Here is a 44,846-nt window from a genome sequence, read left to right as displayed (position 1 = left end):
GAGAGTTATTGTTGCAAAGCCCGCAGGATTTGACGCAAGCGCGGGAAATGGTGCGTGAAGCGGTGGATATTTACAACATGGAGCGGCCGCATCATGCGTTGAAATACAGAACCCCCGATGCGGTACATAGGGGGTTCTGAGTAGAAAAATGCTAGTTGAAAATGTGTAAACCTATTTCAGGACTAGACATGTCATTCACGGTTTTACATCACGTTTTTCTTTCTCCCGTCCACGTTTTGTCCACTGTTTTACACGCGCTACAGTTTTCTCCATACAAAGTGACATGTGGGAGATCACTAGTTCTATAAATGGATTGTATGCCAACAAACCATGTCTTTATTCTACTATTTAAAGAGTGACGGTAAATCGATGAGACTCGCTTGATATAACAAAATGATTTGTAGGGAGAAAAGCCCACCTTAACTATGGTCAGCGAAGGGGCTTTTTTTGTATTATTCCCCTCTTGACCTTATTTAGCCTAAAGGCTCCTGTATCGGGAGTGGTGACGAGGAAGACATGCAACAGCTTGAAGAAGTAGTCGGCCAAGCCAGAGCCGAAATTGAGGGCGTGAGCGATATCGCGACCCTCGACGAAATCCGGGTCAAATATCTGGGTAAAAAGGGCTTTTTTACCGAGCAGATGAAGGGCCTGGGTGCCTTGTCTGCCGAAGAGCGTCCCGCCGCGGGCGCCGTGATCAACCAGGCCAAACAGCAGGTTCAGGATGCGCTGAACGAGCGTCGTGAAGCGCTCGAAGTTGCTGTGCTGAACCAGAAGCTGGCTGCCGAGACCATCGATGTCAGCCTGCCGGGCCGTCGCATCGAGAATGGCGGTCTGCACCCGGTAACCCGCACCATCGAGCGCATCGAGCGCCTGTTTGGCGAGATGGGCTTCAAGGTTGCCCGTGGTCCCGAGATTGAAGATGGCTTTCACAACTTCGATGCGCTGAATATTCCGGCTCATCACCCGGCGCGTACCGATCACGATACCTTCTACTTCAATCCTGATCTGATGCTGCGTACCCACACCTCCGGTGTGCAGATCCGCACCATGGAGCATCAGCAGCCGCCGATCCGCATCATTGCACCGGGCCGCGTCTATCGTAACGACTACGACATGACCCACACCCCGATGTTCCATCAGGTTGAAGGCCTGCTGGTTGACGAGCATGCCAGCTTTACCGAGCTGAAGGGCATTCTGCACGACTTCCTGCGCAACTACTTCGAGGAAGACCTGACCATTCGCTTCCGTCCTTCCTATTTCCCGTTCACCGAGCCGAGCGCTGAAGTGGACGTAATGGGCAAGAACGGCAAGTGGCTGGAAGTGCTGGGCTGCGGCATGGTTCACCCGAACGTACTGCGTTCGGTCGGCATCGATCCGGAAAAATACTCGGGCTTTGCCTTCGGCATGGGCGTTGAGCGCCTGACCATGCTGCGTTACGGGGTCAACGACCTGCGTGCCTTCTTCGAAAACGACCTGCGCTTCCTCAAGCAGTTCAAGTAAGGGCGAGAGAACATGAAATTCAGTAAATCCTGGGTGATGGAGTGGGTCCGCACCGAGTTGAGTGACAACGCGCTGGCCGAGCAGATCACCATGGCCGGTCTGGAAGTGGACGCCGTGGAAGCGGTGGCTGGCCAGTTCAACAATGTGGTGGTGGGTGAAGTGGTCGAGTGCGCCCAACATCCTGACGCCGACAAGCTGCGGGTGACCAAGGTCAACGTGGGTGAGGCCGAGTTGCTGGACATCGTCTGCGGCGCGCCAAACTGCCGTCAGGGCTTGAAAGTGTGTGTGGCCAAAGTAGGGGCGACCCTGCCGGGTGATTTAACCATCAAGAAAGCCAAACTGCGTGGTCAGCCGTCCCACGGCATGCTCTGCTCTTTCAGTGAGCTGGGTATCGACGTTGAAGCCGATGGCATCATCGAGCTGCCGGCCGATGCCCCCATCGGTACCGATATTCGTGACTACCTCAATCTGAACGACGTCTCCATCGATGTTGATCTGACTCCGAACCGTGCCGATTGTCTCGGTATCGCCGGTCTGGCCCGTGAAATCGGCGTGCTCAACAGCGTCGACGTGGTCGAGCCGACCTGGGCACCAGCTGTTGCCACTATTGATGCAACTTTCCCGATCCGGGTTGAAGCACCAGCTGATTGCCCCCGTTATCTGGGCCGCGTCATCAAGGGGCTGAACTTGCAGGCCCAGAGCCCGCTCTGGATGCAAGAGAAGCTGCGCCGTGGCGGCATTCGCTCCATCGACGCCATCGTCGACATCACCAACTATCTGCTGCTGGAATACGGTCAGCCGATGCACGCCTTCGATCTGGCTACCCTGGAAGGGGAACTGGTGGTACGTCGCGCCCACGCTGACGAGCCGATGACCCTGCTCGACGGCAACGAAGTGAAGCTCAAAGATACCACCCTGGTGATTGCCGATGCCAAAGGTCCTGCCTGCATGGCCGGTATCTTCGGCGGCAACCGCACTGGTGTATCCGAGACCACTACCGACATCCTGCTGGAGTGCGCCTTCTTCGCGCCGCTCTCCATCACCGGCCGTGCCCGTGCCTACGGTCTGCACACCGACTCTTCCCACCGCTTCGAGCGCGGGGTGGATCCGGAGTTGCAAGCCAAGGTGATGGACAGAGCCACCCGTCTGCTGTTGGAGATCTGCGGCGGCGAAGCGGGTCCGGTCATCGAGGTCAAATCCGATGCCCATCTGCCGAAAGCGGCCCCCATCAAGCTGCGTCGCAGTAAGCTCGACAAGGTGATCGGTATCAGAGTGGCTGACGCTCAGGTGGTCGAGATCCTGACCCGCCTCGGCATGCAGGTCACTGTGGATGCTGACGGTTGGACTGCGCTGGCACCCTCCTGGCGTTTCGATATCGCCATAGAGGAAGACCTCATTGAGGAAGTGGCTCGCATCTACGGCTACAACAACATCCCGAACCTGAAACCCGCCGCTTCTCTGGCGATGGTGGAGCAGGCAGAAGGGCAGGTGACCTTGAAGCGCGTGCGCGACCTGCTGGTTGACCGCGGTTTCCAGGAAGCGATCACCTACAGCTTCGTCGATCCCAAGACCCAGCAAACCCTGTTCCCGCAGAGCGATGCCATCGTGCTGCCGAACCCGATCTCGGTCGAAATGTCCGCGATGCGTGTCTCTCTGTTCCCGGGTCTGGTGCAAGCCGTTGTTTACAACCAGAATCGTCAGCAGCCGCGTGTGCGTCTGTTCGAGCAGGGTCTGCGTTTCATCAAGGATGAAAGCGCCGAGAACGGTATCCGTCAGGAGCCGATGCTGGCCGGTATCATCACTGGCAACCAGAGCGACGAACACTGGGATATCAAAACCCGCGCAGCCGACTTCTTTGATCTGAAAGGAGATCTGGAAGCGGTGCTGGACTTGACCGCCGAAGGGGCCACCTTTACCTTCGAGCGCACCGAGCACAGCGCCCTGCACCCGGGCCAGAGCGCAGCCATCCTGCGCAATGGCGAGATCATCGGCCACATCGGCGTGATCCACCCGAGCCTCGAGAAGAAGCTGGGCCTCAAGAGCCGCGCGGTGATGTTTGAGCTGGAGCTGGATAAGCTGACCCCTGCCAAGGTGCCGGTTGCGGCCGAAGTTTCCAAGTTCCCGGCGAACCGTCGCGACATTGCCGTGGTAGTCGATCGTCAGGTTCTGGCAGGTGATGTGCTTGCGGTAATTAAAAAAGTTGGCGGAAATCAGGTAGTTGGAATAAACTTGTTTGACGTATACCAGGGTGCTGGTATGGCAGAGGACAAGAAGAGCCTGGCCATCAGTCTTGTATTGCAAGACACCCAGCGCACCCTGGAGGAGAAAGAGATTGCCGAGACCGTAGACAATGTCGTGCGGGCCCTTGGTGAAGAGTTGAATGCATCCTTGAGGGATTGATCTATGGCGCTTACCAAAGCCGACATTGCAGAGCACCTGTTCACCCAGCTCGGGATGAGCAAGCGTGAAGCCAAAGATATGGTGGAAGCCTTCTTTGAGGAAATCCGACAGGCGCTTGAGCGTGGTGAACAAGTCAAGATTTCAGGCTTCGGTAACTTTGACCTTCGTGAGAAGAATCAGCGTCCCGGACGCAACCCCAAGACGGGCGAGGATATTCCTATCAGCGCCCGCCGCGTGGTGACCTTCCGGCCTGGCCAGAAGCTCAAGGCCAGGGTAGAAAATGTTGAACCCAACGAGTGATAAAAAGCCAGGCAGATGCCTGGCTTTTGTTTTCAGATGACCAAATTCCCCGTTTTTCTTCTGGGTGCCGTACTGGCACTGCCATTGCACGCCAAGCCTTTGCAGACCACAGTGCTGCCGTTGGCGCCGGCGACCCAAGCTTATGTAAATTCACTGAGTCAGCTCTCGCTCTGCTATCCTGCGACGCTTCCTCCACCATACCTGATGGCCGAGGGGGGTCTGCTCAAGGATCGTCTCGCCCGGTTGCAGGAGCTGTTCCCGGTTCCCCTCGTGCTCAAAGAGTTGCCCGATTGGCAGATATTGCGCAACGGGCTCGCAGAGGGTGACTGCGACATCATTCCCTATGTCGGAACCCGCAAGAAGGCCGTGGAGGGCATGCGGTTAAGTCGTCCGATGATGGAGACCGATGCCGCCATCCTCTACAAGGGTGAAAATCTCAAACAGGCACGCTTTCTGGTCTACTCGCTGGCAGACTCTGCCCGCCTGCTGCACGAGCTCTATCCACAGGCACGCATTATTTCCCTAAAAAGCGGAGAGAAGGTCTACGACGCGCTGCAGAGTGGCAAGGGTGATGCCTATCTGGGGGACTATCTGCAACTGCGCTATCTGATGCGCGAGTTTCCTGCCGATGGTTTGCGCCTGCGCCGCCTGTTTGGTGAGGATCGGATCATCAGCTATCGCTTGATGATGCGTGATCAGCCTGAGTTGGCCAATCTGGTGGACACCCTGATCCGTCATATGCCCGCCGGTACTATCTATACCGATCTGGCCCGTTATCTCGATCAGGGGTCGCTCTACGTCAACCAACCCCACTTCAGCGATACCGAGCAGGCCTGGTTATCCGGCCGCGGGCGCACCATTCGTCTTGTGGTCAATCCCGAGTTGATGCCCTATAGCGGTGTCAATGATCTGGGGGAGCCGAAAGGGTGGAGCGCGGATGTGCTGCGCTGGGTCACCCAGGAGACCGGCCTGAAATACAAGCTGGTACCTGCAGCCAGCAAGGCGGAGGCCGTAGAAAAGCTGCGCCTTGGTGAGGCGGATATGATGGCCGGCTTGCCGGAATCCCCGGCATTGACGGATCAGTTCATTTTCAGTCGGACGATCTCCACCAATCGGTTTGCCTTGATCAGCAAGCGCAAGTTGGCTGCCGATCGCATCACCCAGCTCAAGCGGCAGCGTATTCTGGTACCTGAATCCCTCTACGATCCCTCCTTGCTCGCCCTGCTTGGTGATCAGGAGTGGCTTCGCACCGACGGCCTCGAGCAGGGGTTAGCAGCGATCAAGCAAGGCAAGGCTGACGCCATGCTGAGCGAGCTATATCAGCTGCAATATCCCCAGCGTACCAACTTGCTGGAAGGGCTCGATATCGAGGAGCTGGAAGATCGTTTCGGCCTAGGCTTTGCCATCAACAAGAGTCAGACCGAGCTAGCCGGTGTGATGGACCGCAACCTGATGGCGCTGACCAGCACCCAGATCGACGAACTTAACCAGCGCTGGCGCCGCTTGCTCGTCGTGCAGCAACCCGGTGTGAGCTACGCCGCCTGGTTTGGCTCCATCGCCATGGCACTGCTGATCAGCGGTATTGTCATCGGCGGGATCTGGCGTTCCCGCCAGCAACTGGCAAGGGAAGTGGCCCAGCGTCACGCCGCCGAGAAGGCGCTGGCCATCGAGAGCGAGCTGCGGGAAACCATGTTTCAGGCGTTGCCGGTGCCCGTCTATCTGCGCAACAGCCAGGGCAAGGTGATCAAATCCAATAAACAGGGGCGACGTCTGGCCCTGCGCTACTCTCAGCAGTTGATGCTGCCGCCGGTTCAGCCGCAAAAGAGCGAAGGGGAGCTGGTGCTGGGGGAGCAGGTCTTCGCCTATGCCCAGCATCCGCTGCGGCTGGACAAGCAAGCACCTGCCACCGATCTCATCGCCCTGTCGGATATCAGTGTGCTGCGTGAGCAGGCCCGTTTTCTACGTCAGGCAGAGCGCCGCCTGCGTGCCCTGACCAATACAGTCCCCGGCGTGGTGCTGCAGTTTATGTTCGAGCGGGGACGGGTAGGGGCCATCGAGTTTATCAGCCGAGGCTGTTACGAGCTGCTGGGGCTGGCGAGCCAGCAGATCCGCCGTGAGCCCAAACGGGTGCTCATTATGCTTGAGCGCGAGGATCGCCGCCGGGTAAGCCGTGAGATGTTCGCCATGTTGCAGGCTGGCAAACCCTTCGCATTCACCCTGCGCTATCACCATCCGACCAAGGGTCTGCGCTGGTTGCAGCTCTATGGCCGTGGCCGCAGTCAACCGCATGGTTGGCGAATTTATGCGGTGATGCAGGATGCCACTGCCCGGGTCGAGCAGGATCAAGCATTGCAGCACTCCCATGAACAGGCGCAGCAGGCGGTGCAGGCCAAGGGCCGTTTCCTGGCGGCGATTAGCCACGAGATCCGTACACCGATGAACGCCATGCTCGGCTTGCTTGAGTGGCTGGCCAGCACCCCTTTGTCGAGAGAACAGGATTCGGCGCTGGCGCGGGTGCGTCAGGCGGGGGATGAGCTGCTCGGCCTGCTCAACGATGTACTCGACTTTAGTCGCAACGAAAACAGCAAACTCTCCCTCTCGCCCCAGCCCACCGATTTCGCCGAGCTGTGCGAGCACGTGGCGGCGGTGCACTGGAGCAAGGCCAGATCCAAACGGCTGCAATTACGATTGCGGCTTGACCCCGCCTTGCCAGCCTTGCTGACTCTCGATCCCCATCGGGTACGGCAAGTGCTCCACAATCTGCTCTCCAATGCCATCAAGTTCAGCCTGCGTGGGGAAGTGGTGCTGTGGGTCGAGGTAGTCGCATCGACCTTGCGCTTCGGGGTCGATGATGAAGGGCCGGGGATCACCGCCAAGATGCGTCCTACTCTCTTTATGCCATTCGAACAGTTTGCTGTTGAAGGGCAGTTGCGGGCGCCGGGCACCGGCCTTGGTCTGGCGATCTGCAAGCAGCTGCTCGAGCAGATGGGCGGGTTGATCGATGTCGAGGGACGCCCGGGCGGTGGTAGCCGCTTCTTCTGCGAGTTGCCGTTGCAACAGGTTCAGCAAGATATCGATTGGCAGCCAAGAGTACGCCAGTTATCCCTCTCACTGCCTCACGATGAGGTTTTGGGGGTCACGCCCTGGTTGTCCAGGCTCGGTATTCATGTTGCCAGTCGTGCGGTTGATCTGCTGCAGGCCGAGAGAGACGAGGATAGTCTGTATCACTGGTCATGGCAGGGGGAGTCCTGGGTGCCGGGCACCATGATCAGCCTGTTCCAGCCACGGATGACATCAGAGCAACCTGTGGGTGAGATGCAGCCCGGGCTTGGTATGCGGGTACTGCTTGTTGAGGATCACGATGTCAACCGGGAGCTGATCTGTATGCAACTGGGGCAACTCGGTGCAAGCGTAGTCAGTGCCGCCAATGGGCAGCTAGCGCTGGAGATGCTGGTGAAGCACCAGGTGGATCTTGTGTTGACAGACCTGCAGATGCCGGTGATGAACGGGGCCGAACTGTGCAGGCAATTGCGCCAATCCGCGCGTTGGGCCCGTCTTCCGGTCTATGTGATCACCGCAGATCTCAGTGAGCAAGCGGCAAGGGAGCTGCAATCCTGCGGTTGCGATGGTCATCTGGACAAGCCGGTCGCCCTCAAGGTGCTGGCGACCTTGCTGCGCCATATTGGCAAAGAGGGGAGCAATGCTGTCGCCCCGACGCCGGTTGCCTCGTTGCTGACCGATGAACTGGCTGCCCTTTATCTGAAGGCTACCCGTGATGATTTGGCCGAACTTGAACGCTGCTGCACAGAAGAAGATGAAGTTGGCGTGAATGCTGCTTTACACAAGCTGAAGGGGGCCGCCAGAATGGTAGGAGCCACGGCGCTGGTGACGGTGATTGACGAGTGGCAACAAGCCCCCCATCCAGCTCTACAGAGCAGTTTGAACCGGGCGTTGGATGAGTTCAGCCAGCATTTCTCGAAAAGGACCCAAGATGATCATTACTGATGAAGAACTGCTGGCATTGCTCGACTCGGAAGAGCACGAGGCGGCAGATTTTTGCCCTGTCTTGCTGTATGCGCTTGATCGGGCCTCCCATGAGCTGGCAAATAGCACGACACTCCCCTCTTATGTCACTTTGCAGCGCACCCAACCGGACGCCTGCTGGCAGTGGGAAGGGTTGTTTGCGGCCGGTGCCATTGCCCTTTACGATCCTGCCGCTCACCAGCAGGCGGACTATTTCCCCGAGTTGCAGCATCATCAGGGAATTTATGCCATTGGTGAAGATTGGCTGGGAGGACTTGCCGCCAGTTACCGTGACTGGAACAACTGGCTGGCGGCCAAGCGGGTACTGCTGCTAGAAGATCACCCGTTTCAGGGGATGCAGTTACAGCAAGCTATCGCCGAACTGGGGCTCTCCTGCCAGTGGGTGCAGGATGAAACTGCCTGTCTTGCTGCGTTGGAGGCTGGCGACATCAGTCTGCTGGTGTGTGATCTCAGTCTGGTGGAGCAGGATGCCATCAGCCTGCTGATGAGCCAGCCGCAAATTCAGCGCAGCGGGTTGCCGATCATTCTCTTGTCGGCGCACGAGCAGACATTGATCGACGGTGCCCGCCGTCTGCTGCACGATGCCGGTTTCAATGTGCTGGCTGCACTGGCCAAGCCACTCGATGGCAACGAGTTGCTCAGGTTGCTGCGCGGACTCTATCTGGGGCCTCTGCGTCAGCAGCGCTTGAGCGGCCAGCGCCGCTCCATCCGCCGTTGGCAGGGGGAGGTGCAGGGTCAGCTAGGGCTGCTCTCCAGTCCCGCGACCCCTCATCCGGTCTGGCTGGCGGTGACCGGCTTGCCCAGCCGCTGGGAGGCACTTAAAGAGTGGTTGACGGATCAGTCACGTAGCCCCACAGAGCTGACATTATTGATCCATCGTCGGGATCACCTGTTGAGCAATGGAGAGCGGTTTGCGCTGGTACTGCAAGCGAGTCTGGCGGGGAGCAAGCTGGCGTTGCTACTCGATAACAGCCAGCATTTGCCATTCGATCTGCTGGAGCGTTTGCCGTTGAGCGCTTTGCTGCTGGGGCAGGCGCTTTTACCCGAAATAGAGTCATTGGCCATGGACTCCCTGCTGGGACGCTTTATGGCCAGGGTTCGGGAGCTGGGGATCGCCGTCTATCTGGATGATCCTTACAACCTGCTCGACGTCGAGGTGTGGCGAGAGCGCGGTATGACGGGGCGCTGGTAAGCCATGCCGCGCTACCTCTGCTGGCCCATGCACCGGGAGCGCCTTGGCAAAGGGCTGGAGGGCTGGCCCCATCCGGTTTCCCGGGCCGCGCTGCCACTGGCGATGCAGGTCTCCGAGGTGCCGTGTTTGCTGCGTGAGCTGCATGGGGTGGCGCCTGCCCGCATGCTGGCTGCTTACGATGCATTGAGTGAAGAGAGCATCTATCTGCGCTTTATGCGTCCGAAACGGACACCGCCACCGGAACAGGTGGCCCAATTTCTCAATTACCATCCCGAACACCAGATCTCGCTGTTGCTGACCGATCTTGCCGGTGAGCCACTGGCTCAGGCCCAGTCCATCCGGCGTCGACTCCATCCGGAGCGTGCCGAATTTTCCTGCATCGTGGCGGATCATTTCCAGCACAAGGGGGCGGGACGGCGCATTCTGCTGGCGCTGGCACTGCTGGCCCGAGCTGAGGGGATCTGTGAGTGGACCGCGGAGGTGCTGGCCCAGAATCGTCCCATGCTCACTTTGCTCAAGCGCCTTGGTCTGCCGCTGACCCTGGTAACCGGGCGGGAGATGGTTTTTGTCAGGCTCGATCTGACCGTGCTGGATGAGTGGTTGCCCGCACAGCCACGCCAAGCTTTTAAGACCAAGGGCGAATAGTGGCGCTTTTTTCCCTGTGCTAAGGTCACACTATTATGCGGGGATAGACGGAGCAGCTTATGGCGCAGTCATACAAACATATCGTGATCCTGACCGGAGCGGGGATCTCTGCCGAATCCGGCATCAAGACTTTTCGTGCCTGCGACGGCTTGTGGGAAGAGCACAAGGTCGAGGACGTGGCGACCCCCGAGGGTTATACCCGTGATCCCGATCTGGTGCTGCGCTTTTACAACTCCCGCCGCAAACAGCTGCAACAGCCCCAGGTTCACCCCAATCCGGCCCACTATGCGTTGGCTCGTCTCGAGCGGCTTTTGCCCGGCACGGTCACCCTGGTGACCCAGAACATCGACAATCTGCACGAGAGTGCTGGCAGCAAGAACCTTATCCATATGCACGGCGAGCTGCTCAAGGCTCGCTGCCCGGAGTCCGGTCAGGTGATCGAGTGGCGCGGGGATCTCCATCAGGACGAGCTCTGCTCCTGCTGCCAGTTCCCCCAGCCGATGCGCCCCCACGTGGTCTGGTTTGGCGAGATGCCGCTCGGGCTGGATCGCATCTATAGTGCGCTGGCCCAGTGCGATCTGTTCATCTCCATCGGCACCTCGGGCGCCGTCTATCCGGCCGCCGGTTTCGTGCACGAAGCGGGATTGAACGGGGCCCACACCATAGAGCTCAATCTCGAGCCGAGCGAGGTGGGTAGCCAGTTTGACGAAAAACGCTATGGGCCGGCCTCCTTGCTGGTACCCGCCTATGTCGATGAGTTGCTGGAGGCGTGCGGCATTCATCAACCGAGGCAAGTCGAGGGGCACAACTGGATGGAGATGCGCGGTCCCTGAGCTAGTGTGCGATCGGGCAGTTGCAATGGATCGGTGAAATCGCCACACTGGCAGCCACAAAAAATGGGACGCAGTTGGCGCAAATTAGCATGAACGCAGTAAAGCAATGGATCGCTTTTTTTCTCTTGATGCTGGCCAGTGCCAGTGTATCGGCCTCCATTCCCCTGATGACCCTGGTACTGCCAGGCGGCCAGCAGGTGACCCTCGATGAGACGGCCCTTTCCGCCTTGCCACAGACCGAGTTCACCACCACTACCCCCTGGACCCAGGGCGCCCACCACTATCGCGGGCCGACCCTGTCAGCCGTGCTGGCGGCGCAAGGGATCCCGGATGCCCGCAAGATTGCCGTCTCGGCCCTCAACGGTTATCAGCAGGTGGTGGATCTGGCCCTGTTCGACGGCGTGCAGCTGACCCTGGTGCGTCAGGAGGACGGCAAACCGCTGACCCGGCGCAACAAAGGGCCGCTATGGCTGCTCATCCCGTTCACCACCTATCCCAAGCTGGACGTGCCTGCCATTCATAACTGCATGGTGTGGCAGGTGACCCGCATCGAGATCGTCGATTGATGGGGCTGTCCCGCCACAAACTGCTGTTGGTTGCGGTGTCGCTGCTGTTTCTGATCTCGTCGGGCAGCAGCCTCTATCTGCAGCATCGGCAGGAGCAGCTGGTCGATACCTTCTACCGCAATGTCCACTGGAACATCAGCCAGGTGATGCTCGAATCCCAGCGTTTCCTCTACGATCTGCAGCTCTATCGGGCCGGCAGAGTGACGATGGAGACCCTGAGCCTCGATTACGATCTGCTGTGGAACCGGCTCGACATCTTCCTCATCAGCAGCGAGACCGCCGAGATGCGCCAGCGGCACGGACTCGGCAAGGTGCTGGCCACCCTGTTCGAGCAGATCAAGCAGCTCGAACCCCAGATGGAGGCCGGTGCGCTGCGCGAGGGGGCTGAGCTTGCCCGCTTGCAGGAGGCGATCGCCAGCCAGACCCGTCTCATCGAACAGATAGGGGATCAGATCCTCTCCGGCCAGGAGCGGGAGCATTCGGTCAGCCAAATCCGCAACAGCCTGTTCTGGCTGCAGATCTGGCAACTGATCCTGCTACTGACCGGTGGCGCTCTGGTCGCTGCCCTCATTCGCGCCAATCTGGCGAACCGTCGGCTTGCCCTGCTCGATCCCCTGACCCAGCTTGGCAACCGCCGTGCCCTGCAGGAGCAGCTCTCTCGCGCTCTGCATGCCGATGATGTGAGCGCCCTGGTGGTGCTCGATCTCAAGCGCTTCAAGCAGGTCAATGATCTGCTGGGTTATCAGGTCGGTGATCGGTTGTTGCAGATGGTGGCCAACAAGCTGCAACAGGCTCATGGCAGTCACGCTTACCGCCTTGGTGGTGACGAATTTGCCGTGGTGCTGACCAAGGCAGATGATGCGCTGGAAACCGCCATTCATGAGTTGGTGGATCTGCTCCATTTCGAGTTCGTGACCCGTGAGTGCAGCTTCGATCTGGCCTGTCGGCTCGGGGTAGCCAAGGCGCAGCAACAGGATGCCGCCCGGTTGCTGGATCAGGCCATCCTGGCCCTTAACCAGGTCAAGCGTAGCCAGGAGGGGGCGATCAGCTGGTTTGAGCCAGCCATGCTGCAGCAGTTGCAGTTGAGTCAGCAGCAGCTTCATCAGCTACGAGAGTGGTTGGCGGGGCGCGAGCCAGCACCGCTGCGAGTGGCATTGCAGGCGCTGACGGACGGGCAGGGCAACGAGATGTGGCAATTGGCGCTTGAGTGGCGTGAGCAGGAAGTGCCCTGCCACATGCGCTGGCTGCAGGAGTGCGGTGTGCTGGGGCCCGTGTTGGCCCGTGTGCTGCAAGCGCACGAGGCGCAGTATGCCGATGGTCGGGCTCTGCTGGTCCCGCTCGACAACCAGGCCCAGCTGACCCATCTACTGGCCTATCTGCCTGGGGCTTCTCGTACGCCGCTGGTGTTGCAGGTGCCGATGCTGCAGCAAGATGGTGCCCTGCTGTCGGGATTGCGGCAGCAGGGTTGTACTCTGGCGTTCAGAGAGATTGGCAGTACCACCGCGGCGCAGCTGGCAGCAGGCTGGCCTGTCCGCTACTGGTTGCCGCAGGGTGATGAAGATGGCGAGTTGTTGCAGCCTCTGGCCAGACGATTGGGGCTGGTGCCACTGCAAGTGCTGGCAGCCAGGGAGACAAGGTCGCTGGCCTGAGGGCAAAAAGCGGTATTGCACGGCAGAGATAAAACGAAACAAGGCGACCTCGGGGTCGCCTTGTTCTTTTATTGCTCCTGAAAATCAGGGGCGAGGGGCGCAGGATTGTCTGATCACCAGGTCAGGGTCGACGGTGATCAAGTGGTTCTCCACCGCTTCGCCGTTGATGCGAGCTAACAGGCGGGTGACGGCGAGGCGCCCCAGCTCCTCTTTGGGCTGGTTGACGGTGGTGAGCGGCGGCGACATAAATTCGGCCAGCGCCACATTGTCATAGCCGACGATGGAGATATCCCGCGGGATCACCAGCCCCGCCTGATGGGCGGCACTGATGGCTCCCATCGCCATCATGTCGTTGCAGACAAAGAGGGCGGTGGGGCGCTCGGGCAATGCCAGTAGGCGGGTCATCGCCTGATGGCCGCTGGCGCAGTCAAAGTCCCCCTCCTGGATCCAGGCTTGATTGAGCGTGAGACCCGCCTCCTGCAACGCCTGTTCAAAACCAGCTTGGCGCTGGTTGGCGGGGGCGCGGCTGTGGGGGCCTGTGATGCAACCGATGGCGGTGTGGCCCAGCTCAATCAGATGACGGGTCGCCAGATAACCGCCGTGGAAGGAGTTGTCAGCGATAAGGTCAACATCCTCACTGACCAGCCCCCAATCCATCACTACCACCGGCAGGCTTTTGAGCCAGTCGAGCTGGTTGAACACCTCTTGCTGTCCTTCGCTGCACATGATCAGCAGGCCATCGACCCGCTTGCGCAGCATCATCTTGAGGTAGGAGAGAGCGGTTTCTGCCTGCCCCTCGGTGTTGCCCAGCATCAGGTTGTAGCCCTGCTCGAAGCAGTAGCGCTCAACCCCGCGCACCACCTCGGCAAAGAAGGGGTTGCTGGAGGTGGTGACCAGCATGCCAATACTGTTGGTCTCCTTCACCTTGAGGCTGCGGGCCACCAGACTCGGGGCATAGTTGAGCTCGCGCATGGCGGCGAAGACCCGCTCGCGGGTCTCCTCGGCCACAAAGCGGGTCTCGTTGATGACGTGGGAGACGGTGGTGGTCGATACCCCCGCCAGCGCCGCCACCTCCTTGATATTGGCCATCAGTGCCCCTGCGCAGTCTGCTCAAGCAGGAAGGTGTCGACCTCCTGCTTGCTCGGGATGGAGCTCTGGGCGCCGAACCGGGTGACGGAGAGTGCCGCCGCCCCGTGGGCAAAGCGCACTGCGCTGTGGAAATCGGCACCCGCCAGTTCCGCCGCCAGCAGAGCGCCGTTGAAGGTATCGCCCGCGGCAGTGGTATCCACCGCCTTGACCCTAAAGCCCGGGATCAGCTGTTGCTGCTGGGCGTTGCTGCAGTAAACCCCTTGTGCGCCCAGGGTGATCATCACGTCCGCAATCCCCATCTGGTGGAAGCGGGCGGCCGCCTCGCGTGCGCTCGCTTCGTCGGTGACTTTTACGCCAGTCAACAGCTCGGCCTCGGTCTGGTTGGGGGTGATAAGGTCGACCAGCGCCAGCAGCTCGCTTGAGAGCGGACGGGCGGGGGCGGGGTTGAGCACCACCCGGGTACCGTGGGCGCGGGCCAGCCGTGCAGCTTCATGGACGCTCTCGAGCGGCACTTCCAGCTGCAACAGCAGGGTGTGGGCGTCGGCGATCATCGCTTCGTGGTTTTTCACCACGGCAGGGGTGATGGCACCGTTGGCCTCGGCGGAGATACCTATGCTGTTCTCCCCCTCATCGCTCACATAGATGATGGCGATACCGGTCGGGAGCTTGGGATCGAGTTCGACAGCACTGACGTCGATACCGTCTTTGGCAAAACCGCTCTTCATCTGGTGGCCGATGGCGTCATCACCGATGCGGGCGATAAAGGAGACGGGAGCGCCGAGGCGGGCGGCAGCGACTGCCTGATTAGCCCCCTTGCCACCTGGGACCACCTGATAGCTGTGACCGGTCAGGGTTTCACCCGGGCGAGGAAAGTGGGGAACGCGCAGCACATGGTCTGCATTGACACTACCCAGAACGACGAGACGATTCATGTTGACTACTCCTGATGCATCTTGGCTTGAACACTGTGATGGCGTGAGCCCAAGCCGGGAGGCACTTGAACGAGAGGGAAAAGGGGAGGCGAGCCTCCCCTCGAGCACTTACTTGCTGACCACTTGCAGCGGTACCGGAATGGATTTCTCTACCGGTTGACCTTTCAGCACCTTGTCGGCAGTCTCGACGCCGATGGCACCAATCAGGGCAGGTTGCTGGGCCACGGTGGCGGCCAGTTTACCCTTGGCAACGGCGGCTTTGCCATCGTCAGTGCCGTCGAAGCCGACAATCATCACCTCTTTACCGGCAGCCTGCACGGCGCGGATGGCACCCAGCGCCATCTCGTCGTTCTGGGCAAAGACGGCTTGAACGGTCGGGTGGGCAGCCAGCAGGTTTTCCATGACGTTCAGACCCTTGGTGCGGTCAAAGTCGGCAGGCTGGGAAGCCAGCACCTGCAGCTTGTTGGCCGCCACGGCCAGGGCAAAACCTTCGCCACGGTCGCGGGCGGCGGAGGTACCGGCAATCCCTTCCAGCTGGATCACCTTGGCACCGGTGCCCAGTTTCTCGGTGATAAAGTCACCGGCCAGCTTGCCGCCCGCCACGTTGTCGGAGGCAATGTGGGCCTTAACCTCACCCTGCGCAGCGCCGCGGTCCAGGGTCAGTACCGGAATGCTGGCGCGGTTGGCCAGACGGATAGCGTTGCCGACCGCTTCGGAGTCGGTGGGGTTGATCAGGATGGCGCCGACCTTGCGTACGGTGAGATCTTCCATGTTGGAGAGCTCTTTGGCCGGGTCATTCTGGGAGTCCAGTACCACCAGCTCGTAGCCAAGCTCTTTGGCCTTGGCTTCGGCACCCTCTTTCATGGTGACGAAGAAGGGGTTGTTGAGGGTGGAGACCACCATGGCCAGGGTTTGATCGGCGGCCTGGGCAGTGCCCAGCACGGACATGATGGCGGCAGCGAGCAGGGTATTGAGCTTTTTCATCATTTCATTCCTTGTGTGTGGCTTGTCTTATCAACGATTGCTTTTGTTATCGATCATCACGGCAAGCAAGATCACGCTGGCCTTGGCGATCATCTGGTAATAGGAGGATACGTCGAGCAGGTTGAGGGCGTTATTCAGGAAGCCGATGATCAAGGCCCCTATCAGGGTGCCCATGATGCGCCCCTTGCCGCCCATCAGGCTGGTACCACCCAGCACCACTGCGGCGATGGCATCCAGCTCGTAACCCATGCCCGCCGTCGGCTGGGCAGAAGAGAGACGAGAGGTAACGATAAGCCCTGCCAGCGCCGAGAGCGCGCCGCACAGACCATACACCGCCAGCTTCACCCGATCCACATTGATGCCGGAGAGGCGGGTAGCCGATTCGTTGCCACCCAGCGCGTAGATGTAGCGACCGAGACGGGTGTGGTTGAGCATGAACCAGGCGAGCAGGAAGACGATGGCCATCAGCCAGATGGGCACTGGCAGACCGAACAGGTAACCGGTACCGAGCCAGGCGAAGTGATCGGCGCCGTCACTGAAACCGGTGGAGATGGGGCGCCCCTCGGTATAGACCATGGTGATACCGCGCAGAGCGGTCATGGTGACCAAGGTGGCGATAAATGCCTGCACCTTGCCCTTGGCAATGATGAGACCGCTGACGCCGCCCAGCAGGGCTCCGGCACCCAGAGTGAGGGGCACCACCAGCCAGATGGGCAACTCCATGGCGACCATGGTGGCAGCCAGCGCGCCGCACAGGGCCAGCACAGAGCCGACCGACAGATCGATACCGGCGGTGAGGATAACCAGCGTCATGCCGACCGCCATGATGGCGTTGACCGAGGTTTGGCGCAGGATGTTGAGCAGGTTGTCGGCGGTGAAGAAGTTGGGGCTCAGGAAGGAGACCACACCAATCAGGACCAGCAGCGCGACCAGGGATTTATTCTCGATCCACCACGCCTTGCTCATGACGCCACGGCGGGAAAGGGTTTGGGTTGTCATTGGGATGCCTCTTGCTCTGCTTGCCACTGTTTACCGACTGCCGCCGCCATCAGCTTCTCCTGATTGGCATCGCGGGTGTTGAACTCTGCGCTGATGCGCCCTTCGTGCATCACCATGATGCGATCACTCATGCCGAGCACTTCCGGCATCTCGGAGGAGACCAGAATGATGCTCATCCCCTCCTTCTTGAACTGGTTGATCAGCTGATAAATTTCCTTTTTCGCCCCCACGTCGACGCCGCGGGTCGGCTCGTCGAGGATCAGCACCTTGGGCCGGGTCAGCAGCCCCTTGGCGATGGCCACCTTCTGCTGGTTGCCGCCGGAGAGCAGCTTGATCAGCTGATCCTGACTCGGGGTCTTGATGTTGAACAGGCGCACATAGTCGCTCACCGCCTGCCATTCGGCCTTGCCGTCAATCTTGCCGTTGCTGATGAACTCGTCGAGGGCGCACAGACTCATGTTTTCGCGCACCGACAGCTCCAGCACCAGGCCATCTCCTTTTCGATCTTCGGAGATATAGGCGATGCCTGCGGCCAGACCATCGGCCGGGCTTTTGGGCACCAGCGCATGACCGTCAACTTGCACTTCACCGGCGCTGATGGGGCTGGCGCCATAGATAAGCTTCATCAGCTCGGTACGGCCGGAGCCCATCAGGCCGCTAAAGCCCAGAATTTCCCCCTGACGCAGGGAGAAGCTCACCCCGCGCACGCCGGGACCGGCCAGATCTTTCACCTGCAGGCTGACGGAGCCAAGCTCGCGCTCAAGACGCGGATACTGCTCTTCCAGCCGGCGACCCACCATCATCTCGATGATCTTGTCTTCATCCAGATCGCTCACCGCCTTCTCGCCAATCCACTTGCCATCGCGCAGCACAGTGACCCGATCGCAGATCTCGAAGATCTCCTTGAGGCGGTGGGAGATATAGACGATGCCGCAGCCTTGTTCGCGCAGCTCGCGGATAACCTTGAACAGCTGCTCGGTTTCGGTATCAGTCAACGCATCGGTCGGCTCGTCCATGATGATGACGCTGGCATCGAACGACAGCGCCTTGGCTATCTCCACCATCTGCTGTTCGCCGATGGAGAGATCCCCGAGTCGGGTATCCGGCCCATGCTTGACACCAAGTCGCGCCAGCAGGCCGCTTGCCCGTTCGCGCAGTTGTTTGTGGTCGATGCTGCCAAAACGGGTACGGGGTTCGCGACCGAGGAAGATGTTGGCGGCAATCGACAACTCCGGCAGCAGGTTCAGCTCCTGGTGGATGATGCTGATCCCCTGATCCTGAGAATCGCGGGGGCCCTTGAAGTGGACCGACTGACCGCGGTAGCTGACGCTGCCCGCATCGGCCTGATAGATACCGGTCAGCACCTTCATCAGGGTGGATTTGCCGGCGCCATTTTCACCGAGCAGGGCCATCACCTGGCCCGGATAGACCCGCAGACCCGCTTCGTCGAGGGCGCGCACACCGGGGAAGGTCTTGACGATCCCGGTCAGCTCCAGAATGGGTGAGAGGGGGGAGGTTGTGCTCATTTGCAGCTTCCTTGAAGAGGCCTTCTTTGAAGAATTCAGAACGCCACACCGGCGCAGAGGATCAGGTTGGCGTAGGGAGTCACCTCGCCGCTGCGCACGATCGCCTTGCTCTGGCGGGAGCGGGTTTTGAACTCCTCGTGCAGACAGTATTCGATGGCGATGGGCTTGCCCTGGGCGGCTGCGTGCGCTTCAAGCTGATCGACCAGCGCCTGATGGGCGGCGGGGCTGATCTGCTTGATCTCGCTTGCCATGATCGCTTTCTCCACCACCAGATCGGTGAGCAGGGCGGTCAGCACGGTTTCAAGGCTGGGTGTCCCCGCCATCAGCGCCAGATCGATCCGCTCCGGACCTGCCGGAATGGGCAAGCCTGCATCGCAGACGGTGATCTCGTCGGTGTGGCCCATCTGTGCCACCAGAGCACTCAGGGGAGCATTGAGCAGTACGCCTCGTTTCATACAGCACCTCATCAGGCCTTGGCCCGTCAATCTGTGAACCGCTAGGCAACCGGTTACGCAACCGGTTGCGTCATGGCGCAAAGATAGGCTTTTTACTAAGGAAGGGCCACGGCAAAACCACGGAAATGTGAAAACGATCTCAAAGGCGGGAGAAGAAGTGCAGGGGAGGAGGCAGGAAGGGTGTCAGCAGAGCCCTGACTCCCTTGTTATTTATCGAGCTATTGATTTTATGGTTAGTTGGCCAGTGCCTTGGCGACCGCCGGACGGCTCAGCATGCGCTGATAATGATCGGCAACCTTGGGGAATTCGCTGATCTCGACCCCATCGCTTTTCAGCCAGCCCGCGACCACGAACAGATAGATGTCCGCCACGCTGAACTGCTCGCCGAGCACCCAGGGGCCTGCCAGATAGTGCTGCTCAATCTGGGCAAAGCCATCGCGCATATTGCTGGCGACTTTCTGCTGCATGGCGGCAATGGCCTGCTCGTCATCGGCCCAGCGGCTGCCACGGCGACCGTGGGCGTGGGAGACATGCACGGTGGAGGCGAGGAAACTGTTGACCTCCTGCATGCGGGCCAGCTGGAACGGGTTGTCCAGCGGTGCCAGCTTGGCATCGGGGAAGCGCTGCGCCACATAGAGCAGCAGGGCCGGGGTCTCGGTCAGGGGGCCCTGCTCGGTGACAAGGGCTGGCACCCGTCCTTTGGGGTTGATGGCGAGGTATTCGGGCGAATGCTGCTCACCGGCTGCGAGATTGAGCTGGCGAGCAGTAAACGGGGCGCCGGTTTCCAGCAGTGCGATTTGGACAGCCACGGCGCAGGAGCCGGGGGCGAAGAAGAGGGTCAGATCGGACATGAATACTCCTGATTGGCTCAGGCCACCCGCGATATCGGCGAAAAATGTGTTTTCGTGATACCTCGAGGGGTCATGAAAAAAGAGAGGGGGCAACGTTTGCCCCCTCAACCAATCTACACCCCTTAGAGGTGATGAAAAAGCGCAGAATTAATCGGTTTGTTTGCCCATTTCATAAATTCCTCGGCTAAGGGCGCAAATCAGATGGTGTTGAACTTGATGGGATAGTTGATACCTGAGGATGGGCGGTTGGTACTGAAAGGACTGGGGCACAATAGCGTCCTTGGTTGTTCTCCCGCTCTTGCACGATATGATCGTCATCAGATATTCTAATTTTTGGGTCGTTACAATGAATCCTATCTAACAAGACTGATCTTCATTTAGATCATCAAACAGAAAACGGCCTTTTTAGATAACTTTTTGATGACTGCAATCGTTTGTGTTTGATACCATGTTCTTCTACAAACTTTCCACGGCTTTCATGGTGGCTGTAATGTTTTATCATGCTTTAATCCGGTTATAAAACAGCATGTAGGTAGTTGGAAATATATATGCAGTAGCCATGTTGTTTACTAAGAGAAGGGGAGTGAAACTCAGCGAAATTGAGAGTCTTAAGGAAAGGTAGGAAGTAGGTTAAGGAAAATAAAGAGGTGATCAATGGATGATGAAAAGGGAAACTCAAGCAATATCAAAAATAAAACCAAACTGATATCGGGTTTTGTAGCTTTGGCCGTGATAGGCGGAGGGTGGTACTGGTGGCTTAAAGAGCCCTATATTGAGCCAGAGATTAATCCCACCCCAACAGAATTGTTTACTATTCAGGGCGAGTTTCCTTTTGATAAGGGCTATCAATTAGCTGTTCATAGTACTTTCATTGCATCTAATAAAACTGACTCTACTTGCAGCAAAACTTTTTATGCGTTCGGTGTTATACCTGCAAATACTAGACTCAGGGGATGGCAAATAGATAACCCCATTAAGAAATATCAATCAAACAGATTCAGTGTAAAAGTGTCAAAAGACTATTTATTGCCTGACCGATGTAATTGGGTGTTAGATTCTGTTGGCTATTTTATAGTGAAGGCAGGTTCCGAGTTGGAGGCTAATTTGAAAGCTAACCCTTCAGATCAACATAATCGTCAAGGGTATTTTTTATCTTCAGCATACAGCAATTGGAGCGAGTTAAAACTGGGGAGTGTAAATATTTCATGCCGACCAGATGTTGGTCTTAACAAATTAAAAGGTGGTGTTGTTTGTAAGCGACTGAATCAAAGAGAAGTAAACACATATAGACGTAACTATAAAGTTCATAATAAACCGCTACCATCGATAGTTAATTTTAAATTCGTTATGGAGGACAAAATGTCAAGCACTGAACAAAATACTGTTTTAGAGAGTGCATATGGCGATCCACTAAATAATAATTTGTCCTATGAAAAGGGGGTATAAAGACTGTTAGTTAGATTAGCGAATCGTAATCGGACGTTAGCTGTTTCGATAAAATTGCACAGTTATTCCCCATAAACACATCCGTTTTGCCTATATCTCCACAGTGGGGTCGTATGAGTTCCTCCCTTCTAAATGGAGAAATACATCGCCCCCCCTCATATTTCCCTACAAATTTGCTCTGAAGCCGGCTGCAGTGGAGCACTTACAAAAATTGTGGTCTGTCTGGCTTAAAGATGACTATCTATATATTTTGCTGTTAATCGATGCGCGCCTGTGCCTCTCAGTGTCTATGACTGTTGTGCTTAAAAATTGCGCTGGTGGTTAAAAAGAGAAGGGGGCAAATATTGCCCCCTTTATCCATTAAGCCCGTCAGAGGGTCGATTAACCGCCGACTTAACCGGCCTTGGCCACTATGGCTTTCAGCTGCAGGAAGTACTGCTCGTAGAGGCGGGAGGCATCCCCCACATCGGACTGGAACTCGCCCTTGCGCTTGATCTCGTCGCTCGGGAAGACCATGGGGTTGTTGCGAAACGCCGGGGTGAGTAGGGGAATGGCATCCTTGACCGGGGTGGGGTAGCCGATCGCCTCGGCCACCTTGGCGGCGACATCGGGGCGCATCAGGAAGTTGATGAGGGCGTGGGCCTCTTTCACATGCTTGGCCTTGGCCGGGATGGCGAGGTTATCCATCCAGAGCACGGCGCCTTCTTCGGGGTAGGTCATCTGGATGGAGGGGTATTCGCGCTGGGCGCCGTAGGCCGAGCCGTTCCACAGCATACCGATATTGACCTCACCGGCGATAAAGGGGTCGGCCGGGTTGTCGGAGTTGAACGCCTTGACGTTGGGCATCAGCTTTTTCAGGTATTCGAACGCTTCGGCGATCTGCGCCTTGTCCTGGGTGTTGGGGCTGTAGCCCAGCTGCACCAGCGCGATATGGAACACCTCGCGGGCATCGTCCATCAGCAGCAGGCTCTCTTTCCACTCCGGTGCCCAGAGCTGCTTCCAGCTGGTAACCGGCTGTTCGATGATATCGGTGTTGGTGCCGATCCCGGTTGCGCCCCAGATATAGGGGATGGAGTAGCGGTTGTCCGGGTCGTACTCGTGGTTGAGCAGGGTGGGGTCGAGGTGCTTGAAGTTGGGCAGCTGGGCGCGATCCAGCGGCTGCAGCATCCCCTCTTTGGCCATTTTCGAGATGAAGTAGGTGCTGGGCACCACCACGTCATAGCCGTCGCCATGGGTTTTCAGCTTGGCGTAGAGGGTCTCGTTGGATTCGTAGGTGGAGTAGATCACCTTGATGCCGGTCTCTTGCTGGAACTGCTCCAGCAGACCGTCCGGCACATATTCCGACCAGTTGTAGAAGTAGACCACCTTGTCATCGGCCGCGTGAGCGCTCTGGCTCAGCAGCGGGGTGGTGAGGGTGAGGGCGGCTGCCAGCAGGGCGCCGGCCTTGTGTTGGATTGTCATTAACAACTCCTTGGGGTTATGGGGCCTTGCGGCCCACCGTGACAGAGTTCGCCAAAGGTGGCGGGGACGAAACGGGCAGGGTCACCCCTGCCGTTTACGCAGTAACAGTTGCGCCAGCAGCACCATCCCGAGGGAGGCGACCAGCATCAGGGTGGCCAGGGCGTTGACCTCGGGGGAGACCCCCACCTTGACCATGGAGTAGATCTTGAGCGGCAGGATCTCGTAGGCCGGGCCGGTCACAAAGGAGCTCACCACCACATCGTCCAGCGACAGGGTAAAGGAGAGCAGCCAGCCCGCCATCACCGCCGGCAGCGCCAACGGCAGTATGATGCGGCGCAGGATAATCCACTCGCCAGCCCCCAGATCCCGCGCTGCCTCCAGCATCCGCACATCAAAACCGCACAGCCGCGAGTAGACGGTGATCACCACGAACGGCAGGCAGAAGGTGATGTGGGCGATCAGTAGCGACCAGAAGCCCAGCGCAATGCCGGTCACCACAAACAGGGTCAGGAGCGAAATGGCCATCACGATATCGGGGGACATCATCACCACGAACAGCATGCCGCTCACGTACTGCTTACCGCGAAAACGGTAGCGAAACAGCGCCACGGCGGTGAGGGTGCCGATCAGGGTGGCCGCGGTGGCGGTGAGGGCGGCGATGGTCAGGGAGTGCTGGGCCGCCTGCATCAGACTGGCGCTGGCAAACAGCTTTTCATACCAGCCCAGGGTAAAGCCGTGCCAGTCGATGCCATATTTCGACAGGTTGAAGGAGTTGGCGATCAGCACCCCGATGGGCACATAGAGATAGCCAAACACCAGCAGCAGGAACAGAGCTTTCAGTGCGCGCATCATGCCAGCTCCCCCTTCTTGCTCAATAGCTTGCCTGCCCGCCAGTAGCAGTAGACCAACAGCGCCATCAGCACCGTCAGCATCACGCTGATGGCCGCACCAAAGGGCCAGTCACGGCTGTTGAGGAACTGGGTCTTGATCAGGTTGCCGATCAGCAGGTGCTTGGCGCCCCCCAGCAAGTCGGAGACATAGAACATCCCCATGGCGGGCAGGAACACCAGTAGACAACCGGCGATGATGCCGGGCAGGGTGAGGGGCAGAATGATCCGCACCAGCCGCTGCCAGCCGTTGGCGCCAAGATCACGCGCCGCCTCCAGCAAACGGCCATCCAGCTTCTCGATGCTGGAGTAGAGCGGCAGCACCATAAAGGGGAGCAGCACATAGACCAGCCCGATGATGACGGCCACCTCGGTATACATCATCTGCAGAGGTCGCTCGATAAGCCCCAGATCCAGCAGCCAGCCATTGATCAGCCCCCGGGTGCCGAGCAGCACTTTCAGCGCATAGGTGCGGATCAGGGAGTTGGTCCAGAACGGCACCACCACCAGAAACAGCAACAGCGGGCGGATACGCGCTGGCAGATGAGCCAGCAGCCAGGCAAAGGGGTAGCCCACCAGCAAGCAGATGGCGGTGGCGAGCAACGCCAGCCAGAGGGAGTGGAGCAGCACCTCGAAATAGAGGGGGTCCAGCAGGCGGCCATAGTTGCTCAGGGTAAAGAGCGGCGCGATAAGCTCGGACTCGTCACGGGTCAGGAAGCTGACGCCGATGATCATCAGGTTGGGCAGGAAGACAAACAGCGTCAGCCAGCCGAGGATCAGCGCGATGGCCCCGTTGCGAAAGCCATTGTGGGCAAAGCTGTGCGGTACCCGCAGATTAGTGAGGCTCATAGGGCAGCACCACCTCCCAGCTGTCGACCCAGTGGATCGCCACCTCCTGACCCAGACGGTAGTCAAAGTCGGGGTCATCCTCGTCGAAGAACTCGGAGATAAGCAGCTGTTTGCCGCTTTCGAGTTCGATCACCGAATCCAGCGTCGCCCCCTTGTAGTTGCGCTCGCGGATATTGCCCCGCAGCGCGCCGCTCTGATCGTCATCCTGATCGAGAATGCGCAGATCTTCCGGGCGCAGCAGCACCAGCACCTTGTCGTCTGGTTGGAACGGCAGTGTGGTATGAAGCAGGCATTCGCGCCCCTCCACCTCAGCCTGCCAGATACCGGGATCGCGCTGATTGATCAGCTTGCCATCCATCACATTGATCTCTCCGATAAAGCGGGCCACGAACAGGTTGGCTGGCGATTCGTAGATATCGCGCGGGGTGCCGCGCTGGATGATCTTGCCGCCCTCCATCACCAGGATGCGATCAGACATGGTGAGCGCCTCTTCCTGATCATGGGTAACGAAGACAAAGGTGATGCCAAGGCGACGCTGCAGCGCCTTGAGCTCGCTCTGCATCTGCTTGCGCAGCTTGTAGTCGAGCGCCGAGAGGGATTCATCGAGCAGCAGCAAGCGGGGCTTGTTGACCACGGCGCGGGCGATGGCGACCCGTTGCTGCTGGCCGCCGGAGAGCTGATCCGGGCGTCGGTTGGCCAGCTCGGTGAGCTGCACCATGGCGAGGGTCTCCTCGACCCGCTGGCGGATCTCGCTGGCCGGTACTTTCTGCATCTCGAGGCCAAAGGCGACGTTTTCAAACACCGTCATATGAGGGAAGAGCGCATAGCTCTGGAACACGGTGTTGATGTGCCTGTGTTCGGCGGGGATATGGGTGATCTCGTCACCGGCCAGATGGATGGTGCCGCCGTCGACCGATTCGAGCCCGGCCAGCAGGCGCAGCAGGGTGGTCTTGCCACAGCCGGAGGGGCCCAGCAGGGTAAGAAATTCACCGTCATAGATTTCAAGGTCAAGGTCACTCAGGATCACCTTGCAATCGTATTTTTTGCTGATCTTGTTCAGCGCGACAATTACCTGTGGATTGTTCATCATCCGCCAGTCTCACCCCAGCCAGTGGCCATCGTGTTGAAAGAGGGCCGCATTCTATGCAGCCGACACATGAAATTAAAGGCTTTTTGGCCCGAATTAGCCGCAAGTGTGCAGGAAAAACGGCTACGAATAGCAGACCAAATCGCTATAATGTGCCACCTGATTTGGTCGTTTTCGATATTGGATAGTCAATTGAGTAATAAAATGCGTATTGGCGGCTCCCTTGAGCAGTCTCTGAACCAGGGCTACCGCCTTGATCTGAAAGGGGTCATCCAGGAGGGATGGCAACAGACCCGCCGTACCGGATTTGGCCTGCTGCTGGCGATTGTCGGGGTGACGGCGATCTGGATCCTGCTCAGCAATGTGCTGCTGTTGCCCTATCTGGGGGATGACAGCCAGATGAATGTGGCCATGGTGCTGAGCCTGCTGATGACGGTGGTGATGGCCCCCATGACCAGCTCCCTCGATATGCTGGGGTTGCAGCAGTCGGTCGGGGTGCGCGCCCGTGCCAACCAGGTGTTCGACTTCTTCCGCCACTTTGTACGCCTCGGCATGTTGAGCCTGCTTGGCAGTCTGCTCACCAGCCTGTTTGGCCCGCTATTCGATCTGCTGGGATTGCCCGCCGTACTCTCATTCATTCCCTCGGCCCTGATCGGCATGGGGCTGCTCTTTACCGTACCTCTGGTGCTGGAGCGCGGCCTGACGCCGCCCCAGGCCATTCTGGTCTCTCTCAAGCTCTTTGCGCGCGGCTGGCCCAGCATTGTGTTGTTCCACGGCGTGATGACCGCGCTCTTCTTCCTGGCTCTGATCCCCATGGGGTTGGGGCTTATCTGGGTGGCACCGCTCTATTTCAACTGCAAGGGGATCCTCTATCGGGATCTCTGCGGGGTGGGGGTAGAGGTTAACGAGGTGACAGAAGGCCCCAACCATTTCAATGCATGATGCAAAAGGACGTTGAATGACCCGTCGATATGGAGTGACCAAGGTTTTGCGCCAGAGTCTGCTGGCCACGCTCTTGCTGCCAGGGCTGGCGCTGGCTGAGCCGGTGCTGGATCTGCAATACAGCACCTTCTACAGCCAGATGAAGACCTTTGCCAAAGGGGAGTTTGGTCACGCCAGACTGGGGTTTTATCTGACCGATCCGCAAAATGGTCAGCGCTGCGGCCTCACCTTTGCCCGGGTTGCAACCGACAGCAAGGAAGTGGCGGGCGAGGTAACGGTCGATAGCGAACTGCGCCTGCCTTTTGATGAGGATCTCAACCTCGACAAGGGGATCGTGACCGTCGGCTTGAAAGAAGAGCACGCCACTTGCGATATGACGGTACAGGTGATGGCCGACGCACCGAATGGCCCCGAACTGCCGCTGGCGGAGCTGGCGGCCCGTCAGCAGCAGATGCAGTCGCTGCTCGACAAGATGGCGGGCATGGTCGGCAAGCACTTCCTGCCGAAGATGGAAGGGGTACGCATTACCCTGGTGCAGCAGAGCGGCACTGCTTATCTGATTGATGGCGCCCGTCAGGAAGCGCTGCCCTGGCAGGAAGGCCACCTGCTGCTAAGCAATGAGCAACTGGCCGCGTTCGCTGCCGGGCAACTGCGCCTGCAGGGTGACGTGCTGCGACTGACCCCCTGGCTGCACAAGGACTGATGCCGATGGTGTTGTCACGTTGGTAACGCAGGTCAAGAAAGCAAAAAAGGAGCGATTATCGCTCCTTTTTTATTGTGTGGCGTTTGCCATGTGAGCGCGGCTTAGCGCACTTCAATCACATCCAGCATGTCCATCTCGTCGATATCCAGCAGCGGCGCCTTTGGCATATCGGGCGGATCAAAGGCCTTGTCGCCGCCATCGATGATGCCGGAGTCGCGGTTGATGCTCTTGAAGTCAAACAGCTTGTGGTCGAGCAGGTGGCTCGGGATCACGTCCTGAATGGCGGTGAACATGGTTTCGATACGACCGGGGAAGCGGCGATCCCAATCCTGCATCATCTGTTTGATGGCCTGACGCTGCAGGTTCTCCTGCGAGCCGCACAGGTTGCACGGAATGATGGGGAAGGCTTTGACGTCGGCGTAGCGGATCAGATCCTTCTCTTTGCAGTAGGCCAGCGGGCGGATCACCACGTTCTTGCCATCGTCGCTCACCAGCTTGGGCGGCATGGACTTGAGCTTGCCACCGTAGAACATGTTGAGGAACAGGGTCTCGAGGATGTCGTCGCGGTGGTGGCCAAGGGCAATCTTGGTGCAACCCAGCTCTTGGGCGGTGCGGTAGAGAATACCGCGGCGCAGCCGTGAGCAAAGAGAGCAGGTAGTTTTGCCTTCCGGTACCTTCTCCTTGACGATGGAGTAGGTATCCTCTTCAACAATCTTGTACTCGATGCCGAGGGAATCCAGATACTCGGGCAGCACATGCTCGGGGAAACCGGGCTGCTTCTGATCCAGGTTGACGGCAACCAGATCGAAATGGATGGGGGCGCTGGCTTTGAGGCTCATCAGTATGTCGAGCATACCGAAGCTGTCCTTGCCGCCTGAGAGGCAGACCATGACCTTGTCGCCCTCTTCAATCATGTTGAAGTCGGCAATGGCCTGACCCACGTTGCGCCGCAGGCGCTTCTGCAGTTTGTTAAAACTGTATTTTTCTTTGGCGTTCAGCTCTTCTAGCATGCTCGTAAAACCCGGGACACAAATAAGCGCGTTATTATAGCCATGTCCCGGGGGAGGGCAAGGTGCCAGGCACCTTATGATTGATTGCGACGACTGTCGACCGGGCAGCTGTAGTCCGCCGGTTTGAGGATCAGGATGTCGCAGGAGAGGCGGTCAATCACATGTTCGGCGGTATTGCCGAGCAAAGCTGCAGAAAGCCCGGTACGGCCGACGCAGCCCATGATCATCAGGGTCGCCTTGAGCTCTTCGGCCATATCCGGCAACACCTCTTCCGGTAGCCCCTCTGCAACCCGGGTCCAGAGATGACCGATACCGAACTTGTCGGCATGGCTTAGCAGCAGGCTTTCGTGGTGCTTGCGGATAGCTTCGTTGTAGGCGTTGGGATCAAACTCTGGCAGCTCGATGGCCACGTTGACCGGGGTGCCCGGGTAGGTGTTGACCAGATAGAGATTGGAGCCCAGCAGCTCGGCGATGTCGCTTCCCTCCTGGGTGATCCGTTCGTTGAGCAGTTTCTGATCCGGATCGTCACTTGAGCAGTTGATGGCGGCGATGATGTTGCCGCCCCGTTGCCAGTGACCCTCTTTGACCAGCAGCACCGGACAGGGGCATTTGCGCAGCAGGTGCCAGTCGGTGGGGGTAAAGATGAAGGTTTGCAGGAAGCTGTGATGGTGAGTGGCTTTGACCACCAGATCGTGGCGCTGCTCCAGCACCTCCTGGATCACGCACTCGAAGGGACGATTGTGCCAGACCACTTTCACTTCGCACTCGATCCCCTGTGCCCGATAGGGGGTCAGGATCTCGTCCAGCCACTCACGTCGCTGTGAAATGACGCCGTCGCGCATCTCTTGCCGCTCGTCCACCGAGAGCATGGCGGTCATTTCATACGAGAAGTCATAGATGGTGAGCAGCAGGGTCAGATGGGCGTTTTCGTCCAGCTCGGCGACTTTGACTGCCCGTTCGAGGGCGATTTGGCGCTCCTCTTCTGGATTGATAACCACCAGAATATTCTGATATTTGACCATCTTCTCCTCCTTGGAAAAGTCCAATGACAGCAGAATCTTAGCCATTACAGCTTAGCGCAGGAGGAGGGTATGGGGAACGTACCGGATCACATTCCAGAGGAAAGGATCCGGCAGGGAAAGCAGGAAAAAAGTGAGAGGGTAAGCGGAAAAATCAGCCGCAGGGCGGGCGAGTTGCACCGGCCATCATGCCCAGCGCGACCTGATCCAGTACGGTAATGTATTTGCCTTTAACGCTGATGAGACCGGACTTCTGGAAACGGCCGAGCAGACGACTGATGGTCTCAACGGTCAGCCCCAGATAGTTGCCAATGTCACCACGGGTCATGGATAGACGGAACTCCTTGGCGGAGAAGCCGCGTTCGGAGAAGCGTACCGACAGATTGTGCAGGAAGGCGGCGAGGCGCTCTTCGGCATTCTTCTTGGAGAGCAGCAGGATCATCTCCTGATCGCCCATGATTTCGTTGCTCATCAGACGCATGATCTGCTGGCGCAGCTTGGGCATCTTGCCGGAGAGATCATCCAGCACTTCAAAGGGGATCTCGCACACCATGGCGGTTTCCAGCGCCTGGGCGAAGGAGGGGTGTGCTTGTTTGTGGATGGCATCAAAACCGACCAGATCGCCAGCGAGGTGGAACGCGGTGATCTGCTCATCCCCTTGCTCGGTGATGGTGTAAGACTTGATGGTCCCGGAACGGATGGCATAGAGCGATTTGAACTCATCGCCAGCCTTGAACAGCTCTTCACCCTTCTGGATCGGCTTCTTGCGCTCGATGATGCTGTCCAGCTGATCAAGCTCGTTGTCGTTCAGAGTGAAGGGAATACAGAGCTGACTGATGCTGCAATCCTGGCAATGAATTGCACAGCCACCGCTCTGGATACGTCTGCCAGGTTTCTTTTCCGGGATCATAGGCTCATACGAATAATTGATTTATATCAAACAAGTTTACCATCAACTCATCCGTTTTGGATAGGGTTTCAAAAGGAAGCAATGCCAATCCAGAAGGTATGCACCCCGAACAAAATGAGCAGCAGGGCACCGCCAAGGCGCAAACTGCGCAGGGTGAGCCAGTATCTCAGGCGATCGGCGAGCCCGCCCAACGCAAACAGGGTGGGCAGGGTGCCGAGGCCAAAAAATAGCATGATGAGCGCCCCGCCACTGGCCGAACCCGCCGCTGCGCTCCAGGTCAGCATGGAGTAGACCAGCCCGCAGGGGAGCCAACCCCACACCATGCCAAAGGGCAGTGCCTGCACAGGTGAGGTGAAGGGGATAAATTTGCCCGCCAGCGGTTTGATACGTGGCCAAAATCTGGCGCCGAGCCGCTCCAGCAGCAAGATCCCTTGCCACCAGCCCGCCAGATAGAGACCAAGCGCAATCATCAATAGCGCTGCCACGAGACGCAAGCCGGCAATAGCGTGTTTGCCAGCGCCCAGCTCACTGGTGGTGGCGAGCAGGCCGCCCACCAGTGCACCTGCAATGACATAGCTCAGGATCCGGCCGAGGTTGTAGTTGAGCAGATAGGCGAGCCGCCCCCAGAAGTGTTGTTTGTTGGCGGGGATTGCCATGGAGAGCGCGGCGGAGACGCCACCACACATGCCGATGCAGTGGGCGGAGCCTGCCAGTCCGACCAGCAGGGCGCCGGCCAGATCAAGGTTGTGGGTCATGGTCAGCAGGCTTTGCGGGTTTGTGGGTGGGTTGCTCTTCGTCAAACAGGATGTTGGAACCCTGCCGGTCGAGATCTTCAAACTGCTCGGAGCGAATGGCCCAGAAGAAGACGACCCCGGCGATGATCACAAACAGGATGGCGATGGGGATCAGGACAAAAATTATATTCATGAGAGGTACCTTGGCGTTCTTCCTTGGCAAGCGTCCCCTATGGTAACCCTGTTCGGGCAGGGGGCCAGCCGCTATCAATTAGAAATGTGGCCTGCATCGAAGGCAGGCCACATTTTCAGCTATTTTCCGCCACCAGCCTCATCGGTTGAGGCGCATGGAGTTGGTTACCACGATGAGTGAGCTGAGCGACATGCCCGCCGCCGCCAGATAGGGGGGCAGCCAGCCGCAGGCCGCCAGCGGCAACACCAGCAGGTTGTAACCGATGGACCAGGCGAAGTTCTCGATGATGATCTTGCGGGTACGCATTGCCAGCACTCTGGCCTCGAGCAGTCGGCTCAGGTCATCGGCCAGCAGGATGGCATCGGCGCTGTTTTTCGCCAGATCGGTGCCACCAGCCATGGCAAACGAGGCGTGCGCTCCGGCCAGTACCGGGGCGTCGTTGATGCCATCGCCCACCATGATGCTGATATCCCCCTGGGCTTCCCGGGCCTTGAGGTAGGTCAGCTTGCCATCGGGTGAGACCCCCTTGACCAGCTCATCCACGCCCAGCTCGCGGGCAATCTCGTCTGCCTGAAAAGAGCTGTCGCCAGTCAGCACGGTAGTTTGCAGACCTGCCGCCTTGAATGCCGCGATCAGCGCCCTGGCATCGGGGCGCAGGGTATCTTCCAGATTGAAGCGGGCCAAGACCTGCTGCTCGTCGGCCAGATAGATAGCCAGACCGCGGCCGCATTCTTGCGCCGGATCCAGCCCAAGCCAGCGGGCACTGCCGATGCGGTAACGTACGCCATCCACCAGCGCCGTGATGCCGTGACCGATGACCGGGGTGATCTCGCGAACGGATGGCAACACGGCGATGCTGTCGGCGGGCAGTCGGAAGGCGCGGGCAATGGGATGTTCGGATTGCGCCTCCATGGCCCGAGCGATGGCGAGGCAGTGGGCCACGTCAAGGTCGGCCAACGCTTGAGTCTGCGTCAGACTGATCTCGCCAGTAGTCAGGGTACCGGTCTTGTCCATCACGATCCGGTTGGCCTTGGTCAGCACGTCCAGCACATGACCACGGCGCAGCAGAATGCCGTTACGGGTCAGATTGGCGGTGGCCGAGGTTAGCGCCGTCGGGGTGGCCAGCGACAGGGCACAGGGGCAAGTGGCAACCAGCACGGCGAGGGTGACCCAGAACGCCTGATCCGGTTGATGGAAGTGCCAGAAGGTCCAGACGGCGGCGGCAATGATCAGCAGCACCAGAATAAAGTGGCGCGACAGCTGATCCGCCATCTGGGCGATGGCTGGTTTGTCATCGAGGGCATGATCCTGCAGCCGCATGATCTGGGCGATCCGAGACTCTTCGATACGGTGGCTGACCCGGATCTGCAGCGGGGCATCGGTGTTGATGGTGCCGGCATAGACCTGATCACCACGCTGTTTGAGCAGGGGCAGCTGTTCACCGGTCAGCATGGATTCGTTGAGGCTGGCTTGCCCTTCGACAATGATGCCGTCAGCTGGCAAGGTTGCTCCGGCCAGCACACGTACCCGATCGCCGACCTGCAAGGTCTTGGCCGCTACCTCATGCTCCCCTTCATCATCGATGCGGGTCGCCATGATGGGCACCAGTCTGGCCAGGTTGGAGCTCGATTCCGACGCCTTGCGCCGGGCCCGCAACTCGAGAAAGCGCCCCAGCAGCAGGAAGAAGACGAACATGGTGATGGAGTCGTAATAGACCTCACCGGTATTGAACACGGTGGCCCACATGGAGGCGATAAAAGCCCCGATCAGCGCCAGCGACACCGACACATCCATCGACAAGTGACCCTGTTTCAGGCTGCGCCAGGCACCCACATAAAAGGGCTGGGCCGAGTAGATCATGATGGGGGTGGAGAGCAACAGGCTTATCCACTTGAAGTAGACCATGAACTCATCTTCAACGCTGATGAAGAGATCCATGTAGAGGGCCACGGCGCACATCATCACCTGCATCGAGCCCAGCCCCGCCAGTGCCAGCCGGAACATATAGCTGCGCACCTCTTTGGCGTAGAGCGCCTCCTGTTGATGGGTCTGGAACGGATAGGCGCGATAGCCGATCTGGGCAAATCCCTTGAGGATGTCACTCAGGGAGAGCAGGTCCGGATCCCACTTGATGCGGGCCCGGTGGGTGGTGGTGTTGACGTTGATGTAGCGCAGGCCCGTCAGTGTCATCAAGTGGCGTTCGATAAGCCAGGCACAGGCGGCGCAGGTTAGCCCTTCTACTGTCAGCTGGATTTCGCGAAGGGTACCGCTGTCGGTGACAAAATCCTGTTGCACCTCTGCCAGATCGTAGTGGGTGAGGGCGGCTAGCTCCTCGGGTACCAGATCCCCCTTGGTACCGGGGGCGGTGCGGTGATCGTAGTAACTGGCGAGGCCGCACTCCATAATGGTTTCCGCCACCGCCTGACAACCGGGGCAGCACATGGGGCGAACAATCCCCTTTATCTCGAGGGCATAGCCACTATTGGCGGGTACCGGCTCGCCACAGTGAAAACAGGGGGTCATGCGTTATGCCCCCCTGAATGCAGAATGCAAGCAGCAGGGGCGCTGGCGAACACCGGCTCGCCACAGTGAGAACAGCCGGTCATGGCTTAGCGTCCTTTCGGGTCGAGTTCGACAGGGGCCAGGGTGGGCAGCTGGACGGTCTCTTGCAATCGCCACTGGTGATCGAAGGCATCGACCCGAATGTGCCACTTGCCGACCAGCGGCTTGTCGAAATGGAGGCGATAGGTGCCGCTCGCATCGGCGGTGATCATGTGTTCGCTGTCCTGACCGGCCAAGGTCGGGTGGAACAATGAGAGATAGAGAGCTTGCCCGGCAGGAATATCGCCGCTGATGGGTTTGAGGGTCAGCTCGTTGCCGTCAACTTCCAGCCCAAAGCGGATATTGAGGGCTTCGGAGCGGTCAAACTTGCTCAAGTCCTGATTGATCTCTTTCCCTTGTTTGTAATAGTCCTCGGCCACCAGATTGACCCCATCCTTGCTGGCGATGATGGCGGTGGCGATGCTGCCAACAACGGCGGCAGTGGGGAGGGCGATGATAAACCAGGGCCAGAATTGGCGATACCACGGTTTGGATAGAGGTTGGGTCATGATTGCTACTGCCATGAAACGAATGATTAACGTGGAAGATGGTTTTTACGCAACACAAGATAACAAAAAGCCTCGAGGAGTCGAGGCTTTTTGCTGTGTAATCACGTGTTTATCACATGTTACAACGTTACGGGCGAACCTTATTTGGCAGACTGTTGATGAGACAGGCTGTAAACGTAGGAGGCCAGCAGGTGAACCTTGTCCTCACCCAGAATATCTTTCCAGGCTGGCATCACGCCGTGACGACCGTGGGTGATGGTTTGCACCACCACTTCGCGGGAGCCACCGTAGAGCCAGGTGTTGTTGGTTAGATCTGGCGCACCGACGGCAACACCGCCCTTGGCATCGGCCCCGTGGCAGGCAGCGCAGATGGCGAAGCGTGCTTCACCTTTCTTGGCTTCGACCAGGTCGACCTTGCGACCGGAGAGGCTCAGCACATAGGAGGCTACTTCCTGAACGCCATCTTTGCCGAGGATTTCACCCCAGGCAGCCATGATCCCCTGACGACCGCCCATGATGGTGGTCTTGATTTGATCAGGCTGGCCGCCCCATTGCCATTCGCTGTCGGTCAGGTTCGGGAAACCGCGACCACCGCGGGCGTCAGAGCCGTGGCACTGGGAGCAGTTCTGCAGGAACAGACGCTGACCCACTTTCAGGGCTTCCGGATCCTTGGCGATCTCGGTGATGGCACGATAGGTTTTGCCATCCGCTTCGTAGGTGAGTTCACGGAACTTGGCGCCGTAGATCTCGTCAGCCTTGGCGACCTCACGGTCATACTCCACCGCGCGACCTTCAGCCTTGGCCGATTCGGTTGCAGCTTTGGACTCGGCCAGCGAGCGCACGTCCTGGTTGGAACTTTGCCAGCCCAGCAGGCCTTTGAAGTTGCCAAGCCCCGGGAAGGCGATCAAATAAACCAGACCGGTGACGATGAAGAAGAGGAACATGTAAGTCCACCACTTCGGCAGCGGGTTGTTGATCTCCTCGATGCCATCGAAGGAGTGACCCATCGATTTGCCTTCTTCAACACCCATCTTGTCCTTGCGGCACCACATCAGCAGCAAGAAGCAGCCGAGGATGGTTCCCAGACTGATGACAGTCACAAAAATGCTAAACAGAGTGCTCATTATTGTTTCGCTCCTGCGTTCTTTTTATCAGCACCGGGTTGCTCATCATCGGCAAAAACCAGATTGGCAGCCTCGTCGAAAGAGGTCTTGCGGCGTTTGCTGTAGGCCCAGACGATGATGCCAATCATGATGGCCATCAACAGCAAGGTATACAGACCGCGAAATGTGCCGTAGTCCATTTTCGCCTCCTTATTTCAGGGCATGACCCAGTGATTGCAGATAGGCCACCAGCGCATCCAGCTCGGTTTTGCCCTTGACGGCTTCGCCAGCACCCTGAATATCTGCGTCGGTATAGGGCACACCGAAGTGATCGCGGAACAGCGCCAGTTTTTTGCCGGTCATCTCGCCAGTCAGCACATTGGTATCAAGCCAAGGGTAGGCGGGCATGTTGGATTCCGGTACCACATCGCGCGGGTTGATCAGGTGAACCTTGTGCCACTCGTCGGAGTACCGGCCACCGACACGGGCCAAGTCCGGACCAGTACGCTTGGAGCCCCACAGGAAGGGGTGCTCCCAGACGCTCTCACCGGCGACCGAGTAGTGACCGTAACGCTCGGTTTCGGCACGGAACGGACGGATCATCTGGCTGTGGCAGTTGGTGCAGCCTTCGCGAATGAAGATGTCGCGTCCTTCCATCTGCAGAGCGGTGTAGGGCTTGAGGCCCTCCACCGGCTCGGTGGTTTGCTTTTGGAAGAACAGCGGAGTGATTTCAACCAGGCCCCCCAGACTGATGGCGAAGATGATGCCGACCACCAGCATGGGAACGCTTTTTTCAAATATTTCGTGACGGTTATTGTTGCTCATGGGTTGACCTCTTCAATCATGCTGGCTGGGCGACAGGTTCCAGAGAACCTTTGGGCGCAGTGATGGTGCGATAGGCGTTGTAAGCCATCAGCAACATGCCGGTGACGAAGAAGCAGCCACCCAGGAAGCGCACGAAATAGAAGGGATAGGATGCCTGCAACGCTTCAACGAAGCTGTAGGTCAGGGTGCCGTCTTCGTTGACTGCACGCCACATCAGGCCCTGCATCACGCCGGAAATCCACATGGCAACGATGTAGAGCACGGTGCCCACGGTCGCCAGCCAGAAGTGAACGTTGATCAGCTTGACGCTGTACATCCTGCCCTGGCCGAACAAGTTCGGGATCAGGTGATAGACAGCACCGATGGAGACCATGGCAACCCAGCCCAGCGCACCGGAGTGAACGTGACCAACGGTCCAGTCGGTGTAGTGGGAGAGGGCGTTGACGGTTTTGATCGCCATCATCGGGCCTTCGAAGGTCGACATGCCGTAGAAAGAGAGGGAGACGATCAGGAAGCGCAGGATGGGGTCATAACGCAGTTTGTGCCAGGCACCGGAGAGGGTCATGATGCCGTTGATCATGCCGCCCCAGGAGGGGACGAACAGGATCAGGGACATCACCATGCCCAGCGACTGAGCCCAGTCAGGCAGTGCGGTGTAGTGCAGGTGGTGCGGACCGGCCCAGATATAGAGGGAGATCAGCGCCCAGAAGTGGACGATGGAGAGGCGATAGGAGTAAACCGGACGACCCGCCTGCTTGGGCACGAAGTAGTACATCATCCCCAGGAAGCCGGCGGTCAGCAGGAAGCCTACCGCGTTGTGGCCATACCACCACTGCACCATGGCGTCCATGGCGCCGGAGTACATGGAGTAGGACTTCATGCCGGAGAGGGGCACTTCCATGTTGTTGACAATGTGCAGCACCGCAACGGTGATAATGAAGGCGCCGAAGAACCAGTTCGCCACATAGATGTGGGAGGTGGTGCGTTTCATCAGGGTGCCGAAGAAGACGATGGCATAGGCGACCCATACCACAGTGATGGCGATATCAATCGGCCACTCCAGCTCGGCATACTCTTTGGCGGAGGTGTAACCCAGCGGCAGAGAGATGGCGGCAGAGAGGATGATTGCTTGCCAGCCCCAGAAGACGAAGGTTGCCAGCGGGCCACCAAACAGTCTGGTTTGACAGGTGCGCTGCACCACGTAGAAGGAGGTGGCCATCAGTGCACTGACGCCGAAGGCGAAGATCACTGCGTTGGTATGGAGGGGCCGCAGACGACTGTAAGTCAGCCACGGGGTCTCGAAGTTGAGGGCAGGCCAGATCAACTGGGCTGCGATCAGTACGCCAACCGACATGCCGACAATTCCCCAGACAATCGTCATGACGGTAAACTGGCGAACAACGGTGTAGTTGTACTCAGGATGGTTAGTTGTATGGCTCATCGTTATATTCCGCTTCCGATGCTGCTGTTGTTTGGTTTTGTATCCGGAGAACCGGACTGGCTTCATCAGCCACCGCCGACCAGTTGTTAACATCTGTTAACGAAAGGAAAAGCAAAAGATGGCTAAATGAAAACTGCATGGGAATGATACTGAAGTGACAGGTAAAATAACAGTATAAACAGTGATATATTTGGCTCCGTCCGGTCTCGATATGGCAGTTTTTTACCTTGTTCGAGATCACAAAAAACTATTTTAATTGCATCTTAATCGGGCTGTTTTTGATGAAAGAGAGACTTACCGCACGTAAAGTTTTGCACCTCGTACTGGTATTGGCGCTGTTATTGGCGCTGATGGCCTATCGCACCTGGTTTTCGGTCGATAACAGCGTCTCTGCTGACCAGACAAAAGATCAGATTTGTGATCTTTCCCACACCCCTTGCAGCGCGCTGATTGGTGACAAGTCGCTGACGGTCGCCATCAAGGAATTACCGCTGCGCGCTGAATATGACTTTGTCATCGCTATTAGCGGCGGCGATCCGGCCATCAAACCGGTGAAAGCGACACTCGAAGGCAAAGATATGTTTATGGGCACCATTCCGGTGAACTTTGAACAAATAGACGGACAGTGGCAGGGGGTAACCCAGGTGGGGAGTTGTACATCACCCGTCATGATCTGGTTGTTAAATATCGAGTGGAGTAATGGTCAACGCCAGCAATTGGCGCTTTCCGTTGCCCGGGAATAACGGCGCAAGGAGCGGGGAGTGGAAAAAATATTTGAAATTTCCCGGCCAGGCGTTACCTTCCCCAAACCATCAGGGAGTGAAGTTCATTTAATCATGATTGAAAAACAACCATTTTATCGCACCCTCAACCAGCAGGCCAAGGCGCTGCTGGAGGGGGAAACCGATCTGATTGCCAATCTGGCCAACCTCTCCGCACTGCTGAATCAGGAGCTGGCGGAGATCAACTGGGTCGGTTTTTATCTGTTGCAGGGCGAGACCCTGGTATTGGGGCCATTTCAGGGCAAACCGGCCTGCGTGCGGATCCCGGTCGGCCGCGGGGTGTGTGGTACGGCAGTGGCAGAGGGGAGAACCCAGCTCATTGACGATGTCCACCAGTTCGATGGTCACATCGCTTGCGATGGCGCGAGCAACTCGGAAATCGTGATCCCGGTGCGCCGTGGTGGCGAGATCATCGGGGTACTCGATATCGACAGTCCGATTTTTAACCGTTTCGACCAGGAAGACCGGATTGGCCTCGAAGAAACGGTGCAAATTTTGGAAAGCATGCTCTAAGTCATTGCTAGATGGTTCGCAAAAGGCCCCAAGCTCTCTATAATGGGGCCTTTGTTGTGCTCGGGACGTGCCCGTGCGTTTATATGAAAGCCAAGGTTATACATGGAAAACACTGAGAAGCTGAAGAACAGTAAAGAGATCGTTGCCTACCTGGTCGAGAAATTCCCGGCCTGCTTCGTTGCTGAAGGAGAGGCCAAGCCGCTCAAGATTGGCATCTTCCAGGATTTGGCCGAGCGTCTTGCTGACGATGCCAGAGTCTCCAAGACCATGCTGCGTTCCGCACTGCGTCAATACACCTCCAGCTGGCGCTACCTGCACGGTCTCAAAGCTGGCCAGGCTCGCGTCGATCTGGATGGCAACCCGGGCGAGCTGTTGACCGAAGAGCACATCGAGCACGCCAAGCAAGCTCTGAAAGAGAGCAAAGAGCGCGTATTCGCCAGCCGTCGTACCAATACCAAAGAGAAGGATGAGAAGGTCAAGAAGCCACGTCGTCCTGCTGTGCGCAAAACCGAGAAAACTGATGTAGCTGCCAAGCCGAAAGCTACCGCCAAGGCACCGGTCGCTGACGCTCCGCTGGTTAAAGTGGATGCCGCTACGCTGAAAGTGGGCCAGGATGTGCGCGTCGTTATGGGTAAATTCCCGGTTCCGGCAACCATCAAGGAAGTAACCAAGGACGATGTACAGGTCCAACTGCAGACCGGCATGATGGTGCGGGTCAAATCAGAGCACTTGGTTCTCTAAGGAGACAAATGTTGAAGCATGGCGTAATTCGTTTTTCCCTCGTTGCCTGTAGCCTGGCGCTTGCCGGGCTTGCACAGGCCATCGAGCCGGTGCTCAAGGAGAGTGATTTGCCTGTGTTGGCTCAAGAGAGCCAACATGCTACGGCCAGCAAGCGAATTACCAATCTGTTTACCCGCTCGCACTACAAACAGTTCAAGCTGGACGATGCCTTTTCCTCCGTGATTTTCGATAAATATCTGGAGAATCTGGACTACAGCCGCAACCTGTTTTTGGCCTCTGATATCAGCCGTTTTGAAAAGTACCGTAACGGTTTTGACACCGACCTCGAAAGAGGCCGTCTGGCTCCCGCCTACGAGATGTTCAACCTGAGTCAGCAGCGGCGTTATGAGCGGTTCGAATACGCCCTCAAACTGCTTGATACTCCTTTCGATTTTACCCAGACCGACAACTATGTGTTTGATCGGGAAGGGGCGGCTTGGCCCAAAGATGAAGCAGAGCTCAACGAGCTGTGGCGTCAGCGGGTCAAGTTCGATGCCCTGAGTCTCAAGCTCAGCGGCAAGGAGTGGCCCGAGATCAAGGAGCTGCTTGGCAAGCGTTACAACAACGCCATCAAGCGGATGTCCCAGACCGAGAGCGAGGATGTCTTCCAGCTCTTCATGAACTCCTTCGCTCGCGCCATCGAACCCCACACCAGTTACCTCTCACCGCGCAGTGCCGATCGTTTCAACACCGAGATGAACCTCTCGCTGGAAGGGATTGGTGCCGTGTTGCAGGCGGAAGATGACTTTACAGTCATCCGCTCCCTGGTACCCGGTGGTCCTGCTGCCAAATCCAACCACCTCAAGCCTGATGACAAGATCACCGGGGTGGGACAGGAAGATGGCAAGATTATTGATGTGATCGGCTGGCGTCTCGATGACGTTGTCGAGCTCATCAAGGGACCCAAGGGGAGCAAGGTCAAGCTTGAAATTCAGCGCGGCAAGGGCGCTACCGCCAAGACCGAACAGATCGAGCTGACCCGTGACAAGGTGCGCCTTGAAGACCGGGCAGCCAAGTCCAAGGTGATCACCGCCGAAGGCAAGAAGATCGGTGTCATCGAGATCCCGAGTTTCTACGTCAATCTGCACGATGATGTGATCAAGGAGCTCTCCAGCCTCAACAAGCAGAAGATCGATGGTCTTATCATCGATCTGCGCGGAAACGGCGGCGGAGCCCTGACCGAAGCCTCTGCCCTGAGCGGTCTCTTCTTTGGCAGCGGTCCTGTGGTTCAGATCCGGGATCATATGGGTCGTATCACGGTCAACGGTGACGATGATGGCAACGTCTATTACGGCGGTCCCATGTCGGTGCTGATCGACAGATACAGTGCATCTGCCTCCGAGATCTTCGCCGCCGCCATGCAGGATTATGGTCGCGCCCTGATCCTGGGGGAAAACTCGTTCGGCAAGGGGACGGTGCAACAACATCGCAGCCTCGCCAAGGTCTATGACTTCTACGAGCAGCCGCTGGGTCACGTGCAGTACACCATCGCCAAGTTCTACCGGATCAATGGTGGCAGTACCCAGAACAAGGGCGTTGCGCCGGATATCAGCTTCCCGACACCGGTTGCGCCGGAAGAGACGGGCGAAAGCCGCGAGTTTAATGCGTTGCCTTGGGACAAGATAGCCTCAGCCAACTACGAGAAACTCGGCAATTTCACCAGTCTGCTGCCCAAGTTGCAGGCTGCCCACGATGCTCGGATCGCCAAGGATCCCGAGTTTGCCTATGTGATGCAGGACATCGCTGACTACAAGGAGGAGAAAGACAAGAAGTCGGTCTCCCTCAACGAGGCGGAGCGTGTTGCAGAGCAGGCGAAACAGGATGAGAAAGCGCTTAAACGTACCAATGAGCGCTTGGCACGTCTTGGCAAGCCGGCAGTCAAGAGCCTGGACGAACTGCCCGCTGATTTTGAAGCGCCCGATGAGTATCTCATCGAAGCGGCCAATATCACGGCGGATCTGGCTATGGACAGCAAACGCAGCTGACAGGCAACCCATCATGCACAAGGGCGACTGCGGTCGCCCTTTCTTTTTATCTGGCACATCTGACGTCATGCAAATCGTTTGACCCCGCCAGTTGGTTGTGACAGCCTCTTTCTCGCCTTTAACAAGCGTGGAAGCAGACAATAATGACCGATCACTCCCAGGCCATGACGGCCAAATATCGCCAGGATTATCAGGCGCCGCTCTACTGGATCGACACTATCGACCTCGATTTCCAATTGCAGGAACCACTGACCCAGGTCACTGCCATCACCCGCATTCGCCGCAACGGCGAGCACAATGCGCCGCTGGTCCTTGATGGCGAGCAGCTGACCCTCAAGAGCATTGCCATCGATGGCATTCCCTGTGACCACTACGAGCAAGGCGAGAGCAGTCTGACCCTGTTCAACCTGCCGGCCGAATGTGTGCTGACCATTGTCACCCTGCTGGATCCGGCCGCCAACACCGCACTCGAAGGGCTTTACAAGTCTGGCGATGCCTACTGCACCCAGTGTGAAGCTGAGGGCTTTCGTCGCATTACCTATTATCTGGATCGCCCCGACATTCTGGCGCGCTACAGCACCCGCATTACCGCCGACAAAGCCAAATATCCCTTCCTGCTATCCAATGGCAACAAGGTCGACAGCGGTGATCTGGATGGCAGCCGTCACTTCGTGCAGTGGCAGGATCCTTTCCCCAAACCGAGCTACCTGTTTGCACTGGTGGCCGGTGATTTCGATGTGGAGCGCAGCCACTACACCACCAAGAGCGGCCGCAAAGTGGCCCTCGAGATCTTCGTCGACAAGGGCAACCTCGATCGCGCCGGTTTTGCCATGGAGAGCCTCATCAACTCCATGCGCTGGGACGAGCAGCGTTTCGGCCTCGAGTACGATCTCGACATCTACATGATCGTCGCGGTGGACTTCTTCAACATGGGCGCCATGGAGAACAAGGGGCTAAACATCTTCAACTCCAAATTCGTGCTGGCCAATCCTGCCACCGCTACTGACAGCGACTACCACGGTATCGAACGGGTGATCGGTCACGAATATTTCCACAACTGGACCGGCAACCGCGTCACCTGCCGCGACTGGTTCCAGCTCAGCCTGAAAGAGGGGCTGACGGTATTCCGGGATCAGGAGTTCTCCTCCGATCTGGGCTCCCGCGGCGTCAACCGCATTAACAACGTGCGTACCGTGCGCGGCCCGCAGTTTGCCGAAGATGCCGGCCCCATGGCGCATCCGATCCGCCCGGATGTGGTGATCGAGATGAACAACTTCTACACCCTGACCGTCTATGAGAAGGGGTCGGAAGTGATCCGCATGATGCACACCCTGCTAGGTGAAGAGGCCTTCCAGGCCGGTATGCGCCTCTACTTCGAGCGTCACGACGGCTCGGCCGCCACCTGCGATGATTTCGTGCAGGCGATGGAGGATGCGTCCGGTGTCGATCTTGGCCGTTTCCGCCGCTGGTACAGTCAGTCCGGCACCCCCGAGCTGACCGTGACCGACGAGTATGATGCCGCCAGCGGTATCTATCGCCTTCATGTGAGCCAGCATACCCCGCCGACTCAGGATCAACCGCAAAAGCTGCCGCTGCATATCCCTCTCGACATCGAGCTTTATGACGAGCAGGGTGCTGTCATTGCGCTGCAGTATCGGGGCAAGGCCATCGGCAACGTGCTCGATGTGCTGGAAGCGGAGCAGACCTTCGTATTCGATCGGGTGCCGGTCAAGCCGGTTCCCTCCCTGCTGCGGGACTTTTCCGCGCCGGTCAAGCTGCACTATGACTACAGCGACGAAGCGCTCGCCTTCCTGATGCGCTTTGCCCGCAACGAGTTTGCCCGCTGGGATGCGGCCCAGATGCTGATCAACAAGGCGGTCATCGACGGGGTGGCACGGGTCCAGCATGGGCAGGGGGTTGAGCTCTCCCAAACCCTGTTGGCCGCCTTCGTCGCCATTCTGGACGACAGCGATCTCGATTTGGCCCTCAAGGCGGAGATCCTGGCGCTGCCCGGTGAAGCGACCCTGGCCGAGCTGTTCGAGGTGGCCGATATCGATGCCATCCATCAGGTACGAGACGCGATCCACACCCGTCTTGCCGAGGCCTTTGGCGCGCGCTTGGCGGCGACCTATCAGAGTCTGCGTCTGAATGGTTATCAGGTGGTGCATGCCGACATGGCCAAGCGGGCCCTCAAAGGGGTAGTGCTCGGCTATCTGGCTGCGCTGGATGCAGAGCATGCCGACGCGCTGGTGCGCGAGCAGTATGCAACTGCCGACAACATGACCGATACCCTGGCGGCGCTGCAGGTGGCCAACTGCTATCTGTTGCCATGCCGTGCCGCGCTGCTGGCCGATTTTGAAGGCAAGTGGGCCAAGGATGGACTGGTGCTGGACAACTGGCTGCGGCTGATTGGCAGCAAACCGGCTGCCGATGTGCTTAGCGAAGTGAAACAGGCGATGAATCACCCCACTTTCAGCATTCGCAATCCGAACCGGCTGCGGGCGCTGATCGGCAGCTTCGCCATGAGCAATCAGGTGCAGTTCCATGCGGTGGATGGCAGCGGTTACCGTTTCCTGACCGATCTGCTGATCGAGCTCAACGAGGTCAATCCGCAGGTGGCCTCCCGCCTCATCACTCCGCTTATCCAGTTCAAGCGACTGGATGAGGCGCGCAAGGCCCTGATCCGCGCCGAGTTGACCCGCCTTGCCAACCTTGAGGGGCTGGCACGGGATCTGTTCGAGAAGGTCAGCAAGGCGCTGCAGCAGTAAGTGTCGACGGGGCAGGGGCGTGAATGCGCCTGCCCCTATTGTGTGATTTGTTGTGTGATCAGGAGCAAGCGTGAAGCAGTTTACTTTTCGGCTCTCATTGAGCAGTGACGAGGTGATGCTGATGTATCAGGGCCATGCCAGACGGCTGGTGGTGCGCAGCGAACAGGGGTTGACCCTGGAGCTTGGCATAGAAAAAATACGACCCTTTGTCGCCATCAATGGTGTGCATGGCTATTTTCGGCTGAAAACCCAGGACGATTACCGCTTTATCAGTCTCGAACGCATAAATTAACAAAAATCGAACAGATTACCGACTGTTTATCTGCTTTGCGT

At 58.2% G+C, this 44,846-nt stretch carries 41 protein-coding genes; 19 read left to right on the top strand and 22 right to left on the bottom strand.

Annotated features, from left to right (window positions below):
• The 10 genes from G5332_RS16460 to G5332_RS16415 all read left to right on the top strand — a co-directional run.
• Positions 1–140, top strand: a 140-nt coding sequence (locus G5332_RS16460; protein WP_421172929.1) for an integrase core domain-containing protein, incomplete at its 5' end; no start/stop codon positions are given.
• A 376-nt stretch (positions 141–516) separates the two neighbouring features.
• Positions 517–1,500 carry a phenylalanine--tRNA ligase subunit alpha gene (gene pheS / locus G5332_RS16455; protein ID WP_005336686.1) on the top strand — a complete coding sequence of 328 codons (984 nt, stop codon included), beginning with the start codon at positions 517–519 and terminating at the stop codon, positions 1,498–1,500.
• A gap of 12 nt (positions 1,501–1,512) precedes the next feature.
• On the top strand, positions 1,513–3,900 hold the full coding sequence (gene pheT, locus G5332_RS16450; protein WP_421249810.1) for a phenylalanine--tRNA ligase subunit beta: 2,388 nt from the start codon (positions 1,513–1,515) through the stop codon (positions 3,898–3,900).
• A 3-nt stretch (positions 3,901–3,903) separates the two neighbouring features.
• A complete protein-coding gene (ihfA, locus tag G5332_RS16445) occupies positions 3,904–4,200 on the top strand; it encodes an integration host factor subunit alpha (protein ID WP_005300715.1) in 297 nt (98 codons plus the stop codon).
• A gap of 15 nt (positions 4,201–4,215) precedes the next feature.
• A complete protein-coding gene (locus G5332_RS16440) occupies positions 4,216–8,205 on the top strand; it encodes an ATP-binding protein (protein ID WP_421172926.1) in 3,990 nt (1,329 codons plus the stop codon).
• Positions 8,192–9,436: a response regulator gene (locus G5332_RS16435; RefSeq protein ID WP_421172925.1), complete on the top strand. Its 1,245-nt coding sequence runs from the start codon at positions 8,192–8,194 to the stop codon at positions 9,434–9,436. Before G5332_RS16440 ends, G5332_RS16435 begins: the two co-directional genes overlap by 14 nt.
• A gap of 3 nt (positions 9,437–9,439) precedes the next feature.
• Positions 9,440–10,081, top strand: a complete 642-nt coding sequence (locus G5332_RS16430) for a GNAT family N-acetyltransferase (RefSeq protein ID WP_421172924.1) — start codon at positions 9,440–9,442, stop codon at positions 10,079–10,081.
• A gap of 59 nt (positions 10,082–10,140) precedes the next feature.
• Entirely contained in the window at positions 10,141–10,914 is a 774-nt protein-coding gene (cobB, locus tag G5332_RS16425; RefSeq protein ID WP_421172923.1) for a Sir2 family NAD+-dependent deacetylase, read from the top strand.
• Positions 10,915–11,003: 89 nt separating this feature from the next.
• The gene (locus G5332_RS16420) at positions 11,004–11,480 is read left to right on the top strand and encodes a hypothetical protein (RefSeq protein WP_421172922.1); all 477 of its coding nucleotides are present in this window, start codon (positions 11,004–11,006) and stop codon (positions 11,478–11,480) included.
• Entirely contained in the window at positions 11,480–13,129 is a 1,650-nt protein-coding gene (locus G5332_RS16415) for a diguanylate cyclase domain-containing protein (RefSeq protein WP_421172921.1), read from the top strand. Before G5332_RS16420 ends, G5332_RS16415 begins: the two co-directional genes overlap by 1 nt.
• Positions 13,130–13,213: 84 nt before the next feature.
• Here G5332_RS16415 and G5332_RS16410 read toward each other — a convergent pair whose 3' ends face one another.
• From G5332_RS16410 to G5332_RS16380, 7 genes are all read right to left on the bottom strand, one after another.
• Positions 13,214–14,218, bottom strand: coding sequence for a substrate-binding domain-containing protein (locus G5332_RS16410; RefSeq protein ID WP_421172920.1), 1,005 nt, complete (start codon positions 14,216–14,218; stop codon positions 13,214–13,216).
• The gene (gene rbsK / locus G5332_RS16405) at positions 14,218–15,150 is read right to left on the bottom strand and encodes a ribokinase (protein ID WP_041207820.1); all 933 of its coding nucleotides are present in this window, start codon (positions 15,148–15,150) and stop codon (positions 14,218–14,220) included. Before rbsK ends, G5332_RS16410 begins: the two co-directional genes overlap by 1 nt.
• A gap of 108 nt (positions 15,151–15,258) precedes the next feature.
• Positions 15,259–16,134 (bottom strand): ribose ABC transporter substrate-binding protein RbsB, encoded by an 876-nt coding sequence (rbsB, locus tag G5332_RS16400; protein WP_005360585.1) that lies wholly within the window; start codon positions 16,132–16,134, stop codon positions 15,259–15,261.
• A gap of 30 nt (positions 16,135–16,164) precedes the next feature.
• A complete protein-coding gene (rbsC, locus tag G5332_RS16395) occupies positions 16,165–17,133 on the bottom strand; it encodes a ribose ABC transporter permease (RefSeq protein ID WP_005336670.1) in 969 nt (322 codons plus the stop codon).
• Positions 17,130–18,659 carry a ribose ABC transporter ATP-binding protein RbsA gene (gene rbsA / locus G5332_RS16390; RefSeq protein WP_421172919.1) on the bottom strand — a complete coding sequence of 510 codons (1,530 nt, stop codon included), beginning with the start codon at positions 18,657–18,659 and terminating at the stop codon, positions 17,130–17,132. The genes rbsC and rbsA overlap by 4 nt, the downstream gene beginning before the upstream one ends.
• Positions 18,660–18,694: 35 nt before the next feature.
• On the bottom strand, positions 18,695–19,114 hold the full coding sequence (gene rbsD, locus G5332_RS16385; protein ID WP_103252053.1) for a D-ribose pyranase: 420 nt from the start codon (positions 19,112–19,114) through the stop codon (positions 18,695–18,697).
• A 233-nt stretch (positions 19,115–19,347) separates the two neighbouring features.
• The gene (locus G5332_RS16380) at positions 19,348–19,965 is read right to left on the bottom strand and encodes a glutathione S-transferase family protein (RefSeq protein WP_421311378.1); all 618 of its coding nucleotides are present in this window, start codon (positions 19,963–19,965) and stop codon (positions 19,348–19,350) included.
• Between the two features lie 654 nt (positions 19,966–20,619).
• Here G5332_RS16380 and G5332_RS16375 point away from each other — a divergent pair.
• On the top strand, positions 20,620–21,411 hold the full coding sequence (locus tag G5332_RS16375; protein WP_216953561.1) for a hypothetical protein: 792 nt from the start codon (positions 20,620–20,622) through the stop codon (positions 21,409–21,411).
• Positions 21,412–21,804: 393 nt separating this feature from the next.
• On the opposite strand, the gene G5332_RS16370 is transcribed toward G5332_RS16375, so the two are convergent.
• From G5332_RS16370 to potA, 4 genes are all read right to left on the bottom strand, one after another.
• On the bottom strand, positions 21,805–22,872 hold the full coding sequence (locus G5332_RS16370) for an extracellular solute-binding protein (protein ID WP_421172917.1): 1,068 nt from the start codon (positions 22,870–22,872) through the stop codon (positions 21,805–21,807).
• A gap of 81 nt (positions 22,873–22,953) precedes the next feature.
• Entirely contained in the window at positions 22,954–23,724 is a 771-nt protein-coding gene (potC, locus tag G5332_RS16365) for a spermidine/putrescine ABC transporter permease PotC (RefSeq protein ID WP_421311375.1), read from the bottom strand.
• Positions 23,721–24,608: a spermidine/putrescine ABC transporter permease PotB gene (gene potB / locus G5332_RS16360; RefSeq protein ID WP_042083135.1), complete on the bottom strand. Its 888-nt coding sequence runs from the start codon at positions 24,606–24,608 to the stop codon at positions 23,721–23,723. The genes potC and potB overlap by 4 nt, the downstream gene beginning before the upstream one ends.
• Positions 24,595–25,698, bottom strand: coding sequence for a spermidine/putrescine ABC transporter ATP-binding protein PotA (potA, locus tag G5332_RS16355; RefSeq protein ID WP_421249812.1), 1,104 nt, complete (start codon positions 25,696–25,698; stop codon positions 24,595–24,597). Before potA ends, potB begins: the two co-directional genes overlap by 14 nt.
• Positions 25,699–25,899: 201 nt before the next feature.
• On the opposite strand from potA, the gene G5332_RS16350 reads away from it, so the two are divergent.
• Together G5332_RS16350 and G5332_RS16345 are read left to right on the top strand one after the other, a co-directional pair.
• Positions 25,900–26,637, top strand: a complete 738-nt coding sequence (locus tag G5332_RS16350) for a hypothetical protein (protein WP_005351939.1) — start codon at positions 25,900–25,902, stop codon at positions 26,635–26,637.
• Between the two features lie 16 nt (positions 26,638–26,653).
• Complete coding sequence (locus G5332_RS16345; protein WP_227342886.1) at positions 26,654–27,340, top strand: DUF2987 domain-containing protein; 687 nt, start codon at positions 26,654–26,656, stop codon at positions 27,338–27,340.
• Positions 27,341–27,441: 101 nt separating this feature from the next.
• Here the strand turns inward: G5332_RS16345 and ttcA are convergent, their stop codons facing one another.
• The 11 genes from ttcA to ccoN form a co-directional block, all read right to left on the bottom strand.
• Entirely contained in the window at positions 27,442–28,350 is a 909-nt protein-coding gene (gene ttcA / locus G5332_RS16340) for a tRNA 2-thiocytidine(32) synthetase TtcA (RefSeq protein ID WP_421172914.1), read from the bottom strand.
• A 74-nt stretch (positions 28,351–28,424) separates the two neighbouring features.
• A complete protein-coding gene (gene uspE / locus G5332_RS16335; RefSeq protein ID WP_005345417.1) occupies positions 28,425–29,372 on the bottom strand; it encodes a universal stress protein UspE in 948 nt (315 codons plus the stop codon).
• Positions 29,373–29,523: 151 nt separating this feature from the next.
• Entirely contained in the window at positions 29,524–30,279 is a 756-nt protein-coding gene (locus G5332_RS16330) for an FNR family transcription factor (RefSeq protein ID WP_005336632.1), read from the bottom strand.
• A 68-nt stretch (positions 30,280–30,347) separates the two neighbouring features.
• Positions 30,348–31,034 (bottom strand): sulfite exporter TauE/SafE family protein, encoded by a 687-nt coding sequence (locus G5332_RS16325; protein ID WP_279502064.1) that lies wholly within the window; start codon positions 31,032–31,034, stop codon positions 30,348–30,350.
• On the bottom strand, positions 31,018–31,206 hold the full coding sequence (gene ccoS, locus G5332_RS16320) for a cbb3-type cytochrome oxidase assembly protein CcoS (RefSeq protein WP_005360558.1): 189 nt from the start codon (positions 31,204–31,206) through the stop codon (positions 31,018–31,020). Before ccoS ends, G5332_RS16325 begins: the two co-directional genes overlap by 17 nt.
• A gap of 138 nt (positions 31,207–31,344) precedes the next feature.
• Positions 31,345–33,729 carry a heavy metal translocating P-type ATPase gene (locus G5332_RS16315; RefSeq protein ID WP_421249813.1) on the bottom strand — a complete coding sequence of 795 codons (2,385 nt, stop codon included), beginning with the start codon at positions 33,727–33,729 and terminating at the stop codon, positions 31,345–31,347.
• Between the two features lie 86 nt (positions 33,730–33,815).
• The gene (locus tag G5332_RS16310; protein ID WP_005345427.1) at positions 33,816–34,316 is read right to left on the bottom strand and encodes a FixH family protein; all 501 of its coding nucleotides are present in this window, start codon (positions 34,314–34,316) and stop codon (positions 33,816–33,818) included.
• 140 nt (positions 34,317–34,456) lie between these two features.
• Positions 34,457–35,440 (bottom strand): cytochrome-c oxidase, cbb3-type subunit III, encoded by a 984-nt coding sequence (gene ccoP / locus G5332_RS16305; RefSeq protein WP_019446377.1) that lies wholly within the window; start codon positions 35,438–35,440, stop codon positions 34,457–34,459.
• On the bottom strand, positions 35,440–35,619 hold the full coding sequence (locus G5332_RS16300; RefSeq protein ID WP_005336620.1) for a CcoQ/FixQ family Cbb3-type cytochrome c oxidase assembly chaperone: 180 nt from the start codon (positions 35,617–35,619) through the stop codon (positions 35,440–35,442). Before G5332_RS16300 ends, ccoP begins: the two co-directional genes overlap by 1 nt.
• 10 nt (positions 35,620–35,629) lie before the next feature.
• Complete coding sequence (gene ccoO / locus G5332_RS16295) at positions 35,630–36,244, bottom strand: cytochrome-c oxidase, cbb3-type subunit II (protein ID WP_021230095.1); 615 nt, start codon at positions 36,242–36,244, stop codon at positions 35,630–35,632.
• Between the two features lie 16 nt (positions 36,245–36,260).
• Positions 36,261–37,685 (bottom strand): cytochrome-c oxidase, cbb3-type subunit I, encoded by a 1,425-nt coding sequence (gene ccoN, locus G5332_RS16290; RefSeq protein ID WP_005336616.1) that lies wholly within the window; start codon positions 37,683–37,685, stop codon positions 36,261–36,263.
• A gap of 281 nt (positions 37,686–37,966) precedes the next feature.
• On the opposite strand from ccoN, the gene G5332_RS16285 reads away from it, so the two are divergent.
• The 6 genes from G5332_RS16285 to G5332_RS16260 all read left to right on the top strand — a co-directional run bounded on the left by G5332_RS16285 (position 37,967) and on the right by G5332_RS16260 (position 44,805).
• Positions 37,967–38,428, top strand: a complete 462-nt coding sequence (locus tag G5332_RS16285) for a hypothetical protein (protein WP_421249814.1) — start codon at positions 37,967–37,969, stop codon at positions 38,426–38,428.
• A gap of 93 nt (positions 38,429–38,521) precedes the next feature.
• Positions 38,522–38,980 (top strand): GAF domain-containing protein, encoded by a 459-nt coding sequence (locus G5332_RS16280; RefSeq protein WP_100653748.1) that lies wholly within the window; start codon positions 38,522–38,524, stop codon positions 38,978–38,980.
• Positions 38,981–39,082: 102 nt separating this feature from the next.
• Positions 39,083–39,721 (top strand): RNA chaperone ProQ, encoded by a 639-nt coding sequence (proQ, locus tag G5332_RS16275; protein WP_227342893.1) that lies wholly within the window; start codon positions 39,083–39,085, stop codon positions 39,719–39,721.
• A gap of 8 nt (positions 39,722–39,729) precedes the next feature.
• Positions 39,730–41,745, top strand: a complete 2,016-nt coding sequence (prc, locus tag G5332_RS16270) for a carboxy terminal-processing peptidase (RefSeq protein ID WP_368151111.1) — start codon at positions 39,730–39,732, stop codon at positions 41,743–41,745.
• Between the two features lie 143 nt (positions 41,746–41,888).
• Positions 41,889–44,513, top strand: coding sequence for an aminopeptidase N (gene pepN, locus G5332_RS16265; RefSeq protein ID WP_421249815.1), 2,625 nt, complete (start codon positions 41,889–41,891; stop codon positions 44,511–44,513).
• Between the two features lie 70 nt (positions 44,514–44,583).
• Positions 44,584–44,805 (top strand): DUF2835 domain-containing protein, encoded by a 222-nt coding sequence (locus G5332_RS16260; protein ID WP_033136823.1) that lies wholly within the window; start codon positions 44,584–44,586, stop codon positions 44,803–44,805.
• The last annotated feature ends 41 nt before the right edge of the window (positions 44,806–44,846 follow it).

This window comes from Aeromonas sp. 603757, assembly GCF_049171255.1.
Lineage (GTDB): Bacteria > Pseudomonadota > Gammaproteobacteria > Enterobacterales > Aeromonadaceae > Aeromonas > Aeromonas veronii_A.
This window is presented reverse-complemented; position numbering and strand designations above follow the sequence as displayed.

Coding starts and splice junctions, on each gene's coding strand:
- G5332_RS16330 (WP_005336632.1), bottom strand. CDS start 30,279: ATGATCCCGGAAAAGAAACCTGGCAGACGTATCCAGAGCGGTGGCTGT.
- proQ (WP_227342893.1), top strand. CDS start 39,083: ATGGAAAACACTGAGAAGCTGAAGAACAGTAAAGAGATCGTTGCCTAC.
- G5332_RS16435 (WP_421172925.1), top strand. CDS start 8,192: ATGATCATTACTGATGAAGAACTGCTGGCATTGCTCGACTCGGAAGAG.
- G5332_RS16310 (WP_005345427.1), bottom strand. CDS start 34,316: ATGACCCAACCTCTATCCAAACCGTGGTATCGCCAATTCTGGCCCTGG.
- rbsD (WP_103252053.1), bottom strand. CDS start 19,114: ATGAAACGAGGCGTACTGCTCAATGCTCCCCTGAGTGCTCTGGTGGCA.
- potB (WP_042083135.1), bottom strand. CDS start 24,608: ATGAGCCTCACTAATCTGCGGGTACCGCACAGCTTTGCCCACAATGGC.
- G5332_RS16325 (WP_279502064.1), bottom strand. CDS start 31,034: ATGACCCACAACCTTGATCTGGCCGGCGCCCTGCTGGTCGGACTGGCA.
- G5332_RS16285 (WP_421249814.1), top strand. CDS start 37,967: ATGAAAGAGAGACTTACCGCACGTAAAGTTTTGCACCTCGTACTGGTA.
- G5332_RS16420 (WP_421172922.1), top strand. CDS start 11,004: ATGAACGCAGTAAAGCAATGGATCGCTTTTTTTCTCTTGATGCTGGCC.
- G5332_RS16315 (WP_421249813.1), bottom strand. CDS start 33,729: ATGACCCCCTGTTTTCACTGTGGCGAGCCGGTACCCGCCAATAGTGGC.
- G5332_RS16415 (WP_421172921.1), top strand. CDS start 11,480: ATGGGGCTGTCCCGCCACAAACTGCTGTTGGTTGCGGTGTCGCTGCTG.
- G5332_RS16430 (WP_421172924.1), top strand. CDS start 9,440: ATGCCGCGCTACCTCTGCTGGCCCATGCACCGGGAGCGCCTTGGCAAA.
- G5332_RS16350 (WP_005351939.1), top strand. CDS start 25,900: ATGCGTATTGGCGGCTCCCTTGAGCAGTCTCTGAACCAGGGCTACCGC.
- cobB (WP_421172923.1), top strand. CDS start 10,141: ATGGCGCAGTCATACAAACATATCGTGATCCTGACCGGAGCGGGGATC.
- rbsC (WP_005336670.1), bottom strand. CDS start 17,133: ATGACAACCCAAACCCTTTCCCGCCGTGGCGTCATGAGCAAGGCGTGG.
- pepN (WP_421249815.1), top strand. CDS start 41,889: ATGACCGATCACTCCCAGGCCATGACGGCCAAATATCGCCAGGATTAT.
- ccoO (WP_021230095.1), bottom strand. CDS start 36,244: ATGAGCAACAATAACCGTCACGAAATATTTGAAAAAAGCGTTCCCATG.
- ttcA (WP_421172914.1), bottom strand. CDS start 28,350: ATGCTAGAAGAGCTGAACGCCAAAGAAAAATACAGTTTTAACAAACTG.
- G5332_RS16410 (WP_421172920.1), bottom strand. CDS start 14,218: ATGGCCAATATCAAGGAGGTGGCGGCGCTGGCGGGGGTATCGACCACC.
- ccoN (WP_005336616.1), bottom strand. CDS start 37,685: ATGAGCCATACAACTAACCATCCTGAGTACAACTACACCGTTGTTCGC.
- G5332_RS16345 (WP_227342886.1), top strand. CDS start 26,654: ATGACCCGTCGATATGGAGTGACCAAGGTTTTGCGCCAGAGTCTGCTG.
- pheT (WP_421249810.1), top strand. CDS start 1,513: ATGAAATTCAGTAAATCCTGGGTGATGGAGTGGGTCCGCACCGAGTTG.
- ccoS (WP_005360558.1), bottom strand. CDS start 31,206: ATGAATATAATTTTTGTCCTGATCCCCATCGCCATCCTGTTTGTGATC.
- uspE (WP_005345417.1), bottom strand. CDS start 29,372: ATGGTCAAATATCAGAATATTCTGGTGGTTATCAATCCAGAAGAGGAG.
- rbsA (WP_421172919.1), bottom strand. CDS start 18,659: ATGAGCACAACCTCCCCCCTCTCACCCATTCTGGAGCTGACCGGGATC.
- G5332_RS16440 (WP_421172926.1), top strand. CDS start 4,216: ATGCCTGGCTTTTGTTTTCAGATGACCAAATTCCCCGTTTTTCTTCTG.
- ihfA (WP_005300715.1), top strand. CDS start 3,904: ATGGCGCTTACCAAAGCCGACATTGCAGAGCACCTGTTCACCCAGCTC.
- potC (WP_421311375.1), bottom strand. CDS start 23,724: ATGATGCGCGCACTGAAAGCTCTGTTCCTGCTGCTGGTGTTTGGCTAT.
- G5332_RS16280 (WP_100653748.1), top strand. CDS start 38,522: ATGATTGAAAAACAACCATTTTATCGCACCCTCAACCAGCAGGCCAAG.
- G5332_RS16380 (WP_421311378.1), bottom strand. CDS start 19,965: ATGTCCGATCTGACCCTCTTCTTCGCCCCCGGCTCCTGCGCCGTGGCT.
- G5332_RS16300 (WP_005336620.1), bottom strand. CDS start 35,619: ATGGACTACGGCACATTTCGCGGTCTGTATACCTTGCTGTTGATGGCC.
- G5332_RS16370 (WP_421172917.1), bottom strand. CDS start 22,872: ATGACAATCCAACACAAGGCCGGCGCCCTGCTGGCAGCCGCCCTCACC.
- rbsB (WP_005360585.1), bottom strand. CDS start 16,134: ATGAAAAAGCTCAATACCCTGCTCGCTGCCGCCATCATGTCCGTGCTG.
- pheS (WP_005336686.1), top strand. CDS start 517: ATGCAACAGCTTGAAGAAGTAGTCGGCCAAGCCAGAGCCGAAATTGAG.
- potA (WP_421249812.1), bottom strand. CDS start 25,698: ATGATGAACAATCCACAGGTAATTGTCGCGCTGAACAAGATCAGCAAA.
- rbsK (WP_041207820.1), bottom strand. CDS start 15,150: ATGAATCGTCTCGTCGTTCTGGGTAGTGTCAATGCAGACCATGTGCTG.
- prc (WP_368151111.1), top strand. CDS start 39,730: ATGTTGAAGCATGGCGTAATTCGTTTTTCCCTCGTTGCCTGTAGCCTG.
- ccoP (WP_019446377.1), bottom strand. CDS start 35,440: ATGAGCACTCTGTTTAGCATTTTTGTGACTGTCATCAGTCTGGGAACC.
- G5332_RS16375 (WP_216953561.1), top strand. CDS start 20,620: ATGGATGATGAAAAGGGAAACTCAAGCAATATCAAAAATAAAACCAAA.